Here is a 57,261-nt window from a genome sequence, read left to right on the forward strand (position 1 = left end):
AGGGTCAGCTGCACGCGGTCATCGGCGAAGGCGAGGGTGTCGGCGAAACCGAGGCTGTCCAGCCGCAGCTCGGTGTGCGAGATGTGCGGCGTTACGAACGGTGCCGCCGGGCCCCATGCCGGGTTGTACAGATTGGTGGTCCAGTCCCAGCCCGGCACGCTGCGGCGGCCGTAATCGTTCTGGGTGTGCTGGTAGTGGGTCACGTTGGCGGCCCACTGATGGCTGACGCTGCCGGTGTGGAACGAGCCGCGCAGGCCGGCATCTGCGGACTGCTTCTTGATATCGAAGGCGAGCTGGCCGATCACGGTGGTGAAGTTGCCGGCTGGATTGAGGATCTGCGCGCTGATCGAACCATTGTAGCGGTAGTCGGTCTTGCTGATGCCGTAGGCCAGGTAGGCCATCAGGGTGTCATTGATGTCCAGCTCGCCCCGCAGCATCGCGCCCTTGTCCTGGCTGTCCACGTAGGCCCAGTCCGGGTTGATCAGCGTATCGCCACGCGGCGGCCGCGGAATGGCCACGCCCGGTGCCAGACCGACGCCGCGTGCCGGGCCGTCCACGCGGTCATCGGCGCTGTACAGATCGGCCGACAGCCGCGCACGTTCGCCGCGCCAGTCCACTGCCAGTGCGCCGAGCTGCACCTTCTTGCTCTGCTTGCCGACCGCGCCATCACCATCACGGTACGCGCCGTTGAAGCGGATGCCGAACTGCTTGTCCGCGCCCAAGCGACGCCCCGCATCCACATGGGCGCCAAACTGCGCATCGGAGGCGAAGTTGGCACTGACCCGCAGCAGCGGTTGATCGCCGGCACGCTTGGGGACCAGGTTGACGCTGCCACCGACCGAGCCGCCCGGCGGCATGCCATTGAGCAGCGCGGAGGGGCCTTTCAGCACCTCGATGCGTTCGAACATTTCCGGCGAAGTGCGGTAGTACGGCGCCATGCCGCTGAGGCCATTGAAGGTGGTGTCGCTGGTGTTGGAGGCAAAGCCTCGGATCGCGTAGTTCTCGCTCCACGAACCGGTGACGCCGTTGCTGAACACCGTGGGGTCGGTGGCGGCGATGACGTCGGTGAGGTCCTTGGCCTGGCGGTCGCGGATGAAGGACTCGGTGTAGCTGACCGTATTGAACGGCGTGTCCATGAAGTCCTTGTCGCCGAGCAGGCCGACGCGGCTGCCAGCGGCCACTTGCCCGCCCGCATAGTCTGCAGTGACCCGGCGCTGTTCCTGCACCTGCACCGAGGGCAGGGTGGACGGCGCGGAGTCGGCCAGCGCGGCAAACGAGGCCAGCAGCCCTAGCGCGAGGGCCGACATCCGGTAGCGCCGGGCGATGCCTGGTGGATGCATCGGGCCGGAAGATGCGGCGGCAGCGCGATGCTGCAGAGAAGAGAAGTTGTACACGGTCATGCCAGATTCCTGTGAATCGCAGGCGCGAGCGCGCCTGGCGCGCTGCCGACGGCAAGCACGGGGAGAGGGCGCAGCGCAGGGTTGTTGGCTGGGTGGGGACCTGGCGGAAGGTGAGCCATGGGCTCGACTACGGGCAGCGTGCTGGACGCATTCCGAATTAGTTGAGTAAATTAAACTAAATCAATCGAAGCGGACAAGAGGGTCCCTTTGCTGGCACCCTCAGCAGGGTATGAGCACGCACCGTATGAGCCCTCACTCCGATCCAACGGCGCCGCCCCGTGGCCGCCCGCCCACCATCACCCCGGAGCGCCTGGCCGACATCGGCATCCGCCTGGGCCTACCCAACCTGACCATGGCCAACGTGGCCGCCGAACTGGCGGTGACCCAGGCGGCGCTGTACAAGCGCGTGGCCAACCTGGAGGCGTTGAAACGCCTGGTGGCCGAGGCGGTGTTCCAGCGCTGGCAGATTCCGCGCGCGTCGGTCGACGCACCGGGTGGGCTGGAGGCCTACCTGATGCGGTTCGTGGAGTCACTGTGCGAGGTGGTGAAGGCACATCCCGGGCTGCCACCGTACCTGCTGCGGCGCACGGTGGCGACTGCGCCGATGCTGGAAAAGATCGCCTCGCACCAGGCGCACGTGGCTGATGTGTTCGGCCTGCCGGTGGACAAGGCGCGCTGGCTGCTGGCCACGATCGCGTTCTATTGCATCGCCGGCGCCGATACGATCTATGCGATTGCGGACGACGAGGAAGGACAGGTGATCACCGAGTTCAAGCAGGGCATGCGGGCGCTGGTGATCGGTTCGCTGGAGGTATCGCGGCTTCGGTAGATGCATGCCATGCGTGGACGATCCTGGCCGTTCACCCTGACGCCAGCCAGGCATGGCCTGGCTCTACTGGACGGATCGCGTGGTGTCGAGAATACAATGCGGCCATGCCTGCCACGCCTACTCTCGATGATCTTCGCCGCTACGCGGTGGCGCGCACCCTGTTCAAGCCGACTACGCTGCTGACCGCGATACGACGGCTGGGCTTCGTGCAGGCCGACCCGATCAGGGCACCGGCGCGCGCACAGGACCTGACCCTGCGCCACCGGGTGAAGGACTACCGCGCAGGCGATCTTGAGCGGCGCTACACGCGCCTGCCGGTGGAAGAGGATTGCCTGGTGAACTACGGCTTCCTGCCGCGCGAGCATCTGGCACTGATGCACCCGCGCGTGTCCAAGCGCGAATGGGACGCCGAGACCCATCGCCGCGCGGCCGACGTACTGGCCTTCGTGCGCGAGCGCGGCAGCGTGCACCCGCGCGAGGTGGACCAGGCGTTCGCGCATGGGCGGGTGACCAATTACTGGGGCGGCACCAGCAACGCAAGCACGCATCTGCTTGACGGCATGCACTACCGTGGCCTGCTGCGGGTGCAGCGGCGCGACAGTGGCACCCGCATCTATGCAGTGGCCGAGCACGCCGAGCCGGACGCCAGCGAGCAGGCGCAGGTTGAACGGGCCGCCGCCCTGATCGACCTGGTGGTGCGCAAGTACGCGCCGCTGCCCTCGGCCAGCCTGACCTATCTGGTGCGCCTGCTGGGCTATGGCGCCCCACATCTGGCCGAGCAGACCCGGCGGGCCTTGGCGTTGGCCAAGCAACAACTGGCCAGCTGCACGCTGGAGGGCACCACCTGGTACTGGCCGGTGGACGAGAATCCGCGATCGCGCCGCCATGCACCGGACGAACAGGTGCGCCTGCTGGCGCCGTTCGACCCGGTGGTGTGGGACCGCCGCCGCTTCGAGCTGCTTTGGGGATGGGTGTACAAGTTCGAGGCGTATACACCTGCACCGAAGCGACAGTATGGGTACTACGCTCTGCCGGTGTTGTGGCACGACCAGGTGGTGGGCTGGGCCAATCTCAGCGTGCGCGACGGTGAGTTGGCATCGAGTGTGGGCTATGCCGGCAAGTCGCTGGCCCGCGACAGGGTGTTTCGTGGCGCGTTGGAAGACGAGCTGCAGCGCATGGCGGAGTTCCTGTAGCGCCGAGCGGCGCATTGGTAGCTATCGCTCCCGGTAGTCGCCAACCTTGGTTGGCCCCGCGATGTGTCGGTGCCCATCAAGGTGGCATCTACCGGTCAAGCGGCGTCCTTGTGCTCCGCGTCGTCCATCCCGGGACTGACTCGCCGGCCGATGTCCTTCAGCCGTGCAAGCTGGTCCACCATCGACGGCGCATCGTCCAGGCTGCCGACGAAGGTCCACAGATAGGTCATCACCGCGTAGACGTGGCCCGGCGTGACACCCTCAGTGGTGGCGAGGCGGCCGATGGTCAGCGCGAACAATGCCGCGGCAGCCAGTCCGATCACCACGTAGGCGCCGGCCTCGCGGTCTGACAACAGGATGCGCAGGCGCGACAGCGTGGTGTAGTGGCGGCGCAGCACCGAGGGACTGACCCGGTCGACCAGCCGGATTTCGTGTTCCAGGCGGTTGTTCAGGCGGCCATGCAGCTGCTCGTTGCGGCGTGCGAACGAGGGCAGCACCAGCAGGGCGCCGAGCAGGGTGACCAGGCCAGCGGCACCGACCATCGGCTCGATCGCCAGCAGCATGGCCACCGCACCGAACATCGATGCCAGCGCGGTGGCGATGATCGGCACGTGCTTTTCAAAAAAGTCGACGAACTCGCGGGCCAGCACCACGCGTGCCGCCGAGGTGGACGTGGCCTGGCCCAGCCGACGCTGCGCCTGCACCACGTTCACCGCCAGATCGGCATAGATGCGGGTGAAGGTGCGTGTATCGACCGCTCGACGGGCGGCACCGACCAACCAGAACATCAGTACCACGCCGGCATAGGAGACGGCATGGCCGATGTTGCTGCTGATGATCGCGTCCACCGCGAAGCCGGCGAACAAGGGATAGGCCAGCAGCAGTGTGTTCTCCAGTGCCACCAGCGAGAACGTGCCGGTGAGCTGCCAGGGGTAGGTGCGCAGGATGGCCTTCAGGGTGGCGGCCGCATTCTGCTGGCCGATGCTGCCGGCGGCGGCCGCTGGATCATGGGGGTGTTTCATGGGGTGCCTGGGTGGGTCGGGGACAGGGCAGGGGACGGATGCCTGCGATCTCCCGGGTCGCGCCCAGTATCTGCAGCCCTTTGGAGCGGGCATGGAGGGACGATGGAGATTGCGTGGAGAAACCGGTGGCGTTCAGTGGAGGGCGTGGTGCCCACCAAGGTGGGCAACTACCAGAGTCGTGGTGGTCGCCAACCTTGGTTGGCGCCGCAGTGTGCCGATGCCCACCAAGGTGGGCCGCTACCAGGGCAGCGTCTACCGCAACGCCGCGCTCTCAACGACGCGCGTGCACCGGCCAGCGTATTTCGAAGGCACTGCCGCCACGTTCGGTCGCCCGGCATCGCGCCTTTCCGTGATGGGCCACGGCAATCGCCCGCACCACCGCCAGGCCGAGACCGGAGCCGCCGCTCTGCCGCGAGCGCGATACATCGGTGCGCTGGAAGGCTTCAAAGATGCTGTCGCGAAGGTCGTCCGGCACACCCGGGCCACCATCCTCAACGGTTACGGTGCAATGGCCTTCGGCCAGCGTCACGTGTACGCGCAGCGGGCAGGGAATGGCATGGCGGCGTGCGTTTTCCAGTAGCGCCAGCACCGCCTGGCGGATGCGCGCCGGGTCGCAGTCGGCCAGTGAAGAACGCGCGTCCAAGGTCACCGAGAAACCACTCTCGGTCAGCGCCTCGGACATCGCTTCCACTACTGCGGCCACCTGCACGCTGACGTCGCTGCGCTGCATGCGCAGATCGAGGTGGCCGCTCTCGGCCAGGCTGACCACGCGCAGGTCCTCGATGATGCGGGTCAGGCCCTCCAGCTGGGTGAGCATGCTGTTGAACTGCTCCGGCCCCGGCTCGAACACGCCTTCGGCGATGCCCTGCAGGCGGCCGCGCAGGATGGTCATCGGCGTGCGCAGTTCGTGTGCGATCGCCGCGTTCCAGAACACGCGGTTCTCCGACATCCGGCTCAATCGCTCGGCCATGGAATTGAAGTCGCTGACCAGCGCGGCGGCCTCGGTCATCGAGGTGTCACCGCCGCGCGCACGCGCCTCCAGATCACCGCTGGCGACGCGACGCAGGCTTTCGGCGACCGAGTTCAGCGGGGTGATGATGCGCCGGGTCAGGCGCGAGGCGATCAATGTGGCCAGCGCAACGACCACGGTGGCGGTCAGGCCGATCCACAGCCATTCCAGGCCTGACGGCATGATGGTTTCCGGTTCGTCGTACCAGCGTGGATAGAACACCTCCATCAGGTAATAGAACAGGTAGAAACCACTGATCGACAGTACGGTTGAACACAGCGACGCGACCGTGATGGAGAGCGTGATCTGGCGCCCGATACTCTTGCCTTTGGGGTTCATCGGCTCAGTCCAGGAAGCGGTAGCCGACACCGCGGATGGTGGCGGGAATGCCGATGACGCCTGCTTCCTCCAGCTTGCGGCGCAGCTTGCTGACGTGGCTGTCCACGGTGCGCTCCTGCGCATCGCCTTCCGGCAGGCAGGTCTGGAGCAGATCCAGCCGGCTGTGCACCATGCGCGGTGCGCGCGCCATGTGTACCAGCAGACGGAACTCGGTGAGCGTGAAACTCAGAGCATGCACGTGGTCATCGGTGCGCACGGTGACTTCATGGCTGCGCAGGTCGATCTCGAACGGCCCCTGCCGGATCAGCCCGTTGGGCTCTTCTGCAATGGGCTTCGCGCTACGGCGCAGCACCGCCTGGATGCGGGCGACGATCTCGGCGGGATTGAATGGCTTGGCCACGTAGTCGTCGGCACCGACGCGCAGGCCAGTGAGCTTGTCCACGTCCTGGTCCAGTGCGGTGAGCATGATTACCGGGGTGTTGCCGCGCCGGCGCAACTCGCTCAGCACCTGCCAGCCGTCCATCTTCGGCATCTGCACGTCCAGCAGCACCAGGTCGGGGCGCAGCTGGCGGTGGCTGGTGAGGGCGGCTTCGCCGTCGGCGGCGCGGGCGCTGCGCAGCCCGGAGCGGGCCAGGTAGGCGCCGAGAATGTCGGCGATTTCGCCTTCATCTTCGGCAATGAGCACCAGGGGCGCCAGGCGCGTGCGGGCATCGGATTTCATTGCATGCTGCGGTTTCAAGTAAGGAATGGGAAACGCCGGCGACGGTGTCATCGTGGCCGTTCCAGGGTCTGCGCTTCTTCGTGGGCGGCCCAGGCCAGGGTGGCCAGCACCAGCGTGTGCTGCAGGGCGGGCGCCAGTGTTGTGGTGGCGCGCAGGTGCTGTGCGAGCAGGGTCGATACGGCCGCAGGCAGCTTGCTCCACCGCGATTGCATGCCCGTTGCGTCCACCCGGTCCTGCAGGCGGCGGGCCATGCGGACCACGGCCCGCAGGCGCAGGGCAAGCAACGCGGCCACCAGGACAGCCGCCATCCCTGCTGGCATGAGGCTCACGTCAGCGGCGGAGGCGGACCAGGCCGCGAGGCCGATCAGCGACGCCGACGCCAGGGTGCCCGCGCGCGCCGAATGACCCGGGCCTTCGCTGCGGAACCACACCAGCGCGGCAGCACCGGCGCCCGCCAGCAGGGGCGGCGCCGGGTTCGCGCTGGCAAGCATCCAGGCACTGGTTGACGTCAGCACCAGCGCAAGCAGCCACGGCGAAGGCGCGCACCAGGCAAGGTAGGCGCGGCGGACATCGATGGGAGGCAGGTCTGGAAACGGGAAGGACACGGCGGCGGAGCAGTCGGCGAGGCCGACAAGGCTAGGGGCCGTTGATGGAGACTTGGTCGAGATTGTGTCGAGATTTCGTGGACGCGATCCGTGCCGTTCAGGAGCGGGCCCCGTGCCTGAACGGATGTGCGGCCTCCATGCAATCTCCACAGTGGCTCCAAGAAACATCCACCACTACCTTCCAGACTGCGGCTTCTGCGGTCACATCCGGTGGCTGCGTGCATGCGAGCCTTTCGATGAACAACCGCAGGACCTGGATCATTGCCGCAATCGTTGTACTTCTTGCAGGCGGCACCGGCGGGTGGCTGTTCGTCGAAGGTGATGATGCCGCGCTGATCACGGCCCCGGCAAGGGTGGCGGACCTGGAAAAGACCGTGCAGGCCGTTGGCCGGGTCAACCCCAAGGAACTGGTGGCGGTGGGCGCGCAGGTGTCGGGCCAGGTCACGCGCCTGCACGTGGTGCTGGGCCAGCGTGTGCACGCTGGCGACCTGATTGCCGAAGTGGATTCGCAGCCGCAGCGCATCGCCCTGCGCAGCGCCGAAGCAGCCACCAACACACTGCGTGCGCAGCACGCGGCCAGCCAGGCGCGTTACAGCCAGGCCCTTCGCACGTACGAGCGCCAGTCGCAGCTGGTGGCATCGCGGCTGGTCTCGCAGGAAGGCTTCGAAGCGGCCCGTGTGGCGCGCGATGCGGCGCGCGCGGAGGCCGCCGCGTTGCAGGCGCAGATCGACCAGGCGGTGACCCAGGTGGAGACCGCCCGTATCAACCTCGGCTACACCCGCATCGTCTCACCGTCCGACGGCTACATCGTGGCCATCGTCACCAAGGCCGGGCAGACGCTGAACTCGATGCAGACCACGCCGACCATCGTGATGCTGGCACAGATGGACACGATGACCGTACGCGCCGAGATCGCCGAGGCCGACGTGGAACTGATCGCACCCGGCCAGCCGTTGTGGTTTTCGACGCTGGGGCCGAGCGGGCGCCGCTATGAATCGCGCCTGCAACAGCTTGAGCCTGCGCCGTCGTCGATTGCCGATGTGGCCAGTGGCAACAGCGGTGGATCGGCGCAGACGCCGAAGGCGGTGTACTACGCCGGGTTGTTCGACGTGGCCAACCCGGGCTTGATGCTGAAGCCCTCGATGACGGTGAAGGTGACGATCCAACTGGCACGCGTGGCCAATGCACTGCAGGTGCCGCTGACAGCGCTGGGCGAGTCCGACGACAAGAACAGCAACCGCGCAACCGTGCAGGTGGTCGATGCGAAAGGCCGTGCCCGCGAGCGCGCAGCGACCACCGGGCTGCGCACCGCCACCGCCGTGCAGATCCTGTCTGGCCTGGAAGCGGGCGAGAACGTGGTGGTCGGGCAGGCGCCCAGCGGCGCGGAAGCCGAGCCCACCAGCCTGCTGGGGATGTGAGCATGGTCGACGCGCTGCTGGAACTGCATGGCGTATCGCGCGCCTATCGCTCGGCCGCCGGCGAGGTGGTGGTGTTGAAGGACGTGTCGCTGCGCATCGAGGCGGGCCAGTTCATCGCGATCATCGGCCCGTCCGGTTCGGGCAAATCCACGCTGATGAACATTCTGGGCTGCCTGGACCGGCCAAGCGAAGGCAGCTACCGGGTGCAGGGCGCAGCAACCGAGCAGATGTCACAGGATGAACTGGCGCACCTGCGCCGCGAGCATTTCGGCTTCATCTTCCAGCGCTACAACCTGATGGAGAACCTGAGCGCCACGGAAAATGTGGCATTGCCGGCGGTCTATGCCGGCGTGGATGCCGATGCGCGCACCGCCCGTGCGCGCATGCTGCTGGAAACGCTGGGATTGGGGGAGCGCACTACGAACCGGCCCAGCCAGCTGTCCGGCGGCCAGCAGCAGCGCGTTTCCATTGCGCGTTCGCTGATGAACGGCGGCGCCATCGTGCTGGCCGACGAGCCGACCGGCGCGCTGGATCATGCCAGCGGCCGGCAGGTGATGGCGGAACTCAAGCGCCTGCATGCGCAGGGCCATACCGTGATCCTGGTGACCCATGATGCGGCGATCGCCGCGCACGCTTCACGCGTGATCGAGATCGCAGACGGTCGGGTCGTATCCGACCGTGGTATGGGTGATCCTCCGGCAGCACGCAATGCTGCTGCCCACGAGCGCAGTCCAGAACCGGGCGCCGAGCGCCGCGCGCGCCTGGATGCAATCAGGGAAGCTGCACGGATGGCGGTACGTTCGATGCTGGCCCATCGCCTGCGCACCCTGCTGACCATGCTGGGCATCATCATCGGCGTGGCTGCGGTGGTGACCGTGGTTGCGTTGGGCAAGGGCGCACAGGCACAGGTCGAGTCACAGATCAACGAACTGGGTGCCAGTACGCTGGACATCTTCCCGGGCGCGGACTTTGGTGACCCGCGCTCGGCAGAGATCGAATCGTTGGTCGTGGACGATGCCGATCACCTGGCCGCATTGAGTTACGTAGACAGCGTAAGCCCCAACCTGAGCGGTTCGGTGGCGGCACTGCAGGGCAACCGGCGCGCCAACACGCAGGTGCTTGGCGTGGGCGCTGATCTACCGCGTGTGCGCGGGCTGCGCCTGAAGGCGGGCCGGTTCTTCACCGATGCCGAGGTGGAGGCACATCGCGCGGTGGGCGTGGTCGACCAGAAGGCGGCCAAGGCGTTGTTCAGCGGCAATCCGATCGGCGGCACGGTGCTGCTGGGCGGCATGCCGGTGGAAGTGATCGGCGTGGTCGGTCCCAACGCATTCGCCGGCGGGGCGACGCCGACGGTCTATGTGCCGTACACCTCCGCGTCCTCGCGCCTGCTTGGCAGCCAGCGGCTGGAGAGCATCACCGTGCGCGTGCGGGATGACGTGCCAACCACCGCCGCTGAGGCCTCGCTGGGCGCGGAGCTGCAACGCCTGCACGGCCGGCGCGATTTCTTCATCTACAACGCCGACCAGATCCGCAAGGCAGTGATGAAGTCCAGCCAGACCATGGCGGCACTGGTTTCGGCCATTGCTGCGGTGGCGCTGGTGGTCGGTGGCGTGGGGGTGATGAACATCATGCTGGTGTCGGTGAAGGAGCGCGTGCGCGAGATCGGTGTGAGGCTGGCGGCGGGTGCCCGGCAGGGCGACATCCTCCGCCAGTTCCTGATCGAGGCCGTGTTGATCTGCCTGTTCGGCGGGGTGCTGGGGGTTTTGTTCGCGTTGGCTGTGGGCGCCTTGTCCAGCCTGCTGTCGCTGGGGGTGCCGTTCCTGTTCACGCCTGGGCCGGTGCTCGCCGCGCTGGCATGTTCGTCTGCCATCGGGCTCGGTTTCGGCTACTTCCCGGCGCGCAGTGCTGCACAGCTCGACCCGATCCAGGCGTTGGCGGCGGAGTAGGGTCGCGCCCGCTGCGGGGAGAGTCTCAGGTTGCCGGTCGCGGGTGCGTGCGCACGCGTGCGCGCTCGCGGTACAGGCGACTGTCGGCACGCTGCAGGGTGTCGGCCACCGACTCACCCGGGGCGTGGTGGGTCGCACCCAGTGAGAAGGGCGTGGGTGATCGACCGGCCTGCTGCGTATACCACTGCTCCAGCGCGGCCAACCGCCCCGGCTCCGGGCAGGTCAGCACCACCATGAACTCGTCGCCGCCCATGCGCACTACGCTTTCCATCGCCCCCAGTGGAGCGCGCAGGAAGGCGGCGAACTCGACCAGCACAGTGTCCCCCCGCGCGTGGCCCTGCGTATCGTTGATCTGCTTGAAATGATCCAGATCGAACATCAGGCAGGCCCAGGGTTGATCAACCAGCTCGTCCAGGCGCGGCAGGAAGCGGCGGTTGTAGCTCTGGGTCAGCGGATCCTTGAAGGACATCTCGCGCAGCTGCTGCTCCTGCATCCGCAGTGCAGTCACATCCTGCGCATGGCCCAGCACATAGGGAGGGTTCGCCTCGCTGTCGAGCACGTTGTGATATGCCCAGAAATGGCGGGTGCCATCGGCGGCGATCAGTTCGATGACGCCGGCATCGGTGTGGTTGACCGTGATCCGCGCGAGATAGGCCTTGAATGCAGCACGCTTCTCGGGAGGCATCAGATCGCACAGGCTGCGCCCGATCATATGAGTCTCATCGAAGCCCAGCGACTGCACGGCCGCCGGGTTCACCGATGTCAGCACGCCCTCCAGCGTGTGCGTGCAGATCAGGCCGAGGCTGTAGTGGAACAGGCGCCGGTAGCGCGTCTCGCTCGCCTCCAGGGCATCCAGCGCGGCACGCTCCTCGGTGATGTCCTGGATGGCGCCGACCAGGCGAGGGTGCCCATCCACCTGCTGACGGCCACCGACCACCCGGGTCCAGATGGAGCGCCCATCGGCGGTGGTCATTGGCAGCTGCACTTCCCATGAGGTGCCTTCCTCGATGCAGCGCTGGACCGCGCTGCGGATGATGTTGCGACTGTCCTCCCGATAGAAGGACAGTGCGGTGTCGAACGTGGGTTGATAGTTGCCGCGCACGCCGTGGATCTGCTTGGTTTCGCGGGTCCAGCGCACTTCGTGGGAGAGCAGGTCCATCTCCCAGCCGCCCACCCGTGCCGCGCGGTTGGTGCGTTCCAGGAAGTCCTCGCTGCGTTTCAGTTCGCGGTGCAGTGCCTTGGCCTGGCCGACCTGTGCCATCAGGGTGCTGCGCTGTTCCAGCACCTGGGTGGTGACCCGCGCCAGATGCACCATCAGTTCGCGCTGCGAGGGCGACAGCACGCCCGGCATCGGATCGAGCAGGCATAGTGTTCCGATACGGGCGCCCTGTGCCGACCCAAGCGAGATTCCCGCGTAGTGACGGATGCGCGGGCCACCGGTCACCAGTGGGTTGGTGGAGAATCGCGGGTCCTGCCGGGCATCCGGGATCTCGAACAGTTCGTCCTGCTCGATGGCATGAGTACAGAACGAGATGTTGCGTGCAGTCTCGCTGACGCCTTCAAGACCGATATTGGCCTTGAACCACTGGCGCTCCTCGGCCACCACCGAGATCAGGCCCATGGTCATGCCAGTCGCTGCGCGGGCGGCAGCAACGATTGCATCGAACACCGGTTCGGCCGGCGTGTCGAGCAGGTGCAGGCGGTCGATTTCAAGCAGGCGGTCGGCTTCGTCCATGGCGCTTTGCAGGGCTGGGTGGCGAGGGCGGCTTCGGCGGCTGTCAGGTACTACGCTAGTGCGCACCACGTTATGTATCGCTACGGTGAGGTGATGCCGACGTGACGCGCTTTCGTCAACGTTTGCGAGCTGCACGCGAGGGGTGCAAAAGCGTGACGATGGTCGCGAACGAGCACGCGCCAGTGGAGGCTGCACCGGAGGATCTACAGGGCAAGCCTGTACAGAGACATCATCAGTCCGGTGCCGGCGGCGAGGCCAGCGCGGCTCGCCGGGCGGCATAGACCTCCGGCGTCTGCGGCTTGACGAACAGTGCCACCAGTTCCGGAAACTCCTGCTTCACTGCAGTTTCGATGCGGGTGATGCAGGCTTCGATCTGCGGCGTGCGCCGGTCATCCTCGAATTCCGCGCTGAGCATGGCCACGACCTGTTCCGGGCCCATCTGCATGGTGGTCACGCCATTGGCGCGGCGCAGGTCCGGATCGGTTTCGGCCACGGCCATGATCCGCTCAGCCACCGCAGGATGGGCCGGCTCACCCACCAGCAGTCCCTTGGTTTCGCGTGCGAGAAGAAAGGCGGTGGCGGCAAGCACGCCGGCGATGCACAGCGACGCCACACCATCAAGCACCGGCATGTCCAGGACCTGGGCGGCCACGAGCCCGATCAGTGCGAAACCCAGGCCCAGCAGGGCCGCGCTATCCTCCAGCAGCACGGTAAAGGTGGAAGGATCCTTGCTGCGACGGAAGGCTTCGAAGTAGCCCAGTTTGCCCTTGGTACGCCGGAACTCCCGTAGCGCGACCCACCATGAGGCCCCTTCGAACAGGATGGAGATGCCCAGCACGCTGTAGCTCAACGCGTGGTTGGTGGCGGGCTCCGGCTGGCGGATGTGCTGGATACCTTCGTAGGCCGAAACGCTGGCGCCGGCAGCGAACACCAGCAGGGCGACGATGAAGCTCCAGAAGTACAGTTCGCGGCCATAGCCGAACGGATGTACCGGGTCCGGCGCCTTGCCGGCGCGGCGCAGCCCGTACAGCAGCAGCACCTCGTTGAGAGTGTCGACCAGCGAATGCACGCCCTCGCTGAGCATGGCCGAGCTGCCGGAGATGCCGGCGGCGATGAACTTGGCGATGGCAATGGCCAGGTTGCCCGCGAGGGCGGCGTAGATGACCAGGCGGGAACCGGTGGGAGCGGACATTTCGGCGGCGGGGTGAGGCGGATTCCTGATCTTCCCGATCAGCGCGTGCCTACTGTGTGCACGGTGCGATCAGTGCCCCTTGGGATTGAGATACAAACGTGCCCCATCCGATTCACGGTAGCCAGTCCAACGCCCACCTCCCGACGCGCGAAAACGCCCGAAGACCGTATTGCTGGTATCGGTCAGCAGCAGCTGGTTGCCCGACAGCACCCAGCGGTTGGCCGAGAAGAATCCGTCCGGGCAGCCGGCAGGCACGTAGGCGCTGTAGCCACCGAACCACTCACTGTTCTTCAGCTCGATGGTGCAGGTGCTGCCGTTCTCCTGGCCCAGCGTCCAGCTGCCGAACAGATCGCTGTCGCGCACATCGCGGTCGCCGCGGTGGCGGTCATGGCTCCAGTCGTCGTTGTCGTCGTGGAAACCGAAGCCGACGTCGATCTCTTTGCTTTCGCTGCGTGATTCGGACTGCGAGCTGCCGCTGGTGGTGGTCTGGGTGGTCACCGAGCCACTGGTCCGGGTCTCTGTGCTGCTCGATTGGGTGGCCTGGTCGGTGCGGGTGGTCTGTTCGCCGAAGCCGAACGAGGCGTCCTGGGCAAGGGCGGGCAGGGCCAGGAAGTACAGCGCCGACAGGCAGCTACAGGCAAGCAGGGCAGCCATCGCAGGATCCTCGGAAGGGTGGATCGCGCGAGTATCGAACCGGTGGGGTGGGAGACGGTGTGAGGGCGCGCCCTGAGGCAAGCCAGCCAAGGGTAGGTGCTGTCCGCTGAAGGGTAGTGCCGGCCGCTGGCCGGCTCCCCTTTGACGCTCAGAGACCGAAGGAGTGCCGGCCAGCGGCCGGCATTACCCGCAGCCAGGCGGCCTGGCTCTACTGATCGGGCTTCACCCTCACCACCCGTTTCCGGTACTCATACACGTTGTCACCGCGGATGCGCTTCTCCTCGGTGCCGGTGACCCGGCCCACCTGCTGGTCCGAACCGGTCACGGGCTGTGCCTCGATTTCGGTCTCGTGCTCGAAGGAGTGCGATTTGTCGGTGTTGCGGTAATAGCGGTACAGCGCCCAGTACAGCGCGGTCGCGCCGGCTGGACCTGCCGCCAACAGCCAGAGGCCACTGTCGTCACTCATGTCGATGCCACCAGGAAGGCAATTGCGAGGGCTTCAATGACGGTGCCGGTGGCCAGGGCCGCCAGCAGCATCTTCCATTGCTGCACGGGCACGCTGCCCATGGTTTCGCCGGTACGGCCGTTCACTGCGATGTAGTGCAGCATGCCGCCGTTCCTGCCGGGCTGGTGGTACGAATACAACCACACCGGCAGGTACATCGACACCCAGCGGGTGCCATGCACCTCCAGTTGTTCCTGCTCCCAGCGCACGCCACGGTTGTAGCGCTTCACCGAACCTTCCACCTGTGCGCGGGCAATTGACAGCAGCTGGTCTTCCAGCCGCGGCCGCAGCTTCTCCACGTCGAGGTTGCGCTTTTCAGAGGTGAAGCCGGCCAGGTACGAAGCGTTCCATTTCACCGCGTTCTTGGTATCGAACGGCAGGATGGTGTTGATGATGTTGTTGGTGTTGGCGCGGGTATCCAGATTGCCGCGCTCGGCCGAGGATTCCAGTGGCAGGTCATCCACGGTGAAATCGACCTGGCGTTCGACCTGGTAGACGTCGGCGTCATACAGGGTGCGCTTGTTTTTCTCGCTGCCTACGGTGTACTGCCGGGTCTGGATCTCGCCCTTGCCGGCCACGGCCGCGCTGACATTGCTGTCGACGATCATGTAGGGCAGGAACACGCCCACCACGTTCTCGGGGGTGAACTGGTCCTTGAATGCCTTCAGCGCGAACATGCGGCGCTTGTCGACGAACTGGCGGATGCGCGCGACCGCATCGTCCTTCTTGATATGGAAGGGCAGCACCGCGTCGGGCACCGCGCCGTTGGCGATCTGCTCGTTGACGCCGAAGACGTGGCGGCACCAGTGGCAACGCGCCGTCATCGTACTCTCGGTATTGACCGTGACTTCGGCGCCGCAACCGGTGCATTTGAACGTCATCAGTGCCGAGGTGTCGGCATCGATGTCACGCGCGCCGGAGGCGATGACCGTACCGCGCAGCTGGTCGATGGCTTCGCCAAGGCCGAATTCTTCCTCGACCCGCGCGCCATGCCATTCGTGACGGCAGTACAGGCAGACCAGGATATCGGTCCCGGCTTTGGGCCGGATGTCGGTGGCGCCGCACTTCGGGCAGCGGTTGAGACCGTCCTTCAGCTCGCTGGCCGAGGTATCGATGGCCACAGGATCGGGCGCTTCCACTTCATCGCGGATGGCCTGCGGCAGTTTGGAGGTGTCCAGCGGGAAGCTGCCGGGCAGGGGAGGGACGTCCTGCGGCGAACCGGGCCCATCCAACGACGCCGCCGGCAGGGGTGGCGGCGTCGCGGGCGCGGATCCGGGCAGCGGCGGTGGGCCGTTTCGGGGATCGGACATGTTGGGTGTGCGTCCTGCCGTTACAGGCCCAGTGCCTTGGCCTTGAGCGCGTCGTAATCGCTCTGGGTGATCAAGCCCAGATCGAGCATTTCCTTGGCCTTCTTCAGCTTGGCGACCGGATCGTCGGCCGCCGGGGTGGCCGGCTGCTGCATGCCGCCGACACCGAACATGCCAGACGCCATGCCGACACCGACCAGACCTGCCGCGCCGCCGTTTTCGCCGGCCGACTGGATGCCCTGGGCGACGCTGGCCTGCAGGTTGGAACTACCGCGCGAACCGGACAGCGCATCGGCGCGCTGCACGGTCTTCAGCAGCTCGCGGGTGTTGGCGTCGTACTCGATCGAGACGATGGCGGTCTTGACGATGGCCAGGCCGCGGTCGGACTTCCACTGGTAGCCCTGTTCAACGGCGGCCGACAGGCTCTGCGCGAAGCCCAGCGAGTCCTGCTGCAGCTTGGTGATGCGGTTGCCCTTGCCCGGATCGTTGGTATACAGGCTGAAGGCCGGCGCCAGCGAGCCGACGACTTCATTGAACAACTGGCCGGCGGCGGCGTTGTCCAGATCGGTGAAGTCGAACACCTGGCCAGGCTGCAGGTAGCTGGCCGGTACGAAGTTCTTCACGAACAGGATCGGATCGACGATCTTCAGCGTGTACGAGCCACGGGTGACCGCGCCTACCTGGGTGTTGAGGAAACCGTCGTCCCAGTAGATTTCCGACTGGGTGCCGAAGCGGTTGTCCGGCAGTTCCTTCAGCGAGACGAAATAGGCCGCCTGCTGCGAACCCGGCTGGCCGCCGAACTTGAAGCGTTCCCAGCTCTGCTTGATGAAGGTGCTGACCAGGCCGTCGCCGGCGAAGATCGACTGCGAGTTCAGATCGTCCGAGCGCCACTCGTAGCCACCCGGTTCGGCGACGAACGCGGTGATCGCGCCGTCCTGGAACAGCAGCAGGCCGTAGCCCTCCGGCACGATGATCTTCGAGCCGTTGCTGATGATGTTGGACGAGCCGCTGGTGTTGGAGCCGCGGCCGGCGTTGGTGCCCTGCGGCACCGCCGCGAACAGGGCGGCCGTGGACGGCAGGCCCGCCGGCACGGTGTAGAAGTCCTTCCACTGGTCGGCCAGCACACCGCCAACCGCACCCTTCACCGCCTGTACCAGACCCATGACCAACTCCCTGTGATTCGAAGGCAGGCACCATGCCTGCCGAGCTGGACTGAATATAGCAGCGGTGGAGGACGGCAGTAGTGCCGGAACATGAATCCGGATCAGCGCCGGCCAGTGCCGGTTGGCCCGGCCCGTACCGCCTGCAGCACGGCCGCCATGTCCAGCGCCCCCGATCCGGACGCCAGTGCCTGTGCGAACAGCGCGTCGCTGGCGTCGATCAAGGGCGCATGCATGCCCACCTCATGGGCGGCAGCGGCTACCAGCCCACTGTTCTTGCGCACGTCGGTGATCGACGCCTGCACGCTGAAGTCACCACGGATCATTTTGTCCAGCTTGATTCGCGATACTTCGCTGGCCATCGGCCCTGCGTTGAGCACCTGCGCGAAGCGGTCAAGCTCGATGCCGTGTGCTTCGGCGAAGTACACCGCCTCGGCCAAGCCGGTGACCAAGGTGATCAGGTACAGGTTCACCGCCAGTTTCATGCGCAGTGCGGACGGCACTGCACCACAGCACACCGTTTGCCTGCCCATCGGTGCAACCAGTGGGGCGGCTGCCGCGAGGTCGACATCGGCACCGGCCAGCAGGATCACCAGCTGCGCCGCTTCGGCCTGCACGCGTGAGCCAGACACCGGCGCTTCCACGTAGCGGCCGCCCGCGGCACGGATCTGTTCGGCCAGCGCCTGTGAGTACGCTGCCGAGCTGGTACCCATGTTGATCAGCAGGCGGCCCTCGACCCGCTCGCCAAACGCCGCGCCATGCCGATCGAGCACGTTGTCGATGGCATCGTCATTGGCCAGCATCAGGATGAGGGTGTCGCAGGCCGCGAATACCTCGTCCACCGCCTCGCAGACGTTGATGCCGGCGGTGCGCGCGGTCGCAAGGTTGCGATCGGAGCGCGACCAGCCGCATACCTCGTAACCTGCGCGAGCCAGATGGGCCGCCATGGGCGTTCCCATCACTCCAAGTCCCAGGAATCCGATGCGCATGATGGACGTCCGCTGGCCGCAGAACGCCCATCATGCCATGGGCAGTGGCCGCTAGAGCATGTAAGGAATCTTGAACGCCAGCGTAAAGTCCGGTGCGTCCGGGGTCAGTCCGATGCCCAGCAACGTTACCAGCGTGGTGTGCTGGTTCAACGCATAGGTCACGCCGAGGCTCAGTGATGCCGCATTGGCGTCACTGCCGATCACCTTCATCCACTTGCCCCCCTGGAAGCGGGTGGAGGCGCGGGCGCTGATGCGGTCGCTGAAGGACAGGCTCAGGCTGGTCCGCTCGTTGAATGCGAAGGCAACACCTGCACCGAAGTACACCGAGCCGCCCAGCTTCACGTCGCCTGGGTTGACCGTATCCGGATTGCTGTCGATGTCGCTGAAGCCGCGAGGGATGGAGTGCACGTACCCGATGTTGGCGAACAGGATGGCCGGGTCAGCGGTCTTCACCATCGACAGGCCGAGGTTGGCCTGCCATACGCCGTTGCCGGTGGGCTGCTCGCGCGGCACGGCGAAGCGGATGTAGTCGTCGTCATCGCGCTCGATCACCTTCCAGTCCAGGCCGTAGGGCGCGCGCCCGGTGGGGGCGGTGACACCGGCCGTGAGCACGGTCTCCGGGCGCCAGCCGCGTTCGCCGAACAGCCGGTAGTTCGCGCTCAGTGCAATGTCGCCCAGGCCATTGCCGTTGGTCTGCTCCTGCGCGATGGCGGCCGCTGCACCGCCGGCGCCGCCTTTCTGGTATACGGTGCGCCGCGCCAGGTAGGGCACATCCAGGTTGAGGGTCAGGTTCGGGCTGACGCCCCAGCGGGCCGCCACGTTGTAGGTCAGCGAGTCGGACTCCACGTTCTCGATGGCGATATTGCCGAGGAAGATGGCGTCCAACGCGAGGAAGCCGTTGAGGGTGAGCTGCTTGCGGTCGTAGCGGGCGTAGGTGAGGCTGTTCTCGACGGTGAAGCGCCGGGAGAACAGGGCCGATTGCTGCTGCTTCACGTCGTCCACGCTGCGCCGCGACTCCTGCTTGGCCTGCTGGGCCTCAGCGGCGGTACTGGCGTAGCCCTCGCTGCCTGGTGGAACCGCGGCGGCCGCCGCCTGCGCCAATGGCGCGGCCGGTGGGGTCGAGGCTGGGCCAACCCGCCCGCCCAGGCGGGCCTGCATGGCCTGCACCTGCATGTCCAGTTCGCGCAGCCGCCGCACTTCCTGGGCGTAGTTGGCTTTCAGCTGTTCCAGCTGGTTGGCCAGGGCCTGCACGTCTGCGCCATCGACAGGCGTCGGCGGCGCGGCAAGGGCGGTGCCCGCCAGCGCCGCCAGCGCCAACGGGGTGATCCTCATCAGGGTGTGCATGTTCGTGTCCTGCGTTGTGGAGCGTTTCCCCCAATGCCAGGCCCTGCTACTGGCCCGGCCCCATGCCGCGGTTCAACGCAATCGCCTGGGCCACGTTCTGGCTCAACGGCAGGTTGCCGCCCACGGCGTTGCGCACCAGCTCCAGCCGCAGCTGGTTGCTGGCGATCTGGCCGTCACCAGCGAGGGCGATGCCCTGGCCGACGCTGCCATTGCGGATCCACTGCTGCACCAGCCCCTGGCCATCCACCTGCAGCAGCAGGCGTGCCTGGTTGCCTTCCAGCACGGCCGTCGCGCTGGCGCCGGCTTGCTGCGCGGTGACGTTGCCTGCGCCATCAGAGAGAACAGCCGGCACGCCACCCTCGCGGACGGTCAGCGTGGTGACGTTGCGCGCGACATTGCCATCGCCGGCCACCTGCACGCTCTGCACCAGGCCGCTGGCATTGGCCAGGCCGCTGCTGTCGATGCTGCGTCCGTGGGTATCGGGCAGCGGCGCATCGGCTGCCGTGACATGCACGCTGGGCTGGAAGCTGAGCTTCGGCGCGCCACCACCACGGAAGTCCATGCCCAGGGTCAGGCTGCCCTGCAGGGTCGTGCCGTTGCTGGCCTGCCACTGCGACACCATGGTGACCCCGAACCAGGCAACGTTGTTGCCACCCACGGTGTAGCGCCCCCGCATCAGGCTCAGCTCCGGGTCGGGGATTTCCGTGAGTCCACGCCCGGTCCTGCCGTCGGCGGCCTGCAGGGGCAGGGCAGGGGCCATCAGCAGCAGCGCCATCCATACGTGTTGACGGAACATGGTCGTACCTCCTCAGAACAGGTCGGCGTGGCTGAAGCCGAAGTCGACCAGTTCGGCATCGGTGATCGGCCCTTGCCGCGCATAGAGCGCGCGGGCACTTGGCCGTTCGCTGGGTTGCAGAAGAACGGTGTTGCGATCGAAGTCGCTGCCGATCACCACGAAGACCGCGCGAGATGGCCAGGCAGCCAGGAACTCCGGCAGCGCCAGGCTGCGGTTGCCGAGGATCGGGTCGGCCACTTCCACGATGCCGTTGCGGACCTGCTTGAGCACCACGAAATGGCGGAAGCCGCGCACATCCATCAGCACCAGTCCTGGCACGCGAAGGGTGCGCAGTCGTGTTTCATCGATGCGGTAGCCCCGGCCACGCATGCCGAGCGATTCCACGTAGCGCTTGATGTCGAGCAGGGAGAAGCCGCGTTCGGCCACCAGCGCTGGATCGGAAACCCCCATCATTCCTTCGATCACCGTCGCTTCGTCGGTCTGCAGGTGATAGGCATGGCGCAGGATGGTCGCCAATGCGGCCGCCCCGCAGCTGTAATCGGTGTGCTGGCGCACCACGTTGCGGTAGCGCCGCTCCTGCATGCTTTCCACCTTCTGCTGCAGCAGCGCGCCATTGGGCAGCACGCCGGCGAAGTGGACCTCGCCCGCCCATGCCGATGCGGTGCCCATCAGCAACAGGAAGGCAAGCAGGCGCATCGATGGAGGGCAACGGATCATCTACGTTCTCCGGCAGCAGGGGGGAGCCCCTGTCCCAAGGGGGAGGAGGAACAGGGGCTCCCGGGGACCCGGCCATTGGCGGACGGCCGGGGTGTTGCGCTTACTCGCCGCTGCCACCACCGCCGCCGGTGCTGGGCTGGGCCACTGCCAGGGCCAGGCTGTTGGCCTGCAGGTTGCCGGTGCCCGCAGCAACGTTCACGCCGATGTTGCCGGAGGCGCCCGAGAAGGCACTGCCGGACAAGGCCGAGGTGTTGGTCGCATTGACGTTCACCCAGCGCGTGGTGCTGACCGTGCCGCTGAGGCTGGCATACAGGTCAGCCACGCCCAGTTCGACGAACTGGCTGGTGCCACTCTCACGCGTATCGAAGCCCAGGCCGCCCACCCCCGGCCGGTTGGGGTTCATCGTGGCGTTCTGGATCTGGTTGTCCAGATCGATATGGCCGGTGCTGTTGCCACCCGGGTGCGGCAGCTCGCCACTCCACGTATCCAGGTAGTAGTTGGCCATCTGGTAGGCGTTGCCGGTGCCGCGGTAGGTGCCCGCGCCATAGGCCAGTGTCAGGCCGCTGACGCCGCCACGCATGCCGACCTGCACGGTATCGGTGTAGGACTGCACGAAGCCGGCGTTGCTGACCGTGTTGCCGGTGGAGACCTGGTTGGAGCTGATGCTCGACTGGGCCACCGCCGTGGTCGCTACCGACGCCGCGAGCGCGTTCTTCTGCTCATTGTTGTTGCCCGAGGCGATGTTCACGCCGATGTTGCCGGACGCGCCGCCAAAGGCGTTGCCGCTGAGACCTGCGGCGTTGGTGACACCGGAGTTCATGGTGGCGTTGCCGAAGCCGGCCTGGTTGACGAACACCTCGGCGTCGGCCATGCCGAAGCTGAAGGACGCATCGGCCGCAGATAGTGAGGCCGCGTTGTCCTGCGCATTGTTGTCGCCGGAGACGACATTGAAGCCCAGATTGCCCGAGGCACCGGCGCCGACGCTGTCACCGATCGACGCGCTGTTGGTGACCAGGCTGTTGCTGGTGGCGTTGTTGCTGATCGACTGCCGGTTGTCGATCACGGCAATGGCCGCCGAGTCGAGGTCGATGTCGCCGGTGATGTTCGGGTCGCCGGAGAAATTGATGTCGGTGCTCAGGCGCAGGTCCTTCTCCAGGTTCACGTCGACGCCGTGGTTGTTCTTTTCCTTGCGTTCGTCGGCCTGGATGTTGCTGTGCTTCTGCACATTGACGTTGACGGTGCGGTTGCGCACGTCGTTGTCGGTGTGGTTGTGCGTGTCGTTGCGGGTCTCGCTGACGGTGTGGTTGTGGTTGATGTTCGCGTTGGCGTTCTGGTTGTCCCAGCCATTGGCCGCAGCGGCGGTCGAGGCAGTGGCAATCGCCATGGCGAGCATGGTCTGTTTGACGGTCGCTTTCATGGTGCCCTCTCTCTCATCAGGTGGTGCATCGGTTGGGTGGTTGTCACGGGCGGTCCTGCACGACCAGGCCCAGTACGTTGGCCGTGTCGTTGCCGTTGCCCGCGATCTGATTGAGTTGCAGGACCCCGTCGAATCCCCGCAGTGCGGTGCTGGCTACACCGGCGCTGCGGGTGCCCGTCGCGACGCCGCGACCGGTGTCGTCCCGCCCCCCTGCCAACGCGGAACCCTCGGCGGCCAAGGCCGTATCGTCGGTTTCGCGTATGCCCTGTCGGGCCAGCGTCGCGCTGACGACGTTGAGCGTCGTGTTGGCGATGCCGCTGGCCTGGTTGATGGATGCGATGCCACTGGCACCGGCCAGTGCGTCACCGCCAATGAACGCGGTGGCCTGCAGCGGCCCGGACAGCACGCGGTTGCCCTGCTGCAGTTGCCGGGCATTGATCGCCACGTCGGCGCGATCGCCCTTGGCGATACCCCGCAGGTTGGCCTGCACGTTGAGGTCGCCGGCGGCCTGGTTGACGGCGATGGCACCCGTCGCCCCGGCCAGTGCGTGGCCGTCGATGCGGGCCACGTCGAGATAGGCGAGCATGCCGCCGTAGTCATCGGCCCGGGTCGCCCAGGGCGCGGCAGCGAGCAGCAGAAGCAAGCCGTGCAGGGCCTTCATTTTCCACCTGCCGGGGCCGTGCCCTGCAGGGGGAACTGGGCCAGTGCGCCGCGCACGGTATCGGCGATACCGCGGGTGTTGCTGCCGACCGCACCAAGCGGACCGCTCATGGCGCCCCCGAGGTTGCTGCCGACCATGCCATCACCACCGCGGCCAAGCGTGCCGCCCAGGGCCTGCTGGGTGACCCGTTCAACCGTAGTGCCGCCCGGTGTCGCGACGGACGCTGCCTGGCCGGCACCCATGCCGGCATAGTCCTCGTCGCTCAACTCGTCCATGCCGTTCGTCGTGCCACCGGCGCCCAATGCGGTGGCGATCTCGCGCTGTGGCTTCGGGTCGGCAATCAGCGCCATGCCCGGTGGTGCCATGCGATAGGCCGGCCGCGCGGATACGTCCCGCAACAGGACGATTTCGCCCGGCTGTGCCTTCACGCCCTGGCGGGCGCCGGACGCGGATGCGCCCGCGCCAACCAACAGCAGGGCGATTGCCAGTGCTGCGGCCAGGCAGCGAATCAGGGTGGTGCCGTCCATGCCGATCTCCCGCGATGGGTGCGGCGGAACCACGCATCAACCGTGCCAACCTCGAAGTGCCCACCCGCCAATGTCGGGACCGTGCAGCACCTGACCGTGCTGCTGCCACGGTGTTACAGGCACGTCGCGGAATCGTTGGGATTTCGAAGCCCCAGGCACCGCAGGGCAAGGGCGGCGGGCAACTGTCGCATGGGTGTTACAGGTGGCGCCGCCGTCTGCAACGGTGCCGGTTCAGCCACGAATTTCTTGACGCATTGCTCATTGCGCTGCCGTTTAGGGAAGCGCTAGGATCCGCCCAACAAAGGCCGCCCCGGTGGCCGTAGAGGTCCCGGCGGGGGGGCGGCACGCCGGCGATTGCCTGACAGTCCGCCGACGGTGTCCGGATGCTGGGGGAAGCATGGCAGCGGTCCCGGAGGCTTCTACGTCACGTTGCGTGCTCTGGTTTGGCGAGCCGTTGGCGAACGAGCGCAGTGCGCTGGCGGCAGCGGGCTGGTATGTGCGCAGCATCCATCCCGATCCCGCCATGGCGATAGGCCTGCGTGGGCGCGATCGATTGCTCGCCGTACTCGATCTGCGCCATCTCGATGCGGCGTCGCTGCAGCTGCTGGCACCGTGGATCGAGCAGCACCAGCATCTGCCCTGGCTGGCGGTACTGCCACCGGGCGCCGGACCCACATCGCCGGCCTGGCTGCCGTTGCTGCAGCGATGTGGCGCGCGCTTCACGCTGCCGTTCGGCCTGCAGGACCTGGTCTGCGCGATGCGCCAGCAGTTCGATGCGGATGATCCGCCTGTCGATGCAACCTGCAGTGGATACGGACCGCACGCATTGATTGGCGAAAGCGCTGCGCTGCATGCGGTGCGCACGGTGCTGCACAAGTTCGCGCCGGTGGAACTGCCGGTGCTGGTCACCGGCGAAACCGGTACAGGCAAGGAACTGGCTGCACATGCGCTGCATGCGCTGTCGGGGCGCGCCGGCAGGCCTTTCATCGCGGTGAACTGTGGCGCGATTCCGGCCAACCTGGTGCAGTCGGAGCTGTTCGGCCACGAACGTGGCTCGTTCACCGGTGCCGACAAGCGGCAGATCGGCGTGTTCGAATCCGCCCATGGCGGTACGGTGTTTCTTGATGAGGTAGGCGATCTGCCGGCAGAAGCGCAGACCAGCCTGCTGCGCGTGCTGCAGGAGGGAACCTTCGAGCGCGTGGGCAGCAGCCAGCCGCTGCGCGCGGACGTGCGGGTACTTGCCGCGACCCACGTCGAACTGGAACACGCGGTGGCGCAGGGGCGGTTCCGCAGCGATCTCTACTACCGCCTGAACGTGCTGCGCCTGCTGATGCCACCACTGCGCGAGCGCGGTGCCGACGTGCAGCTGCTGGCCGAGCACTTCCTGCGCTGCTTCCGGTTGCGCCACGGCGTGCGTGCACGCGGCTTCGCACCGGCCGCACTGCAGGCGATGCGGCGCTTCGACTGGCCCGGCAACGTACGCGAACTACTGAACCGTGTGCAGCGTGCAGCGATCATGGCCGAAGGCGAGCTGATCAGTGAGCGTGACCTGGAGCTGGGCGCATTGGCAGCGGTCCTGCCCGCGGCGATGCTGCACGACGCGCGCGGCCAGGCCGAGCGCGATGTACTACTGCAGACCCTGCGCCAGACCGGCTACAACGTCTCCGAGTGCGCGCGGCAGATGCAGATATCGCGGGTCACGGTGTATCGCCTGTGCCGCAAGCACCGGTTGGAACTGCCTGCACAGCGCTGATCAGCCGGCCGCCAGGTGCTTGAACAGGCGCAACGGTCTGCCCGCGACGCGCTCGATCACGCCCTTGGCTTCCAGGTCCAGCTGCACGGCCTTCAACCACCAGCCGGCGGTGGCACCTGCCGGGAACAGCGCGGCGGGCAGGTATGGCAGCAGTGCCTGTTTCGCCTGCGCGACGGTCAGGCCGGGCGGTTGCGCGGGCAGCGCCCGCAGCAAGGCATGGCGCATGGCGAGGTACTTGGCGCGATCCACGCGCTGGATGTGCCCGGGCGTGGTGATGCTTTCGATCTCGATCCGTTCGGGCTCAGGCATGGGTATCTCCCGTGACCTCGATGCGTGGGCTGCGGAAGCCCATGGCAATCCACGCCTTCATCAACCGGGCATAGAAGCGCAGCGACCGGGTCTTCAGGTTCGGCACGTCGTCGGGAAGCACAGACGCATCAGGAAGATCACTGACCATGGTCCGCATCTCCACGGCAGGTCTTATCGATGCCGGCCACAACAGGCCATACAGGCTCAGCCAATGGCCGCCGCTGAACTCCAGGAAGAGTGGCGTATTGCAGCATCCCGCCAGGACGCGGCGGCTGCCGCCCCTGCTGGACAACCGCAAGGCACGCAGCATGGCATGTCCGACATCGATGCTGACGCGATCCTTGCGATGCATTACGAAGAGCGTCTGGCCATGCCGGCCCAGTACGGCCGGTGCGCGGGGCAGCGCCTGCAGCATGGCGCCGGCCTTGCGGCAGCTGTCGCAGCAGCATTCGACGGTGGCAATGGGACGGCCCGTGGCGGTCAGGCGGACCTGGCCGCAGGCGCAGGCAAGGGACTGGTGTGAGGGCATCTGCATTTTCTCCTGGGGTAGTCATCCTCTCGACGAATCGGGGCGCCGGGAATCGACAACATCTGCCTTCAAGGGCGCATCATCCGATAGCGGATGCGGTACAGGTCCAACCCTGCACCGTCCGCGCGCCGCGCCGAATAGGTCAAGGTGTCGGGTTGCGATCCATCCAGCATCGCGCCGTAGCTGTCGCCGGAGGCCTCGTTCAAGGGCGAGGGCAATGCATGGCCTGCGTCATAACGGCCTCCACGCGCGTAGGCAATGAACTGGCGCACCGGCGCACTGCCGAAGTCGTGGGCGCGGGCAAACACCACCGTTCGGCCGTCGCCCAGGAAGGTGGCATCGAACTCCTGCGCTGCGGTATTGAGGTCTCCCGGCAGCGGCCGTGCCGGCTGTGCCATGCCACGGACCATCGCTGCAATGTAGAGGTCATGACCACCCGCACCGCCTGCGCGATCGCTGGAGAACAGCAGCGTGGCTGCGTCCGGCGAGAGCATCGGCGCGAATTCATCGGCCGCGCTGTTCACTGCCGGGCCAAGATTGACCGGCTCCCCGAATCGACCGTCGCTCCCCATGCTGACCCGATACAGATCGTCGCCGCCCTGGCCGCCTGCGCGATCCGAACAGAAATACACCACGCGGCCATCGGCGGAAAAGGCGGGATCGAAGTCGCGCCCCGGCGTGTTGAACGGCACCGGCGTCGCCGGCCGCCAGCGCTGCCCATCATTGCGGGAGACCCAGATGTCATACCCGCCCGGACCGCCGGGCCGGTTGCGGCTGAACCACAGCGCGGTTTTTCCGTCCGGGCTCAAGGTCAGTCGAATCTCGTCGTACCGCGTGGAAGCAACACCCGGGGCAAAGCGTTCCGCGGGGCCGACGGTCTGCAGCACCCTTGATGGAGACACGGCAGGCGACGCAGCAACCAGCAGCATCACGGCCAGCAGCGCTTTCATGCCTGTCGCTCGAAGTCGCTGACCCAGTTGGTTTCCCAGCTGCGTCCACCATCGATCGAGGCCGCCTGTTCCCAGCGCGCCGACTGCGGGGTAATGCGTGACCAGATCACCCGCGTCTGGATTGATCGACCGTCGTGCTGGTCTTCGCCGAAGAAGCGGCCGACACCAGCCTGGAAACCACCACGCAGTGGCGCGCCGATCCGGGTCGGCTCCCGGCCATCCAGCCACCAGCTCAGCCAGTGCTGCTCCGCCGCATTCCAGGCACGGATGCCCATGCCGCGCAGCGGTGCTCCAGGCACGTCCATCAGGTTGTCACCCACGTTGCCGAATCCTCCCAGGACCGGCCAGTTGTGCAGGGTGCCGTTGAACGCGTCCCACGCATCGCTGCCTGCCAGCCGAGCGCGCAGGCGACGATGGCGCACGTTCCAATGGCCCACCAGGAAATCAAAGTCGCCCGGTGCATCCGGCAGCTTCGGAAGCGGAGAGGGGGCCGCAGCAGTTCGGCGGAACCAGTTGCGCCAGTTCACTTCCCAGTGCGCACCGGCATCGTCGGAGAACGCCTGTTCCCACCACGGCTCCTCGCCGTGGATGTCATGCCAGCGGAACCACACATCGATGGGGCGCCCGTCGATCCGGTCGGTGCCACGGAAGCTGCCGGCATCGCCCTCGAAGCCCCCGCGCACGGGGGCTTCGATATGGGCAGGGTTGCGGCCATCGATCCACCAGATCGACCACGTGGAAGACACCGGATCGAATGCACGCACGCCCAGGCCCCTGTAGGGGCCCGAAGGCAGCGCCATGACGTTGTCATCGATGGTGCCGAGTCCGCCCAGGGTGAGCCATACCGCGCTGGAGCCGGTGAAAGACTCCCAGCGGGTATCGCCGACCAGGCGCTCCTTCAGGCGTTGGTGCCGGACCCGCCAGTTGCCTTGCAACCATGTCCAGTCTTCGCTGTGGCTGGCCAGGGCCCACCCGGAGGGCAGGGCGGTGGACGCTGCCGCGGCGGCCAAAGTGGCCAGGAACTGCCGTCGATCCATGTGCGTGATCCCCTACCGAAGGTGCCTCCATCGTTGCGGGCACGAGGGGGGATTGACCACGCAGATATCGGGGCTCAGGCTAAGCCACACTTATGGTGACCCAACGTCAGCTTCCGTCGCTTGCCGCCATCCGTGCCTTCGAGGCGGCGGCGCGGCTGGGCAGCTTCGCGCGTGCCGCCGAAGAGCTCGACACCAGCGCGGCATCGGTGAGCTACCACGTGCGGCGGCTGGAGGCCCAGACCGGTACCTGCCTGTTCCTGCGCCATGCACAGCACGTAGAACTGACGGCGACGGGGGCCAGCGTCGCGCAGGAGGCCACCCGGGCATTCGATGCACTGCGCGCCAGCTTCATGCGCGCCGCAGACATGGATGCGGCGCGACTGCGCCTGTCTGTACTGCCCACGCTGGGCACCAGTTGGTTGACGCCGCGGCTGGGCACCTTCCGCGCCCGCCACCGGCAGCTCGTGCTGGAACTGGACCTGTCGGCAGCGCCGCAGGATCTGGCCGCCGGTCACTTCGATGCCGCCATCCGTAATGGCCAGGGCGAATGGCCAGGTCTTCAGGCAACACCGTTGTTTCCCAGCGTGTTCACTCCGTTGTGTGCGCCGGCGCTGCTGCCGGCGGCGCGTGGGCTGGGCAGCAGCGCGCTGGAGATTCCCCTGCTGGGGCGACCGGATTGGTGGGCCCTGTGGTTTGCAGCGCACGGGCACATTCCACCGCCGGCACCGGGGAGTTTCGTCACGCCCTTTGCCGTCGAGCATCTGGATGTCGGCGCCGCGATCGCGGGGCAGGGCATCGCCATCGGTTCGCCGATCCTGTTCCAGGCCGAGCTGGATAGCGGGCGTTTGGTGCAGGCGCATCCGGGTGTCGCCAGCGACGGTCGCAGCTTCTGGTTCGTGGCACCCACGGCGCGAAGTGGCAGTGCCAAGGTCATTGCATTCCGTGACTGGCTGGTCGAGCAGGCCGCCGCGGCGCGGCGTGCGGCACGTCATTACCTGTCCCACGTGGTGATGCCATGAACCAGAGCCCCGAACTGCTGCGGCGCCTGCTGCGCGCCAAGGACCGGATGGATCGGGCCAGCCATGAGGAATGGCCCGTCGCGCGCCTGGCTGAGGTCAGTGCGGTGTCGCCGGCGCACTTCGCCCGCTCGTTCAAGCAGGCCTTCGGGCTGCCGCCGCACCGTTATCTGCTCAGCCGCCGCATCGAACGAGCGGTGGCGCTGCTGCGTGATACCGATCTGGCGGTGACCGAAATCGCCGCGCAGACCGGGTGGCGCAGCCTGGGCACCTTTGGCCGCATCTTCCGTGACATCACCGGTGACAGCCCGGGCAATGTGCGCGAGCGTGAGCGTGCAGCCCAGGCGGCGTCGGCCAGTGTGCCGGAATGCCACGCACGCGCCGCGCAGCGCCCCCGCCTGGACACATCCGTGCTGGAACAACGTCGCCGTCGCGCGCCGGCGGTGGCACTCGCCGTGGAGCGTCAGGCCGGCACGGCAGGAGCGGTACGAGGACTGCCGGCATCGGCTTCAGGGTCACTCGCGGCGAGCACACCTTCAAGACCAGAAACGTCGGTGTCCAGGAGGCAGGTCGCAAACATCAGGAAGCGGTAGGCGTCGGCAAAATTCGAACCGAGCCCAAATGAAATCCTGACCGCGCCACAATCTCCCTTGTCCAGGATCTTCTCATCGAAGGCGGTGCAGTCGAGGATCTTCCCGGTCTTGTCCAGTTCGCAGTGCTCGGCACCCGCAGTTGCATAGGTTGCCTGCTGGACAGCTCCGAGGTTGCAGAAGCATCCGTTGCGCAGGGTGATGCCGAAGCGGTCGGCGAGGTGCTTGACGCGGGCATGCGGCACGATCGAGCCATAGCAGTCGAAAAAGTTGAGCATCACCGTCGCTCCTTTTCGCTGTGCCGGCGGGCCGTACACGCGGCAAAGTGGTGTGTCGCCGCGCACGGTATGGCGAAGCGCGGCAAGACGCACCTCGATCCACCGGGCCAGTGCAGTGGAGTGCAGCGCGAGGGCTTCGGCGCCGCCCATCCGTGCCACGAAGGCAAAGCCCCGGGCGATCGCCGGGAACGCGGCGTAGTTGGGTGTTCCCACCTCAAAACGTTGCCCGGCATCGCGATACAGCAGCCGCTCGGTGGGCGACCAGGGGCCTGAGTAGTAGCAGACTCCGCCACCGGCAAAGGACGGTGGCCTGAGCAGTTGCAGCGACGAGCGGCGGGCAAGCAGGCAGCCTGCGCCGGTGGGGTAGCCGAAGATCTTGTAGAACGAGGCCACCACAAAATCCGGTTGAAGGGTGCCGCAATCCAGCCGCGCCTGCGGGACCAGTGCGGCTGCATCGCACAGCACCATCGCACCGTGCGCCTGCGCGCGGGCGATCCAGGCGAGGTCATGCCGCGCGCCGGTCGCGTTGGACTGGGCGGGAAAGGCCAGCAGGTGTGGGGCGCCGTCGCCCAGCCGCTGCAGCGCACGCCGCATCAGGTCGTCGTGCAGCAGCAGATCGTCGTCCAGAGGGATGTACTTCACCGAGGCGCCCTTGGCCCTGGCATATTCGCGCAGTCCATGCACCGACGTGTGATTGTCCTTGGTCAACAGCAGCTGCGTGCACGGTTGGAACGGAAACGATTCCGCCACAAGCCGGATCGCGCTACTGGCGTTCGCAGTGAATATCACTTCGTACTCGTCCGGAGAGCAGTCAAAGAAGGCGTAGATGGCATCCCGCGCCTCCTGGTATGCCGCCTGCGAGGCCTTCGATCCGCTATGCGGATTTCCCAGGATTGCGTGCTTCAACGCCTGCAGGTCCTGTTCGAGCAGGCTTTCGGGTGGCAGGGTTCCGCCTACATGATCCAGATACGTGACGTGCTGCTCGTCCAGCCGTGCGTACTCCTCGTTGCGCATCTTCTCTACCGATGCGTCGGGGAAGCCGGGATACTCAGCCAGGAACTCCGCCTTGGCAGCGGTGAATGCAGCGAGCCCCTGTGCCTCCTGCACGGAGATTGCGCACTCGACGCCCGCGCTGGACGCGCGATGGGTCAGCTGCTGGCAGCGCACCAGCGGCGAGAAGTCGGGCGACGCGATGTCCACCGTCGTGCCCGCATTGGCGGGATCGGCCTGGCCGCGCAGCAACCATGCCTCCACCCGGTAGCATTGGTCAGGCACGTCCTTGCCGAACTGCGCCAGCATCAGGTCCAGGTAGTGCTCACGGGTGCGGGTGTCGCACTGGTTGAACTCTTCGAGCAGGATGCAGGCATTGAACAGGAACTCGCGCGCACCGGCTGCGTCGAGCGAGAACGACAGGGGATGCAGCCCAGCAGGCACGTCGTTGGCCCGGGACAGCCCTTCGATCGCGAAGGCGCGGGTGATCGGCGACGGGTCGGTCAGGCTCAGCGCCGCGTCCATCAACCGGGAAGGCATGCCGAAATGCAGCTGCGATTGCTGGCGGGTGAGTTCGAAGAGCTGGTTGTAGTGGAACATCGTCGCGTAGACACGCCCCCCCGGCCGCAGCACGCGCCGGAACTCCCTGGCCACGCGCGCCTTGTCGGGCGGGAACATCAGGCCGAAGCCGCAGACAATCACATCGAAGCTGTTGTCATCGAATGGAAGCTCTGCCATGTCCACGTCGGCCAACAACGGAACGTTCTGCTGGATCTCGGGGTTCAGGACACGTCGGGCCATGTCCACCGCAATCTGCGAGAGATCGCTGGCCACCAGCCGCAAGCCCCGTGGCCGCGCAAGATCCTCATACAGGCTGGCGGTGATCACCCCGGTGCCGCATGCCACTTCCAGCACGTCCTTGACCGCGAACCCTGCATCGATGTCGCTGGCGATTTCCCCGGCCAGCAGCATCCCGTAAGGCTGGAAAATGCGAGGGCTCAATATCCGCTCATAGAATTCCATGAAGGTACTGAGCGACCAGCGGCTGTCGGACACAACTTTGCATTGGCGTTGCGTTACGTCCTGCATGATGCGCTCCCTGTCGGCGTGATGGTGCCGATGAATCCCGGTCCGCGCGGTTATCGCATGCGCCCCCAGGCGCGTGCGTGATTGGCATCACATTAAGTTGACTTAATGCCGGGGCGGATTATCCGCCGTCGCGGAACTGCGTATTCATCCGCATTTGGGGAGGGCCATGTACTTTTGATTCCTTCACGTTCGCCGTCCCAGCCATTGGCGCAGTTTTGGAGAAGCAGAACCGCCTCGTCGGGGCGTAACGTAGGCGCACTTGAGAGGAGGTGCTGCATGTCAGATATGGTGAACACGGTCGGCCTGTATGTGCGCGACCAGGATGAGGCGCTGGCGTTCTACGTCGGCAAGCTCGGTTTCGAAGTGCATACCGACGTGCGCAATGGCAGCTACCGCTGGCTGACGGTACGCAGCCCAGGCCAGGACGGTTTCCAGCTGGGCCTGTTCGTGCCGGGTCCGCCCACCCACGATGCGGCCACCGCGCTTTCGCTGCAGCAGCTGGTGGCCAAAGGCGCAATGCCGCCCCTGGTGCTGGCTGTGGATGACTGCCAGGCGCGTTACACGCAGTGGTTGGCACAGGGCGTGGAATTCACCCAGGAGCCGATCGAGCGCTTTGGCGCCGTCGACGCCGGATTCCGCGATCCATCGGGCAATGGCTGGAAGATGATCGAAGCCCGTTCCGAAGCGAGGCGCCGGCAATGAGCCGCGGTGGCTGGGCACGGCCCGTGCATCGTTGGACCTCGATCGTGTTCACCCTGGCGGTGATCGCCAACTTCGTGGTGCGCGGGCTGGGGCAGGGCGAGCCTGCGGCGTGGGTCACCTATTCGCCGCTGCCGCCGTTGTTCCTGCAGCTGTTCACCGGGTTGTACCTGTTTGCGCTGCACTACAGCGGCAGGTGCCGCAGCGCCGGGCAGGGCGCTGCGGGTTGACGCCGGGTCAGGCGGCAGCGTCGGCGGTGTAGGCCGCCAGCAGTGCGGGAAGATCTTCCATGCGCTGGAAGATCACCTGGGCACCGGCCGCGCGCAGAGCCTCGGGCGTGCTGTGGTGCGGGCCGCCCTCGCTGAAGCCGAACACGGTGGCACCTGCCGCCACACCGGCGGTCGCACCGGTCACGGTGTCTTCAATGACCGCGCAGCGCTTCGGATCCACACCCAGCGCGGCAGCGGCCGCCAGGTAGACGTCCGGGTGCGGCTTGGTGTTCGGCATGTCCTGGCCGCTGTAGACGTGGTCGCCGAAGGCATCGAGGATGCCGACCTTGCCCAGCTGCAGTTTCACCTTTAGCAGATCGGCGCCGGAGGCGCAGGCGATCCGCCCACCGGTGGCCGCAGCGATCGCACGCACGGCCTCGGGTGCCCCCTGGATCGCTTCCAGGTCACGTTCCAGTGCCCGGTTGCGCTGCTGGCGGAACTCTTCAAGCCACGCCTCGGTGAACGGCTTGCCGGTGCGCTCCTCGATCAGCCCGGCCAGATGGGCCACGGACTGGCCGAGGAAGACTTCACCCGCCTGCGCCGGGGTCAGCGGCCAGCCGCGTGCGGTCAGCATTTCCGAGAGCACGCAGGCGACCAGTGGCTCGGAATCGACGAGTACGCCGTCGCAGTCGAACAGCACGGCATCAAAGGGAAAACGGGACATCTACAGCTCCAGGGGGCAATGCGGTGGTGCAATTGCCCGCCATTTTCCCACAGCCATCCTTGGGTGGCACCCGGGCAGGGTGCCACCCATTCCCGGCAGGCCGGTCAGCCCAGGTCACACCCCGCCGGCTGCGGCCAGGTGCTGGCCGGCAGCATGTTCTTCAGCGAGGCCGGTGCGTTGATCGCGACGTAGCTCGCACCCAGCAGCTCCTCCAGATCGGCGATGGTCACCAGGTAGCTGTCGAGGCTGCCGAGATTGGCTTCGTTGGGAATGATCCAGCTGATCGCCTTGGCCGTGCCGGTGTTCGGGTCACGGGTGATGATGGTCTTCCAGAAGAACTCCGGTGTCGGGATGCCGTGGCTGGAAAGGAAGTAGTCGTTGGAGGCGTCGCCGTAGACCACGCCACCGTAGACATCCACCGGTGCGATGTCGCGGTAGCACTCGGCCACGTTCTCTGCCTTCACCCAGATGCCCTGGTTGAAGCTGGACACCTGCGGAACGATGTTGGTCATGTAGTTGGCGCGGCGGATGTAGGTCGCGTTGTAGTCCATGTGATTGGACGTGACGAGATGGCCACGGTCGTAGCCGGACTTGATGCTGGCGTAGGAGGCGGTGCTGGTCTGGCCGAGGCAGCCTGCCGGCAGGTCCGGATCCTTGTAGAAGCTGGACGGGCGCGCGGCCGAGCCGGTGTCGGCGGTGAGCGTGTACTCGTAGCGGGTGGCGCTGTGGATGCTGCAGTCGTAGGTGAGCACGAAGCCGCCCTTGTTGAGGGTGACGACCTGGGCCTGGGCAGCGCCAGCGAAGGCACTGAGGACGAACGCGAAGAAGAGGCTTGCAAGGCGCATTGCGGTTCTCCAGCAGAAGTTCAGGGCGCAGCCGTCCGCCACGACCGGGCCGAGGCGAGGTCATGGGGGACGTTGCGGAGACGGGTGCTACGGATTGCGGTGAGACGTGACCGCGATGACAGGGCCGTGGAGGCCGCGCGGTGTCGTAAGCGTCACAAGCTGTCGTCTTTCGGTCAATGATGAAAAGACGAAGCTGTGACAGCGCGCAAGCACTGGAGATGTGTCAAATGGAGCAGGACGTGGCTGAAACGCTCGCGTGCTAGAGCATCGCGATGCCTGCGGGTGTTGTCAGGGGGTCGCCTTCAACACGTAATCGCCGTTGCGTGTTCCCGGCACCAGTAACCATCCTGGTTTCAGACTCAGCGACCACCCTGGACCCTGTAGCGGCGGGTGGGCAGTTGCGGGTGCCTGCACGAACACGGCCTTCCAGTCGCTCTGCATCAACGCTCCGTCGGTGACGTCCAGGCTGCCCCAGGTGTCGGTCAGCCGCATCGTTGGATATACCGTGCCACGGCCCGGCAACGACTGCATCGTGTTGGGATTGAACTGGATGCGCATGCTGCGCAGATCCAGCCGCACGACCGGGCCTGTCACGAAGCGCGCACGGTTGTGTTCCAGCTGCGCAATGCGCTGCCGTTCGCGCAGCATTTCGGCTTCGCGCAGTGCCCGTCCGCCGTAGCGCGCAGCAGCGGCCCGCAGCTCGGTCGCACCCCGCTGCATCGGGGTCCGGGTCACTTCGGCCAGATGCGTGCCGAGGTCCCGGGCGGGGTGGGCGAGATGGTTGCGCCAGCCGGGGGCCGCCTGGTCCAACAGCAGGCCATAGGCCGGACCGGTGGCATAGGCGAAAGAGCGGACGAAACTGCGATCGGCAACGTGCGCGCGAAGGTCATGCAGCGCCGCCTGGATACGTGTGGAGCGCGTTGGGTTGCCGACGAACACGCCGGTGTACTCGGCCAGGCCCTCGTTCAATTCCAGCGCCGCTTCTTCCTGCGCTGCCGCAGGGAACTGGCGGTGGCGCTCGGCGCGGAAGGCGAGTGCGTCGTTCACCGCAGTGTGCTGCGCCATTGCATCGGTGGCCGTGAGCGCATCCGCAAGCGCGCGCCATTCCAGCTGCAGCCAGTAGCGTCCTTCAAGTGTGTCGAGGTGCTCGTTGCCGCCTTCGGTCGGCGCGGTGATGGGCAACGCCGGTTGCAACCGATGGAACATTTCGTGAGCCAGCAGCGTACTGCGCCTGGACACGTCCTGCGGCAATGGCCAGAGCAGTTGCGTCCAGCGTATGCCGGACCATTCCACGGCGGTGTTGGCAACGATCGCATCGGGCGGAAGCTGGCCCACGAACACCTCGCCACGCCCCTTCAACGCGCCGTGTACATCCGCATGCGAGGCGGTGACCTGGCGGCTCTTCGGATCGACCAGCATCATCGGCCCGCACAGGGATTGCCCCCACAGCTGGCCGCCATCGACCTGGCACAGGTGCTGTGCTTCGATGAAGATTCCGCGCGCGTCGGCGTCTGCGATCGGTGATTCAGCGGACCATGCCGGTCCTGCTGCACAGGCAACACCGGCAATCAGTGCAGTGCGGAAAATATCCATGGCATCCGTGCGTTGATGGGCGCAGGCAGTCATAGCACTGGACACCGTTGCCCTTCAACGACGGGCAACGAACGCGTTGCCGCTTCGGCGGCCGGGGCCATGGCTACGCCATGCAGGCGCGCATCCATACTTTCGCGTACTGATCTCTGTCTTGCCGCTGTCACGAAAAACTGTGCGCCGCGTCAAATTTTGAGGTAGTGTCGATTCTGCTGCCGGGGCGCAGCGGGGTGCAAGGCGTCGGGGACTACGCGCCGCACCCGCAATTGAAGCACCAGACATCACAGCGCCGGCGTTGACGCCGGCGTGCATCTCGGGCTTTCAATGAAAAGGGGGTATTCGATGCGCAATGCATGGATCAAACGAAGCAAATGGGTTGCACTGACCCTGGTGGCGGGTGCCGCACTGGCCGCCGCTGCCGTGGGCATACGCAGTACCGGTGCCCAGTCAAAGACCGGCAATCCCTCGGTGGACGCGCGCGCCGGCAATCCGTCCGGGCCTGCGGCACGCGGTCCGGGTAGCGGCTTCGCCGAGCTCTCCAACCGCTATATCGTGGTCTACCGCGAGGAGCCGCTGGCCACCTACAAGGGCGACATCCAGGGCCTCGCGGCACCGGAACGCATGCGCCCATCCGCCAGCGCCGCGCGTGCAGCGGCAGCCACCGGCAATGCGCCGACACCGCGCATCGCTGTAAAGGGGGCACGCTCGCAGGACTATGTGCGCTTCCTCGCTGACCGCCAGGTACAGCACGAGGCCCGCATCAATGCAGCATTGGGTCGCAGCGTAAAGGTCGAACGGCGCATGCAGCATGCGATCAACGCATCGGTGCTGCAGATGAATCCGCAGGAAGCGGAGCGCGTGCGCGCACTTCCCGATGTGCAGCTGGTTGAAGAGTACAGGGAGTATGAGCAGGACACCGACGTCGGACCGGGGTTGATCGGCGCACCTGCGCTGTGGAACGGCACACCTGCGCCGTTCCGTGGCGAAGGTGTGGTGGTCGGCGTCATCGACTCGGGCATCAACTTCGGCAGCCCGGCCTTCACCGCCCGCGCCGAAGATGGTTACGAGCACGTCAATCCGCTGGGCGCAGGCAACTACCTCGGTACCTGCGCGCCGGGCGGCATCGACGAAGGTCGCTGCAACAGCAAGCTGATCGGCGGCTACGACTTCGTCTGCGGTGCGCCGGGCAACCAGTGTGGCGTTGCGGACGTACGCGAGGAGCCTGGATTTGGTGACACCAACGGTCATGGCAGCCATACCGCTTCCACCGCCGCCGGCAACCCGCACACTGCGTCCTACCGTGGCAACCAGATCCACATTTCCGGTGTTGCGCCGCGCGCCAACATCATCGCCTACGACGCCTGCTACACCGAGGTCTCCACCGGGCGCGGCTTCTGCCCGAACACCTCGACGCTGGCAGCGGTCAACCAGGCCCTCGCCGATGGCGTGGTCGACGTCATCAATTACTCCATTGCCGGTGGCACCGCGCCGTGGGGAGAGGCGGTCTCGCTGGCGTTCCTCAACGCATCCGATGCCGGCATCTACGTGGCCACTTCGGCCGGCAACTCCGGCCCAGGTCCGAACACGATGGGCCATCTGGAACCCTGGACCGGCAGCACTGCGGCGGCCACGCATGGCCGCGGCGACATCGTGCTGTTCGCTGCGGTCAGCGGCCCCGGCAGCGTGCCGCCGGCGCTCACTGCCATCCTGCTGACCGAAGGCTCGGGCGGCGTGCCGTTCGCAACGCCGATTCCTGCAACCACGCCGCTGCGTGTCAGTGCAGGCATCGACAGTGCCAACGATGGGTGCGCGCCGTTCCCGGCCAATACCTTCCAGGGCGCCGTTGCGGTGATCCGCCGTGGCTCGTGCAACTTCAGCGACAAGGTCAACAACGCCGCTGCAGCGGGTGCGATCGCCGTGCTGATCGGCAACAACCAGCCGGCCCCCATCCTGCCCAACGTGGCCGGGGCGACCATTCCCGCCTTCGCCATCGACCAGTCGGACGCCAATGCACTGCGGACCTTTGCGTCGAGCGTTGGCAACAACGCAACCGCCGGCATTGCCTATCCGGCCAGCAAGATCAGCAATACGCCGGATGTGCTGGGCGACTTCAGTTCGCGCGGCCCGGCCGGGATCTTTGATCTGGTCAAGCCGGACGTGACCGCCCCGGGTGTGCGTGTGCTGGCCGTGATCGCAGGCAATGAGGTGACCGGCTCGGAGAACGCCGTCGGCCTGATGGACGGCACCTCGATGGCATCACCACATCACGCCGGTGCCGCCGCGCTCCTGCGCCAGGCGCGTCCTGACTGGACCGTGCAGGAGACACGCTCGGCGTTGATGATGACCGCGCGGCAGGAGGTGCTGAAGGAAGATGGCGTCACACCGGCCGACGCATTCGCGATGGGCGCTGGACGCATCCAGGTGGACCAGGCACTGCGCGCAGGGCTGGTGCTCAACGAGACCAAGACCAACTTCCTGGCCGCCAATCCAGCCAATGGGGGTGAAGTGTCGTCGCTCAACATCGCCAGCCTCGGCAAGCGCAGCTGCGCGGACAGCTGCAGCTTCACCCGCGTGTTCCGCAATGTGCTGCCGACCCGGCAGACGTGGACGGCGAAGGTGCAGGGCCTGACCGCGGTTGTCTCGCCATCGGTGTTTACCCTGGCGCCGGGTGAAAGCAAGTCGGTGCGGGTCATCGTCACCACCGGTTCGGTACCGAACGATGGCAGCTGGCGCTTTGCCAGGCTCACCCTCTCACCGCAGGGCGGTGATACCAGCCAGCCACTGCTGCGCCTGCCGATCGCCGTGTCGGTGCCGCCGCCGCAGATCGCCGCCACGCCGCCGACGAACTCGCTGACCCTGCCGGCCGGTGGCAGTGGAACGGTGAACCTGCAGATCGCCAATACCGGCGGCTCACCGCTGGAATGGCAGATCGACAATTCCGGAGTGGGCACCCGCACGCTGGTAGCGCAGGCGCCAAACAACGCCAATGGCCGTCGCTCGACGCGCTTCACCGATGCGGCGACAGTGGGTGCACGTGCACAGCTTGGTGCCGATGATTTCACTCTGGGCGAGGCCACCGGCATTACCCGCATCGTCGCTGACGGCTTCGTCAACGGTGGCTCGCTGGCAACTTCGACCAACATCAACTGGTCGATCTACCGGGATGTTGGCGGCAATCCGGAGGGCAATCCGGAATCGAGCCCGCAGCTGGCGCTGTGGAGCTACACCTCCACCGTCAGCGGTCCGGGCGTAAGAACGTCGGCTACGCTGGCCACCATCAACCTTGACCTGGCCGCTGCAGGCCAGAACGTGAACCTGCCGGCAGGCCGCTACTGGCTGGTGGTCTCGGTGCGCGCGCCGCTGGCTACCAGCTGGTTCTGGTTCAACGCCACCAGCGGCGACAGCGTGTACCGCAGCGCGATCATCAATCCCGATGGCAGCGGTGCCTGGTCCGCCACCGCCGGCGCGCCTGGGTTGGCCTATGGGCTGGGCGGAAGCAATGCGTGCGGCGCCGGCTGGATCGGCACACCGACCCGTGCCCTGGGCCGCATCTCCGCAGGCGGCAGCCAGAGCACGCAGGTGCAGATCAATGCCAGCGGCCTCGCGCCGGGCAGCTATTCGGGCTTCGTCTGTGTCGGCAGCAATGACCCGAGCACGCCGAAGACTGCTGTCCGTGTCGCCTTGACCGTAACGCCGTAAGGCGCCTGCAGCATCCCGGCCGCCCCTGTGCAGGGGCGGCCGGTTTCCCACCGTTTCCGGCGCTTGCCGGGAACCCTTCCTGATGGACCTCGGGGGTACCGTGAAGACGATGCACAAGCACATCCTTGCCGTGGCACTGGCCATGGCAACCGCACCGGCGTGGGCCGGTGATGCCTGCCAGCTGGACGATGGCTTCGGCGGCGTGTCCAACGGTGGCGCCAGCGCCGGTGGTGCCGCCTCGCTGGCGTGCGGCAGTGGTGCCGATGCCAGCGGTGATCTATCGGCGGCCGTCGGAACCGGCGCCAGTGCCAGCGGCACCGGCAGTACGGCGATCGGCGCAGCCAGCAGCGCCTCCGGCGACCAGAGCGCCGCCGTGGGCGTGGGTGCTTCCGCCTCCGGCGCCAACAGTGCGGCGATCGGCGACAGCGCCACCGCCAGTGGTGACTTCAGCAGTGCCAGTGGCTCGGGCAGCTCCGCAACGGGCTCGTTCTCCACCGCGTCAGGCGCTGGCAGCAACGCCACGGGCGAAAACAGCACCGCGCTCGGCAGCTTGTCCGAAGCCAGTGGCAACAACAGCAGTGCCGTGGGCAATGGTGCCATCGCTTCTGCAAACGACAGCGTTGCACTGGGCAATGGCTCCGTCGCCGACCGTGCCAACTCGGTATCGGTAGGCAGCGCCGGCAACGAACGCCAGTTGACCAACGTGGCCGCCGCCACGCAGGGCACCGATGCGGTGAACCTCAATCAGATGAATACCGCCAACGCCAATACGCTGACTTCGGCCAACAGCTATGCCGATGCGCGGGCCACGGCGACCATCAACTCCGTCAACGCCTACACCGACGCGAGCAGCGCCGCGGCAGTGACGACCTCAAAGGCCTATACCGATGCCAGCAGCGCCGCGGCAGTGACGACCTCAAAGGCCTATACCGATGCCAGCAGCGCAACCACGCTCTCCTCGGCCAACTCCTATACCGATACGAAGTCCGCGCAGGCGGTGACGACGGCCAATGCCTACACCGACCAGCGCCTGGCGCAGTTCGCGCTGGACAACAACGGGCTGAAGCAGGAGATGGAACGCCGCCTGCGTCATCAGGACCAGCGGATCGATCGCATGGGCGCGATGAGCTCGGCGATGTTGAACATGGCCATCAACGCCGCCGGCTCACAGAGCCCGCGCGGTCGCATTTCGGTGGGTGCCGGCTTCCAGGGCGGCGAGCAGGCGCTGTCGATCGGATACGGTAAACGGATCGGCGAGCGTGCTTCCTTCTCGCTGGGTGGTGCCTTCAGCAATGGCGAGAGGTCTGCCGGCATGGGCTTCGGCGTAGACCTGTAAGGCAATGCAGGGCAGGGGGCGTGCAGCGCCCCCTGTTCAGCCAACAAGCGCTGCGAACGTGCAGCAAACGTCATGCTGCGTCGCAAGGTGCCACGCACCATTCGCACTGGTACGGTCCAACCCGTTGCACCACCACCGACGGGGAGAGACGACGATGCGCAAGGTATTGCTGCTGTTGATCCTGCTGACCGGCCTGGCGCCCACTGCCTGGGCCGCGACGGTCAAGACCACCCATCGCACCATTGCCGGCTGGGATGGAACGCCTCTCGGGGCCTTCGTCATCGAACCGCAGGATGCGGGCGGCGGGCGCTATCCGCTGCTGGTGATGCCCAGCAGCTGGGCGGTGCCCAGCGTGGAGTACGTGGGGGTGGCGCAGTCGCTGGCACAGCGCGGCTATGTGGTGATCAGCTACAGCTCGCGTGGCTTCTGGGAATCCGGCGGCAGCATCGACATCGCCGGGCCCTCCACGGTGGAGGATGTCAGCGCGCTGATCGACTGGGCGCTGGACAACACCCGCGCTGACCCGGACCGGATCGGCGTTTCGGGCATCTCCTACGGTGCGGGCACCAGCCTGCTGGCGGCGGCACGCGATCCGCGCATCAAGGCCGTGGCCGCGCTCAGTGGCTGGGCCGATCTGCAGGCCTCGCTGTACAGCAACGACACCCCGAGCGCGCAGGGCATCGCACTGCTGGTTGCGGCCGGCCTGGTGACCGGACGCCCTGGCGCGGAGCTGGCCACGATCAACCGCAATGTTCTGGCGGGCAACTACCAGGGCGCGGTGGATTCGCTGTTGCCGGTGGCGGCGCAGCGCAGTCCCGCGGCCAGCATCGACGAGATCAACGCCAACCAGCCGGCGGTGTTCCTGGCCAACGCCTTCAACGACAGCCTGTTCCCGCCGGGCCAGCTGGTTGATTTCTTCAACCTGCTGAAAGGCCCGAAGCAGCTGCAGCTGCGCCACGGTGACCACGCGCTCAACGAAGCGCTCGGTGCACTGGGCATTCCCAACGAAGTCTATGACCAGGTGGGTGACTGGTTCGATCACTATCTGAAGGCAGTGGCCAACGGCATCGACCGCCAGCCGGCGGTGCAGCTGAAGTCACAGAAGGGCAGCTGGAGCAGTTACCCGGACTGGCAGGCGACCAGCAAGGGTGCGGTCAGCTACGTCCTGACCGCACCCTCTGGTTTGCTGCTGCCGACCGGCGGCCTGGCCGAGCACGGTGGCGGCACCGGCTGGAACTACCGCATCGGCAGCGGTTTGCTGACTGCGGCCAATTCCGGCGTGGCGATGGCCTCCGGCGCGCTGCAGATGATCAACCTGCCGCCGGGTGCCTACGTACCGTTTGTTGGCCGCAGTGCCGCCGGTGTCTGGCAGGGGCCGATCCAGTGGAGCGCCAAACGCCTGGACGGTGCGCCGGAAGTGCGCCTGACGGTCACGCCCAGCCGTGCCAACACCACGCTGTACGCCTACCTGTACGCCGAGGATGTGCTGGGCAATGGTCAGTTGATCAGCCACAAGCCGTACACCTTGCGCGGTGCCACGCCGGGCCAGGCGAAAACGCTCGACCTGCGGCTGGAAGCGAGCAGCTGGAACCTTCCAGCCGGCAGCCGCCTGACCTTGGTGGTCGATACCGTGGACCTGCGCTATGCGGGCATCAGCCAGCTGGGTGGGGCGGTGACCTTCAGCTCGCCAGCCAATGCGCCGTCGGTGCTGAAAGTGCCGCTGCATTGATGTGCGGCCGCGCCCGTTGCGGCGGGCGCGGTACACCGGGCCGGAAAACTGCGAGACTCGTGTTTGTCCCGGCAAACGGATGAATCCATGGTCATTGCATGGCTGCTGCTCGGTGCGGTGCTCGCGGCACCCACCGAGAAAGGTGCGCCGATCGATTGGCCGGACACGCTGTTGAAGGATCTGGACGCTGCCGACGCCGCCCTGCGTGGCAGTCATCCGGGCGCAGTGGATCTGCGGAATCCCGGGTTCGGCGCGCAGCTCGACGAGGCCCAGGCGCTTGCACGTTCGCGTGCAGGTCGGGTCACCAACTACCAGGGCTACTGGTGGGCGATGAAAGGCTATGCGGCGTTCTTCAACGATGGGCATGTCAGCCTCAACGCGCTTGCCGACGCTCCCGATGTTCCAACGCAGTGGCCCGGGTTCCTGACCGGTTTCGACGGCGATGCGCAGTTGGTCATGACCGTGCATGGTGGCCATGGCCATCCGCCACTTGGGGCGCGATTGCTGTCCTGTGATGGCATCGATGCACAGACGCTGGCTGCGCGCCGGATCGGGGACTTCAGCGGGCGCTGGAACCTGCAGGCCAGCCGCATCCACGGCGGTGGCGAAGTGCTGCTGGAGCAGGGCAATCCGTTCGTGCCCACGCTGAACGCCTGCGTCTTCCAGGTAGATGGACGCGAGAAATCCTACGCACTGCAGTGGCAACCACTGCAGGCGGCACAGCGCAAGGAGCGTCTGGCCGACACCCGGCGCAGCTTCCGCCCGGCGAACGGCTGGCGCATCATGCCCGATGGCGGCTACTGGATCACCACCAGCAGCTTCAATGCCGACCCCACGGAGCAGAACTTCAAGGAACTGACCGCCCTGCTTGAGCAGCTTGCTCCGAAAGCCGAAGCCCTGCAGCAGGCACCGTCGGTGGTGCTGGACGTGCGTGGCAACAGCGGCGGAGCTTCGCAATGGAGCATCGAACTGGCGCGATTGATCTGGGGCCGGGCCGCCGTGGACGTGCTGCCCGACCCCAGCTGGGTGGAGTGGCGGACCTCCGAGGCCAACATCGCCCAGTTGCGCAGCTTCCTGCAGAAGCTGGTGCAGGCGCCCGACGCGTCGCCAGAGCTGCGTCGCATGCTGGAGTCGGTGACGGCGGGCATGGCACAGGCACGCGGCCGGGGTGAGGCGTTGTGGCGCGAGCCGTCCGAGGCCAGCGCAGATACAGCACCAACCTCAGGCCCGGCCGCACCGCTGCGCAAGGGCAGGGTGGTGATCGTGGCTGATGCAGCCTGTGGTTCGGCCTGCCTGGATGCGCTGGACCTGTGGAAGCGGTTGGGCGCGGTGCAGGTGGGCGTCGAGACATCGGCCGACAGTCTCTACATGGACGTGCGGCCAGAGCGGCTGCCAAGCGGGCTGGCCAGGATTTCGGTGCCGATGAAGGTGTTCCGGGGGCGGGTGCGTGGTTCGAACGAACCACACGTGCCCGATCATCGCTATACCGGCGACATGCGGGACACCGCAGCACTTGAGGCGTGGATCTCCGGACGATGATCCCGTCCTGGTGGCGTACCGGTGAAGCAGTTCCGGCGCATTAAACCTTTTCACCGGCAGCTGCATCCAACCCGCAATGAGCCCGGCAACCGCTGCTGCAGCTCTACTGACCGAAGGAGCCCTCGGATGTGCGAACTGCCTCGTACTGCGCTTCAATGCGCGATGTTGATCATGCTGGTGCCTTTCGCAGCAGGTGCTGCGGTCACCGAAGTTCCGTTCGAGCTGGGCAAGGATCACCGGATCTACGTGGAGGGTACGATCAACGGCTCGCGACCACTGCGCCTTCTCGTCGATACAGGCGCGTCGGCCATCGCCGTTGCCAGGCGCATCCAGCAGGACGCGAAGCTGGTCATTGACGACCAGAGTGAGAACACCGGTTCCGATGGCGTCACGCTTCTCGACTACAGCACGCACAACGCCGTGCAGATCGGCGGCGTGCAGCGACCGATGGGGGCCGTGGTGATCGACTACACGGGGCGCCCCTTCGATGCAGTACTGGGCTGGACCTTCTTCCAGGGCAAGGTGCTGGAGATCGACTACGACCGCAGCCTGCTGCGCGTGCACGACGATGTTCCCGACCTTGCGGGGTATATCCGGGCCAACGTGCGCTGGATCGACAATATCCCAGCCATCCAGGTCACGCTCGGCAACGGCAGCAGCACTTTCGCACCCTGGCTTACCCTGGACACCGGCAGCAACGGCAACATCGACCTGTCCTACGCCTTCGGCAGCGCCCACCGCCTGCAGGAAGCGTTTCCGGAACGACTTGGAACATCACAGTTCAGCGGCAGCGCGGGCCGGAAGATACGCGCGGTGGATGTGCGTGTGCCCGAAGCCAGCATTTCGACCCTGCAACTGAAAGGGCAGAAAGCCTCGATCACTGTCGATGACGAAGGCTCCACGGACGACGGGACGCTTGGCAGCGAAGTGCTGCAGCAGTTCAATATCCTGCTGGATGCCCGTTCCGGCAGCATCTTTCTGCGCCCCAATCGTCGCTTCGTCACCGCGCCGGCGGAGTGATCACGCGCGTTCAGCGCCGGACATCCGCGCCTGCATTGCCCAGCAGAGCCAGCACCTGCGCCTCCGCTACCGGGCTGAAGTCGCCGGGAATGGCGTGCTTCAACGCGCCCGCAGCCAGTCCGAAGTGTACGGTGCCTTCTGCGTCGAGCCCGGACAGCAATCCGTGCAGGATGCCGGCGGCAAAGGCATCGCCACCACCGATGCGATCAACGATACCGGGCAGCAGGCGCGGTGGTGCCTGCGCCCGCGTGCCGTCGCGCCCAAGCAGCAGCGCGCCCAGGATGTGATGATCTGCACTCACCACGTTGCGCTGGGTGCAGGCCAGCCACTGCAGGTGCGGGAAGGTGGCAAACGCGGCCGCCGCAGCGGCTTCGGTTCGGGCGACCGCATCGTCCTGCGGAAAGTGCAGCCCCAGCACCAGTTCGATGTCCCGATGATCGGCAAACGCAATGTCGGCCTCGGCGAAGATCTCACGCAGGATCGCCGCTGCGTCGCCACCCCAGCGTCGCCACAGTGAGGGACGGTAATTGCCGTCGAAGGACACCTGGACGCCGGCCGCGCGAGCCGCACGCACGGCCCCCCGCACCGTCTCGGCCACGTTGGCACCCAGCGCCGGACTCACGCCCGAGACATGCAGCAGGTGCGCGCCGGACAGCAGAGTGGGCCACGCATGATCCTTGGCACTGCTGTTTGCGAATGCAGAACCCGCCCGGTCATACACCACTTCACTGGCGCGCTGCACCGCACCGGTGGCCAGGAAATACAGGCCCATGCGGTCACCCTCCACTTCACGCACGCCGGCCACGCCCACGCCATGCCGCCGCAGCTCGGCCACCGCATGCCGGCCCAACGCGTTGCCGGCTACCGTGCTGACCATCTGCACGTCATGGCCTAGGCAGGCCAGCGAGACGGCCACATTGGCCTCGGCGCCCCCCACATGGACCTGCAGCTGCGGCGTCTGCAGCAGCAGTTCACGGCCGGGTGCGCCCAGGCGCAGCAGCAATTCACCGAAACAAACGACGCGGCTCATCGGTTCTCTCTTAGTCGGTGGCGGTGCAGCCCAGCATGCGCAGATCGATGGCATCGGCCATGCGCCGGTAGCCTTCGTCGTTGGGGTGCAGGTGGTCGTGGGTGATGTCGGCCGGCAGTGACTCGGGCAGCTTCGGATCACGCAGCGCGGCATCGAAATCGATGATGCCATCGAACCCGGTCTGCCCACCGCGCGCCCACTGGTTGATCGTGGTGCGGGTGGCTGCGGACACGGGCTCGTAGCGCTCGGAGCCGCCAAATGGGGTCAACGTACCCAGCCAGGCGCGGATGCCGTGCGTATGCAGCCGCGCCGCAACCTGCTGATAGCCCAGCAGCATGTCCTCCGCGTTGCGTCCAGGCAGCGGCTGCGCGCCACCACCGTGGCGGATGTCATTGATGCCCTCGAACAGGATCACCTGATCGGCATCGGCCGCCGCGATCACATCGCGATCCAATCGTGACAGGGCGCTGTGGCTGCGGCCATGGTCAAGCAGCTTGTTGCCGCTGATGCCCTGGTTGAGCACCACGAACCGGTTCGGGCAGGCCTGCTGCAGCCGCTGCGCCAGGCGCTCTGGCCACTGGTTGAAGGTGCCGCGACGGGCCGTGGCGCCTTCCGTGATGGAATCGCCCAGCGCCACGATCACCTGGGGACGATCATCACGCTGCACCATCACCGCCGAGAACACGTTCTGCTGGTAGCTCAGCCGCACGCTGTCGGCAACGGTTGCCTGCCTGCCGTCCGCTACCCGCAGCTCGGTGCGGCGCACGGCGGGATGGGTGGGCTGCGGGAAATAGGCACTCACGCTGATTTCCTGCAGCGCCGCCACCGGCATCCGCACCGGATCGCTCAGCAGCGCGGCACCCACCGGCACCTCGACGACCGCGCGGCCATCCACCGTTAACGGCAGTGGTGCGGCCTTGCTGTTCTTCACTCCCACGCGCAGGTCCTCGACCCGCAAGGGGGCCGTGCCGAGCTCGTTGCTTATACGCAGGCGCAATGCATCCCCGCGGCTGCCGACGCGGATGTCCTGGCGCACGGTCTGTGCGGCGAACTGTACCGGCGCATCGGGCGTTCCGTCCTTGCGGTCGGGCGCGGGCGCGGCCGTCCAGGCAGTGACCCACACGGGTGAGGCCCACACAGCAGGCGCCGTCATGGCGGAGCAGAGCGTCAATGAGAACAGAAGTGTCCAGCGCTGCATGGGCAGGATTCCAGTCAGGAGAAGTAGGTGCCGCCGTTGACGTCCAGATTCGCACCGGTGATGAACGCCGCCGCATCCGAGGCCAGGAATACAGCAGCGTCAGCGGCTTCGTCCGGCGCACCCTGGCGGCGCAGCGGGGTGGCGCCGGCAACGGCCGTGCGCACTTCAGGCTTGGTGAACTCGTCGTGGAAGCGGGTGGCGATCATGCCGCAGCACAGTGCGTTCACCCGGATACCCTTCGGCCCCAGCTCCTTGGCCATGGCGCGGGTGAAGGTCATCACCGCCGCCTTGGCGGTGGCGTAGATCGATGCGCCCGGGCCGCCACCATCACGCCCTGCCTGCGAGGCGAAGTTGACGATGGCCGCGCCTTCGCGCATGTGCGGCACCACCGCGTGCGTGGTGAGATAGGTGGAGGTGATGTTGAGGTCCATCACCGTGTGGAAGAACGCCGGGTCGATCTCGGCCAGCGGGCGACGCTGCACCATGCCACCGGCCACGTTCACCAGCAGGTCGATGCGCTCACCGAACGCGGCCTGTGCCGCAGCGACCAGGCCGGCGACGGCAGCGGCATCGGTGACGTCGGCGCGATGCACGATGGCCTGGCCACCGGCCGCCTGGATCTGTGCCAGCGTTTCCTGGGCACTGGCTTCATCATTGGCGTAGTTGATGCAGACGCGTGCACCGGCGGCAGCCAGTTTGATCGAAACGGCGCGGCCGATATCGCGGCCACCGCCGGTGACAATGGCCACCTTGTCCTGGAACGACATGCGGAAAACTCCTTGGTTTGCGGGGGAATGGATGTACTTGGAAAAGAAGGTGACCCAGGCTCAGCCGCCGCGGCGGTCGAGCTTCTGGATAGGCCCGGTCCACCCCCACAGCGCAGCCAGCGACAGCGGCACCAGCGCGGCAACGAGGATGAAGATCGGGGCGTAGGAGTGGCGGGTCAGCACCGGCACCAGCCAGGTGGTGATCAAGGTGCCGGCCACGGCGGCCAGGCCCCCCAAGCCCGCCAGCGTGCCCACCGAGCGGCCGTCGAACAGATCGCCGGGGAGGGTCTGGATGTTGCCGATGGCCACCTGGAAGCCGAACAGCACGGCGGCGATCGCCAGCACCGCCAGTAGCGGCTGGTTGGCCAGCACGGCAGCCAGCAGGGCAGGGGCCATGATCACGCAGCCCAGCGTGATGGCCAGCTTGCGGGCGCGGTCCACGCTGTGCCCGGCGCGGATCATCCGCCCGGACAGCCAACCGCCGCTGAGGCTGCCCAGCATCGCGCCGACAAACGGCACCCAGGCGAACAGGCCGATCTGCTTGATGTCGAAGCCGAAGGTTTCGGCCAGGTAGATCGGCAGCCAGGACACGAACAACCACCAGATCGGGTCCAGCAGGAAGCGGCAGGCGAGCATGCCCCAGCTCTGCCGATGGGCCAGCAGCGAACGCACGCTCACCTTCGGCGCGGCGACATCCTGCTGCCCGGTCTGGTCTTCCATGATCAAGCGGCGTTCCGCATCGCTTACCCACGGGTGCTTGTCCGGCCCGGCGCGGTAGACAAACAGCCATGGCAGCAGCCACAGGAAGCCGATCGCACCGACCAGCACGAAGGTGCCGCGCCAGCCCAGCCACAGGTACAGGCCGGCGATGGCCGGTGCGGAGACAATCGCGCCGATCGACGCACCTGCGTTGAACACGCCCTGCGCCAATGCGCGCTCGCGTGCCGGGAACCACTCGGCATTGGCCTTGACCGCGCCGGGCCAGGCACCGGCCTCGCTGATGCCGAGCATCGCCCGCACCAGGCTGAAGGACAGCATCGAATGGGTGACCGAATGCAGGGCGATGGAGATCGACCACACGCTGATCGACAGAGCGAAACCCAGGCGCGTTCCGATCATGTCGAACAGGCGCCCGAACAGGAACTGGCCGGCGGCATAGAACAGCATGAACACCGTCACCAGCAGCGCGTAGTCATCCTTGGTCGCGCCCACTTCCCTGGCGATTTCCGGCCACATCACCGCCAGTGCGTTGCGGTCGATGTAGTTGATGACCGTAGCCACGGCGATCAGGCCCACGATCAGCCAGCGCACTGTTGAACGCACCGGCACCTTGCGCAGGTTGGCCACCACCGCAGGGCCGTTCATTTCGCGTCATCCTTGCTGCGGTCCATGCGCGCGTGGCTGCCGCTCCAGCCGTAGGCATGCCCGTCGACGGTCACGCTGTGCTCGCCCTTGGCGCTGCTGTCATCGGCCACGCCCAGCGCGATGCGGGCTCCACTGGCAAGGCGCAGTTCGATCACCTCGGCATCGCTGCCACGGGTGCGCACGATGTCCTTGATGCGGCTGTCGGCGCCGTGCACGTACTCGGCGGTGCCGTTGTACTCGCCGTGCGGCTCCAGCACGCTGAAGAAGGTCACGTCCTTCTGGCCTTCCACGCGCTGCAGCAGGGCCGGTTCGCGGCGCAGGTTGAATTCCGGGTCGTTGGCACCGCTTTCCACCAGCAGCGCCTGCGCGGGTGCGCTGCTGCCGAAGCGGTAGGTGTAGAAGCGGCCGTCCAGCAGCCAGGCCAGCGAACGCGGTTCGCTGCCGGGTTTGCTGCGTGCATCCAGCCACAGGTGCTGGTAGCCGTTGTCCTTGCCCAGCACCGGGCGCTGGGCGGGGAAGTGTTCGGCCTCGAAGCCGGTGGTGACGATGTGACCGTTGAAGTGCAGCGGCAGGTCGTAGCGCGCGGCCTTGTTACCGTGCACCTGCAACAGATCCAGCACCACTGGCAGACCCAGGTCGGGGTGGCGCAGCAGCGCCTGGGTGCGGGTGAAGATCACGCCTGGATACGCATCGCGCATGGTTGCCGAGGCGACCTGGGTATCGGCATCGGCCTGGAAGAAGCGCACCTGCGGCGCGTGTTCCTCGCCGCGTTTCCAGTCGCCCTTGAAGTGGCTCTGCTCGTCCACCACCAGGGTGTTGTGAGCCACGGTCTGCTTGGCCCAGCTGCGGTTCTCAGCCAGGTAGATGCCGCCGCGCTTGGCTTCCACGTTGAGGAAGCGGGCCGCGCCGTAGTCGGTCACCACTGGATTGCCGTTGTCGTAGAACAGCCAATTGAGCTTGTCGAAGTGGCCGTGGCCCATGCCCTGCATGGTGTCCTTCTGCACCAGCGCCTGGCCGCGCTCGCCGTTCATGCGCAGAATGGCCAAGCCGCCGCGGTCGCCGTCAGGGCCGTCGCGCAGCAGCATCGGCCTGTAGTCGAAAGGTTTGGCCTTGTTCGCCGCCAGCGCCTGCGCCACCTCCAGCCCTTCGGGCGAAAGCAGCAGGCGCTTCTGCTGCTGGGTCACGGACAGCAGGCGGTCATCACCGGTACGCGCATAGGCGATGCCGATGCCGGCCACCAGCTCTTCGGTGTCGATGCCTTTGTCCAGGATGGCGTCGTTGATCGGGAAGAACAAGCCGTTGTAACTGGACTGCACCAGCACATCCACGGCCTTCAACAGCACGCCGTCACGGCGCGCGAAGATCTTCCGCTGAGGTTCGTTGCGTTCTATGGCATTGGCGAACAGCAGGAACGGCGCCAGTGCATAGCGCTGGTAGTAGGGGCCTTCCTCGTAGTAACCATCGGGCGAGAACAGCAGGTCGATCTGCCGAAGAAAGCCGAATTGATCGTCCTTCCGACTGCCGCGCAGGGATTTCTCCACCAGCTCAGGGTCGCGCAGCACGTAGCCGGTCATGCCGGTGGCGGCCACCGCCCAGGTGGCGTGGTTGTGGATCTGGTCGTAGTTCTTCGGCTCGCTGACGAGGAACTCGGCCATTGGCCGGAACACCTTCGATTCGATGGTGTTGCGGTCGCTGGCGGACAGCGCGTCGCGGATCGCGTCGTAGCCCTGGATGGCGTTGACCAGCCATACCGAATCGTTGAGCACCTGCCAGAACACGCGCCCGGGGATCTGCCCACGGCCTTCCGGGTGCGGGCCCAGCGTCGGGTAGAGCTGGGCATACTGCAGCAGCATGTCGCGCGCATAGTCCACGTAGGCCCTGTCGCCGGTCAGCCGGTACAGCGTGCCCGCCGCCAGCAGCGCCTGGTAGTTGCGCTTGTGCTGTTCATGGGTGCGCCCGCCGCCCTTGTCCTTGGGTACCGGCACGTCGATACCGGCTTTCATCATCTTCTTCAGCGTCGCCTCGGTGCGCGCCTGTTCCTTGGAAAACCACGGGTAGCGGCGGCCTTCGCTGGCCATCTGCTGCCACTGTGCGGCGGTGACCAGCACCGGCGCGGCCTCGGCCTGTCGCACGGCAGCAGTGGGGGCTGCGAACAGCGATGCGCTCGGCAGCAGGGCGAAGGGGGCGGCCAAAGCCAGGGAAACGAACAGCGGCTGCAACCTCATCGATCAACTCCATTGCGGGTGCGTGACAGGGCAACTTCGCCCACCTTGGGATACCAGGCAACGCCGGTCGCCTCGCGCGCGGTCATCGCCAGGGCAGGATCGGCACCCACGGCGGGCAGGGCAGGCGTGGCAACCCACAATCCGCTATCAGCCTGCTGCAGGCTGACACCACGGCTCTCTACGCCTCCCGGGAACACAGTGCTGGCTGCCGGCGACTGCACGTTGCCACTGAAGTCGATACCGGCCAGCGAACTGGCGGCACTGGGCGGGTTCCTGCTGGTGCGGTTGACGATCAGGTTGCCGGTGAAGCGGCTGTTGCTGGCGGCCACCACGATGCCCTTCGCCTCATCATGGCCGACGCCGAAACTGATCTTCGCCACGTCCACGAAGGTGTTGCGGCTGATCGTGGCATTCACCACCGGCGCATAGCCGGACAGCGGCGGATTGGCCTGCGCATCCATCACCGCCAGTGCCGAACGGTTGCTGGACCCGGCCAGCCGTTCAAAGTAGTTGTTGCTGACGGTCTGGTCGGCGTTGATGATGCGTACGCCGCCGGTGCCGGCCTTGTCGTCGCCGAGGAAGACATTGTCGATCACCCGGTTGCCATTGCCGTGGCGCAGGGTCAGTGCTCCGGCCGAACGATAGAACACGTTGCCGCGGTAGGTATTGCCGCCAGACTTGTTGGAGACGATTTCGGTCTCGCCGTCGCAGCCTTCGAACCAGTTGTTCTCCACCGTGCTGTTGGAATTGCTCAGTGAGGTGTCACTGGTGCCGACGCGAATCGTTTCACCGCCGTTGACGCCCAGCGCTGGGCGTGGGCCGAACCAGTTGTGGTCGATGCGGTGCTGGTTGTCCAGGCCCTGGGTGGCATCGCGCACCACCACCACGGTCGGCCCGGCATTGGTCTTGCCGCGCAGCTGGCTGTGATCGAGGCGGTTGTGGCTGCCATAGAAGGAAACCCAGTAGTCCTGGTCGCTGGCATCGGGGTTGGTGTAGTCGTCGATCACCAGGCCGGTGACGCGGCTGTTGCTGGCGACGGCCTTGCTCGATTCGCGGAATGCCACCACCGCATCACCCGGTGCGTAGCCGTTGCGGAACACCAGGTTGGACACCTGCAGGTAGCTCCCTGCCAGGCGCAGGTCCGAGCGCCCGCTGAAGACGACCTTGCCGGCGGTCTGCGCGCGCAGCACGATCGGGGCATCCGCCGTGCCCTGGCCCTTCAGCAGCAGCCGGGCGTCGGTCCAGGTGCCGTCAGCCAGCACGATCTCATCGCCGGGCTGCAGCGCCGAGGCGGCGGTAGCGAACTCCGCGACATCGTGGACGAGCCAGCTGGCTGCACTTGCTGCCGGAGTGGTCAGGCACATTGCCAGACCAGTGGTCAGGCAAAACAGCCATGAACCAATGGATCGGTGACGGGCCAGCGAGTGAATGCGCATGAAATCCTTCCAGGGACGGCCGGGCCGTCGTTTCAGGGTGGGCCTGCATACCACTTTCAGGTCTGTTGTAAGCCAGCTTTCGCGCAAAGTCATGCTGCAGAAGCACATTAAATTGCGATCAACTGGTATGGATCAAAGGCATTTGAACATTCACATACCAATTGGTTGACATTTTCATGTCGCCGTGCCGAAGCTGCGTCCCACGCCTGGCATGCAGGCGATCCTTTGGGAGGAGGAAACCATGCGGCGATCCGCCGGAGCAGTGCACAGCATCTCGTTGTCCCCCACACCCCTGATCGTGGCGTTGCTCGCCGTGCTGGCGGGCCTGCCCGCGGCCCAGGCGCAATCCAGCAGGGACGCGGCAGGACAGGATCCCACCACGCTGGACCAGGTGCAGGTCACCGGCATCCGCGAATCGATGCAGAGTTCGATCAACAAGAAGCGCGACGACACCGTCATTGCAGATGTGCTCTCGGCCGATGACATCGGCGACCTGCCGGCGCCCTCGCTGGCCGATGCGATCGAGACCCTGACCGGCGCCGCTTCGACCCGCGACAAGACCGGCGCCTCGGAAATCTCCATCCGCGGCCTCGGCGCCTTCCTCAGCAGTACCAATTTCAATGGCCGCGAAATCACCAACGGCAGCGGCGACCGCTCGGTGAACTTCAACATGTTCCCCGCCGAGCTGATCAATACGGTGGCCATCTACAAGACCCAGCGCGCCGACATCATCGAAGGCGGCGTGGCCGGTACCATCGGCCTGGAAACGGTACGGCCATTGGAATACGGCAAGCGCTCGGCGCAGATCGATCTGCGTGGCAGCTGGGCCGAGTATGACAAGAAGTACCGCGACGACGACGGCATCGGCTACCGTGGCACCGCCAGCTACATCGACCAGTTCGAGTTCGGCAATGGTCAGAAGCTGGGCATTTCGCTGGGTTTCCAGCGCCTGGACGGTACCGATCCGGAAGAGAGCATCACCAGCGGTTCCACCTGGTATGCCTGCGATGGCACGCAGAACGTGGGCAATGCCAACTGCAATGAAGTGTCCGCGCAGGCCATCGCCAACGGCGCACCTTACTACCTGGTGCCCAGCAGCCGCATCTACCGGCTCAAGCAGGAGCGCAACGACCGCCAGAGCGAGTTCGCTGCACTGCAGTGGCGGCCCAATGACGTGGTTGAAGTGAATCTCGACTTCGAACACACCGAGCGCAACTGGTACGAGAACCGCAGCGATCTGAGCCTGTCCAACGCACGTCGCGGCATCACCCAGCGCGACGTGGACGCAGAGGGCATCGTGCGCCACCTGCATGGCAGCACCTCGATCGACTCCACCTCCAACCGCTACTGGCGTGGCGAGGAATACACCGGGGGTGGCCTGAACCTGATCCTGCGACCGACCCCGGCCTGGGAGCTGTCCACCGATCTTTCGTACTCGCATACCAATCGCCTCGATAGCGAGCGCATGACCCGCCTGCGCGCGAACCAGCGCGACGTCAACAATGCCGCCGTGCCCGGCATCAGCAGTGGTGCCACCGGCTACGTGGACTATGACTGGGACTGGCACGGCGAAGTGCCCAGTGTCGCGCTGGCGCCGAACTTCGACCCCACCAACTGGGACGCCTACACCGGGGCGGCGCGGGTGACCTCAAGCGCAACGGAGAATGACCACAAGATCAAGGCCGGCCGCTTCGATGCCAGTTTCATGCCCGAGTCCGGTTTCTTCACCCGCATCAAGGGCGGCGTGCGCGCCAGCCAGGCCGACTACCGCCTGCGCGACAACACCCTGGTAACCGACTACGACCAGCGCGTGGCGGCCGACAAGGCGAAGATCATCGCTGCCAACCAGGCCTGCCGTGCACCATTCCCCCAGGATGACTTCATGGATGCCGCCAGCGGCAACACGATCTCCTCGTGGGCGTACTTCGATCCGAACTGCCTGTACCAGTCGTTCCGTGGCAGCCTCGACAGCGGGCTGGATCCGGGTTTCCAGGATCCGAACAATGTCGATATCACCGAGAAGACACGCGCGCTCTATCTGCTGGGTGAGTTCAGCAGCAGCCTGTTCGGTTTGCCGGTGACCGGCAACCTCGGCCTGCGCTGGGTCAAGACCGATGTTCGCTCCGAAGGCGTGCGTACCGGCCTGCGTATCGAGGACAACGGTGACGGGACGATCCGCCTGCAACCCACCGGCGAGTACAGCACGCAGGTGTTCAAGGCGGGCAACGACAAGCTGCTGCCCAGCCTCAACGCGGCCTTCGAACTGCGCCCGGACGTGTTGCTGCGGGTCGGTGCGTACCGCGCGATGTCACGGCCGGACATCGCCGCGCTGGGTGCGGGGCGCACCATCAACGTGAGCAGTGATGCCACCTACGGCAACCTGGCCGATGCGCTGGATGACATCAGCGCCAGTGGCAACCCGGCGGCACAGCCGCTGATGTCCTGGAACGGCGACCTGTCACTGGAGTGGTACCCGAACCCGGACACGATGCTGGCCGGCGCGGTGTACTGGAAGCAGTTCAACGGCGGCACCGCCACCGCGCTGGTGCCGGAGACCTACACCATCGACGGCCAGAGCGTGACTGTGCCGGTGCGGCAGCAGGTAACCACCGACGAGGACAGCACGCTGACCGGCTTCGAGCTGACCGCCACCCATCGACTGTCGTACCTGCCCAAGCCGTTCGACGGGCTGGGCTTCAAGGTCAGCTACAACTACGCCGATGCCGACTACCGGACCCAGGACTCACGACTGGGCGAGCAGCTGGCCAGTGATGGCACGATCATTCCGGCGATCGTGCCGCCGGCGGGTCTCAGCGGCTTCTCGCGGCACGTCCTGTCCGGCTCGATCTACTGGGACGTCGGGCGCTTCAACATCCAGGCCATCGGCAAGTTCCGCTCGCACTACTACCAGGACTTCACCGGCAACACCGCGCAGCAGAACCGCTACTATGATGACAACACCAGCGTGGACCTGCGCCTGCGCTACCGGGTGAACAAGCAGTTGTCGCTGTCGCTGGAGCTGATGAACCTGACCAACGAGCCGCGCGTGGCCTACCAGCCGCTTTATGGGAACTTCCGCGAAGTGGTGACCTACGGGCGGCGTGCGTATTTCGGTGTACGATACAAGTTCTGAACAGGGCGGCGCGGCCAGTGGTCGCGCCGTCGCTCCAACCGGACCCTTGCCGGCCGCGGTGGCAGGGCAGGGACCCGGAGGGAATCGCCAAGGGTCAGCCGCATGTCCGCCAACCGCCTTTACCAGACCATCGCTGCCAAGCTCCGCAAGCTGATAGAGGACGGCGAATTTCCGCCGGGCTCGCGGCTGCCGGGCGAGCGTGAACTGGCCGAACGGTTCGGTGTCAGCCGGGTCACCATCCGCGAAGCCGAGATCGCACTGGAAGCACAGGGCTGGATCGCCATCCGCATCGGTTCGGGCGTGCATGTGAAGCCGCGCCCGACGCAGGCGTCCGGCGGGCTGCCGGATGTCAGCGCCTTCGACCTCACCGCTGCCCGCGCGGTATTCGAAGCCGAGGCTGCCGCGCTGGCTGCCAGCAATCTGGATGATGCCGGCATTGCCGAATTGCAGTCGTTGGCCGAAGCGCTGTGCCGTCGCGACCTGAGCGACGCCGAAGCCGGCGAGTACGACCGCCGTTTCCACCTGGCCATCGCACGGCTTTCCGGCAATCCGGTGGTGGAATTTTTCGTGCAGCAGATCTGGCGCATGCGCAGCGAACTGCCGCGGGTGACCGAGGTCTATGCCCGGGTCTGCCACGATGATGGCGCCAGCCGTGCCGACGAGCACATGGCCATCTTCGAAGCCCTGCGT

46 protein-coding genes and 5 pseudogenes (2 of these 51 cut by a window edge) are annotated in these 57,261 nt (G+C 66.3%); 17 read left to right on the plus strand and 34 right to left on the minus strand.

Annotated features, from left to right (window positions below; all coding sequences use genetic code 11):
- Window positions 1-1,400: the 5' portion of a TonB-dependent receptor gene (locus tag AC5QAH_RS04730; protein ID WP_495232129.1), read on the minus strand. Its footprint begins 796 nt before the window's first position; the window shows 1,400 of its 2,196 coding nt (coding positions 1-1,400); it begins with the start codon at window positions 1,398-1,400; the stop codon falls past the left edge of the window.
- Between the two features lie 244 nt (window positions 1,401-1,644).
- Between AC5QAH_RS04730 and AC5QAH_RS04735 the strand changes: the two genes are divergently transcribed.
- Together AC5QAH_RS04735 and AC5QAH_RS04740 are read left to right on the plus strand one after the other, a co-directional pair.
- Complete coding sequence (locus AC5QAH_RS04735) at window positions 1,645-2,229, plus strand: TetR/AcrR family transcriptional regulator (protein ID WP_100445843.1); 585 nt, start codon at window positions 1,645-1,647, stop codon at window positions 2,227-2,229.
- A 104-nt stretch (window positions 2,230-2,333) separates the two neighbouring features.
- Window positions 2,334-3,422 carry a DNA glycosylase AlkZ-like family protein gene (locus AC5QAH_RS04740; protein WP_495232130.1) on the plus strand — a complete coding sequence of 363 codons (1,089 nt, stop codon included), beginning with the start codon at window positions 2,334-2,336 and terminating at the stop codon, window positions 3,420-3,422.
- A gap of 95 nt (window positions 3,423-3,517) precedes the next feature.
- On the opposite strand, the gene AC5QAH_RS04745 is transcribed toward AC5QAH_RS04740, so the two are convergent.
- From AC5QAH_RS04745 to AC5QAH_RS04760, 4 genes are all read right to left on the minus strand, one after another.
- Window positions 3,518-4,444, minus strand: coding sequence for an ABC transporter six-transmembrane domain-containing protein (locus tag AC5QAH_RS04745; protein ID WP_053443102.1), 927 nt, complete (start codon window positions 4,442-4,444; stop codon window positions 3,518-3,520).
- A gap of 271 nt (window positions 4,445-4,715) precedes the next feature.
- On the minus strand, window positions 4,716-5,792 hold the full coding sequence (locus AC5QAH_RS04750) for an ATP-binding protein (protein WP_279914316.1): 1,077 nt from the start codon (window positions 5,790-5,792) through the stop codon (window positions 4,716-4,718).
- Between the two features lie 4 nt (window positions 5,793-5,796).
- A complete protein-coding gene (locus AC5QAH_RS04755) occupies window positions 5,797-6,513 on the minus strand; it encodes a response regulator (RefSeq protein ID WP_019337245.1) in 717 nt (238 codons plus the stop codon).
- Between the two features lie 47 nt (window positions 6,514-6,560).
- Window positions 6,561-7,025 (minus strand): hypothetical protein, encoded by a 465-nt coding sequence (locus AC5QAH_RS04760; RefSeq protein ID WP_029550736.1) that lies wholly within the window; start codon window positions 7,023-7,025, stop codon window positions 6,561-6,563.
- A gap of 329 nt (window positions 7,026-7,354) precedes the next feature.
- Here AC5QAH_RS04760 and AC5QAH_RS04765 point away from each other — a divergent pair, with 329 nt between their 5' ends.
- Window positions 7,355-8,536, plus strand: coding sequence for an efflux RND transporter periplasmic adaptor subunit (locus AC5QAH_RS04765; RefSeq protein ID WP_241873979.1), 1,182 nt, complete (start codon window positions 7,355-7,357; stop codon window positions 8,534-8,536).
- A gap of 2 nt (window positions 8,537-8,538) precedes the next feature.
- Window positions 8,539-10,482, plus strand: coding sequence for a MacB family efflux pump subunit (locus AC5QAH_RS04770; RefSeq protein ID WP_495232131.1), 1,944 nt, complete (start codon window positions 8,539-8,541; stop codon window positions 10,480-10,482).
- 25 nt (window positions 10,483-10,507) lie between these two features.
- Here the strand turns inward: AC5QAH_RS04770 and AC5QAH_RS04775 are convergent, their stop codons facing one another.
- The 14 genes and pseudogenes from AC5QAH_RS04775 to AC5QAH_RS04840 form a co-directional block, all read right to left on the minus strand.
- Window positions 10,508-12,217: a sensor domain-containing diguanylate cyclase gene (locus AC5QAH_RS04775; protein WP_197576434.1), complete on the minus strand. Its 1,710-nt coding sequence runs from the start codon at window positions 12,215-12,217 to the stop codon at window positions 10,508-10,510.
- A 232-nt stretch (window positions 12,218-12,449) separates the two neighbouring features.
- Window positions 12,450-13,409 carry a cation diffusion facilitator family transporter gene (locus AC5QAH_RS04780; RefSeq protein ID WP_241874852.1) on the minus strand — a complete coding sequence of 320 codons (960 nt, stop codon included), beginning with the start codon at window positions 13,407-13,409 and terminating at the stop codon, window positions 12,450-12,452.
- Window positions 13,410-13,478: 69 nt separating this feature from the next.
- A complete protein-coding gene (locus AC5QAH_RS04785; RefSeq protein ID WP_049455165.1) occupies window positions 13,479-14,063 on the minus strand; it encodes an AprI/Inh family metalloprotease inhibitor in 585 nt (194 codons plus the stop codon).
- A 208-nt stretch (window positions 14,064-14,271) separates the two neighbouring features.
- On the minus strand, window positions 14,272-14,529 hold the full coding sequence (locus AC5QAH_RS04790; protein ID WP_046983345.1) for a hypothetical protein: 258 nt from the start codon (window positions 14,527-14,529) through the stop codon (window positions 14,272-14,274).
- Window positions 14,526-15,878, minus strand: coding sequence for a membrane protein (locus AC5QAH_RS04795; RefSeq protein ID WP_049433788.1), 1,353 nt, complete (start codon window positions 15,876-15,878; stop codon window positions 14,526-14,528). Before AC5QAH_RS04795 ends, AC5QAH_RS04790 begins: the two co-directional genes overlap by 4 nt.
- Before the next feature lie 20 nt (window positions 15,879-15,898).
- Complete coding sequence (locus tag AC5QAH_RS04800; protein ID WP_495232132.1) at window positions 15,899-17,038, minus strand: SPFH domain-containing protein; 1,140 nt, start codon at window positions 17,036-17,038, stop codon at window positions 15,899-15,901.
- A 101-nt stretch (window positions 17,039-17,139) separates the two neighbouring features.
- The gene (locus AC5QAH_RS04805) at window positions 17,140-17,568 is read right to left on the minus strand and encodes an NAD-binding protein (protein WP_306341177.1); all 429 of its coding nucleotides are present in this window, start codon (window positions 17,566-17,568) and stop codon (window positions 17,140-17,142) included.
- A pseudogene (locus AC5QAH_RS04810) lies at window positions 17,554-18,033 on the minus strand (NAD(P)-dependent oxidoreductase); the annotation flags it as partial. The gene AC5QAH_RS04805 and the pseudogene AC5QAH_RS04810, both read right to left, overlap by 15 nt.
- Before the next feature lie 42 nt (window positions 18,034-18,075).
- Window positions 18,076-19,368 carry a transporter gene (locus tag AC5QAH_RS04815; protein ID WP_317614372.1) on the minus strand — a complete coding sequence of 431 codons (1,293 nt, stop codon included), beginning with the start codon at window positions 19,366-19,368 and terminating at the stop codon, window positions 18,076-18,078.
- A 46-nt stretch (window positions 19,369-19,414) separates the two neighbouring features.
- On the minus strand, window positions 19,415-20,164 hold the full coding sequence (locus tag AC5QAH_RS04820; protein WP_317614371.1) for a hypothetical protein: 750 nt from the start codon (window positions 20,162-20,164) through the stop codon (window positions 19,415-19,417).
- Window positions 20,165-20,176: 12 nt separating this feature from the next.
- A complete protein-coding gene (locus AC5QAH_RS04825) occupies window positions 20,177-20,881 on the minus strand; it encodes a C39 family peptidase (RefSeq protein ID WP_019659781.1) in 705 nt (234 codons plus the stop codon).
- 100 nt (window positions 20,882-20,981) lie between these two features.
- The gene (locus AC5QAH_RS04830; RefSeq protein ID WP_057504019.1) at window positions 20,982-22,298 is read right to left on the minus strand and encodes a FapB/FapC family functional amyloid domain-containing protein; all 1,317 of its coding nucleotides are present in this window, start codon (window positions 22,296-22,298) and stop codon (window positions 20,982-20,984) included.
- A 43-nt stretch (window positions 22,299-22,341) separates the two neighbouring features.
- Window positions 22,342-22,959 (minus strand): FapB/FapC family functional amyloid domain-containing protein, encoded by a 618-nt coding sequence (locus AC5QAH_RS04835; protein WP_010485539.1) that lies wholly within the window; start codon window positions 22,957-22,959, stop codon window positions 22,342-22,344.
- Window positions 22,956-23,486 carry a FapA family amyloid fibril periplasmic chaperone gene (locus AC5QAH_RS04840; protein WP_049409617.1) on the minus strand — a complete coding sequence of 177 codons (531 nt, stop codon included), beginning with the start codon at window positions 23,484-23,486 and terminating at the stop codon, window positions 22,956-22,958. Before AC5QAH_RS04840 ends, AC5QAH_RS04835 begins: the two co-directional genes overlap by 4 nt.
- Window positions 23,487-23,883: 397 nt before the next feature.
- Here AC5QAH_RS04840 and AC5QAH_RS04845 point away from each other — a divergent pair, with 397 nt between their 5' ends.
- The gene (locus tag AC5QAH_RS04845; protein WP_241888196.1) at window positions 23,884-25,239 is read left to right on the plus strand and encodes a sigma-54 dependent transcriptional regulator; all 1,356 of its coding nucleotides are present in this window, start codon (window positions 23,884-23,886) and stop codon (window positions 25,237-25,239) included.
- On the opposite strand, the gene AC5QAH_RS04850 is transcribed toward AC5QAH_RS04845, so the two are convergent.
- The 5 genes and pseudogenes from AC5QAH_RS04850 to AC5QAH_RS04870 form a co-directional block, all read right to left on the minus strand.
- The gene (locus tag AC5QAH_RS04850; RefSeq protein WP_010485544.1) at window positions 25,240-25,548 is read right to left on the minus strand and encodes a DUF6958 family protein; all 309 of its coding nucleotides are present in this window, start codon (window positions 25,546-25,548) and stop codon (window positions 25,240-25,242) included.
- A complete protein-coding gene (locus tag AC5QAH_RS04855) occupies window positions 25,541-25,963 on the minus strand; it encodes a GFA family protein (RefSeq protein WP_224328179.1) in 423 nt (140 codons plus the stop codon). Before AC5QAH_RS04855 ends, AC5QAH_RS04850 begins: the two co-directional genes overlap by 8 nt.
- Window positions 25,964-25,975: 12 nt before the next feature.
- Window positions 25,976-26,083 (minus strand): annotated as a pseudogene (locus AC5QAH_RS04860) (GFA family protein); the annotation flags it as partial.
- 62 nt (window positions 26,084-26,145) lie between these two features.
- Entirely contained in the window at window positions 26,146-27,027 is an 882-nt protein-coding gene (locus AC5QAH_RS04865; protein WP_143994719.1) for a TolB family protein, read from the minus strand.
- Window positions 27,024-28,064, minus strand: coding sequence for a hypothetical protein (locus AC5QAH_RS04870; protein ID WP_317614369.1), 1,041 nt, complete (start codon window positions 28,062-28,064; stop codon window positions 27,024-27,026). The genes AC5QAH_RS04865 and AC5QAH_RS04870 overlap by 4 nt, the downstream gene beginning before the upstream one ends.
- A gap of 92 nt (window positions 28,065-28,156) precedes the next feature.
- On the opposite strand from AC5QAH_RS04870, the gene AC5QAH_RS04875 reads away from it, so the two are divergent.
- Window positions 28,157-29,083: a LysR substrate-binding domain-containing protein gene (locus AC5QAH_RS04875; RefSeq protein WP_224328178.1), complete on the plus strand. Its 927-nt coding sequence runs from the start codon at window positions 28,157-28,159 to the stop codon at window positions 29,081-29,083.
- Window positions 29,080-29,523: pseudogene (locus AC5QAH_RS04880) on the plus strand (helix-turn-helix domain-containing protein); the annotation flags it as partial. The gene AC5QAH_RS04875 and the pseudogene AC5QAH_RS04880, both read left to right, overlap by 4 nt.
- A 20-nt stretch (window positions 29,524-29,543) precedes the next feature.
- Here AC5QAH_RS04880 and AC5QAH_RS04885 read toward each other — a convergent pair.
- The gene (locus tag AC5QAH_RS04885) at window positions 29,544-32,027 is read right to left on the minus strand and encodes an aminotransferase class V-fold PLP-dependent enzyme (RefSeq protein ID WP_235651772.1); all 2,484 of its coding nucleotides are present in this window, start codon (window positions 32,025-32,027) and stop codon (window positions 29,544-29,546) included.
- Between the two features lie 276 nt (window positions 32,028-32,303).
- Between AC5QAH_RS04885 and AC5QAH_RS04890 the strand changes: the two genes are divergently transcribed.
- Together AC5QAH_RS04890 and AC5QAH_RS04895 are read left to right on the plus strand one after the other, a co-directional pair.
- Window positions 32,304-32,729: a VOC family protein gene (locus tag AC5QAH_RS04890; RefSeq protein ID WP_019659769.1), complete on the plus strand. Its 426-nt coding sequence runs from the start codon at window positions 32,304-32,306 to the stop codon at window positions 32,727-32,729.
- On the plus strand, window positions 32,726-32,956 hold the full coding sequence (locus AC5QAH_RS04895) for a hypothetical protein (protein WP_049455178.1): 231 nt from the start codon (window positions 32,726-32,728) through the stop codon (window positions 32,954-32,956). Before AC5QAH_RS04890 ends, AC5QAH_RS04895 begins: the two co-directional genes overlap by 4 nt.
- A 7-nt stretch (window positions 32,957-32,963) precedes the next feature.
- Here the strand turns inward: AC5QAH_RS04895 and AC5QAH_RS04900 are convergent, their stop codons facing one another.
- From AC5QAH_RS04900 to AC5QAH_RS04910, 3 genes are all read right to left on the minus strand, one after another.
- Entirely contained in the window at window positions 32,964-33,659 is a 696-nt protein-coding gene (locus AC5QAH_RS04900) for an HAD-IA family hydrolase (RefSeq protein ID WP_049455179.1), read from the minus strand.
- A 104-nt stretch (window positions 33,660-33,763) separates the two neighbouring features.
- A complete protein-coding gene (locus AC5QAH_RS04905) occupies window positions 33,764-34,504 on the minus strand; it encodes a DNA/RNA non-specific endonuclease (RefSeq protein ID WP_019337401.1) in 741 nt (246 codons plus the stop codon).
- Window positions 34,505-34,792: 288 nt separating this feature from the next.
- Window positions 34,793-36,097 carry a hypothetical protein gene (locus tag AC5QAH_RS04910; RefSeq protein WP_099559300.1) on the minus strand — a complete coding sequence of 435 codons (1,305 nt, stop codon included), beginning with the start codon at window positions 36,095-36,097 and terminating at the stop codon, window positions 34,793-34,795.
- A 339-nt stretch (window positions 36,098-36,436) separates the two neighbouring features.
- Here AC5QAH_RS04910 and AC5QAH_RS04915 point away from each other — a divergent pair, with 339 nt between their 5' ends.
- The 6 genes and pseudogenes from AC5QAH_RS04915 to AC5QAH_RS04940 all read left to right on the plus strand — a co-directional run bounded on the left by AC5QAH_RS04915 (window position 36,437) and on the right by AC5QAH_RS04940 (window position 45,417).
- The gene (locus tag AC5QAH_RS04915; protein WP_071305253.1) at window positions 36,437-39,793 is read left to right on the plus strand and encodes a S8 family serine peptidase; all 3,357 of its coding nucleotides are present in this window, start codon (window positions 36,437-36,439) and stop codon (window positions 39,791-39,793) included.
- Between the two features lie 142 nt (window positions 39,794-39,935).
- Window positions 39,936-40,595, plus strand: a pseudogene (locus tag AC5QAH_RS04920) (YadA family autotransporter adhesin); the annotation flags it as partial.
- Between the two features lie 294 nt (window positions 40,596-40,889).
- Window positions 40,890-41,129, plus strand: a pseudogene (locus AC5QAH_RS04925) (YadA-like family protein); the annotation flags it as partial.
- A gap of 154 nt (window positions 41,130-41,283) precedes the next feature.
- Window positions 41,284-42,858, plus strand: a complete 1,575-nt coding sequence (locus AC5QAH_RS04930) for a S15 peptidase family protein (RefSeq protein ID WP_495232133.1) — start codon at window positions 41,284-41,286, stop codon at window positions 42,856-42,858.
- An 87-nt stretch (window positions 42,859-42,945) separates the two neighbouring features.
- Window positions 42,946-44,397, plus strand: a complete 1,452-nt coding sequence (locus AC5QAH_RS04935; RefSeq protein WP_495232134.1) for a S41 family peptidase — start codon at window positions 42,946-42,948, stop codon at window positions 44,395-44,397.
- A gap of 126 nt (window positions 44,398-44,523) precedes the next feature.
- Window positions 44,524-45,417: an aspartyl protease family protein gene (locus AC5QAH_RS04940; protein WP_049455184.1), complete on the plus strand. Its 894-nt coding sequence runs from the start codon at window positions 44,524-44,526 to the stop codon at window positions 45,415-45,417.
- Window positions 45,418-45,427: 10 nt separating this feature from the next.
- Here AC5QAH_RS04940 and AC5QAH_RS04945 read toward each other — a convergent pair whose 3' ends face one another.
- The 6 genes from AC5QAH_RS04945 to AC5QAH_RS04970 are packed head-to-tail and all read right to left on the minus strand — an operon-like array spanning window position 45,428 to window position 53,438.
- Window positions 45,428-46,447: a PfkB family carbohydrate kinase gene (locus AC5QAH_RS04945; protein ID WP_049455185.1), complete on the minus strand. Its 1,020-nt coding sequence runs from the start codon at window positions 46,445-46,447 to the stop codon at window positions 45,428-45,430.
- A 10-nt stretch (window positions 46,448-46,457) separates the two neighbouring features.
- Window positions 46,458-47,645 (minus strand): GDSL-type esterase/lipase family protein, encoded by a 1,188-nt coding sequence (locus AC5QAH_RS04950; RefSeq protein WP_049455186.1) that lies wholly within the window; start codon window positions 47,643-47,645, stop codon window positions 46,458-46,460.
- 14 nt (window positions 47,646-47,659) lie between these two features.
- Window positions 47,660-48,412, minus strand: coding sequence for an SDR family NAD(P)-dependent oxidoreductase (locus AC5QAH_RS04955; RefSeq protein ID WP_049409649.1), 753 nt, complete (start codon window positions 48,410-48,412; stop codon window positions 47,660-47,662).
- A gap of 60 nt (window positions 48,413-48,472) precedes the next feature.
- Entirely contained in the window at window positions 48,473-49,777 is a 1,305-nt protein-coding gene (locus AC5QAH_RS04960) for an MFS transporter (protein ID WP_495232135.1), read from the minus strand.
- Window positions 49,774-52,002, minus strand: a complete 2,229-nt coding sequence (locus AC5QAH_RS04965) for an oligoalginate lyase (protein ID WP_495232136.1) — start codon at window positions 52,000-52,002, stop codon at window positions 49,774-49,776. The genes AC5QAH_RS04960 and AC5QAH_RS04965 overlap by 4 nt, the downstream gene beginning before the upstream one ends.
- Window positions 51,999-53,438 (minus strand): polysaccharide lyase 6 family protein, encoded by a 1,440-nt coding sequence (locus AC5QAH_RS04970; RefSeq protein ID WP_495232137.1) that lies wholly within the window; start codon window positions 53,436-53,438, stop codon window positions 51,999-52,001. Before AC5QAH_RS04970 ends, AC5QAH_RS04965 begins: the two co-directional genes overlap by 4 nt.
- 241 nt (window positions 53,439-53,679) lie before the next feature.
- On the opposite strand from AC5QAH_RS04970, the gene AC5QAH_RS04975 reads away from it, so the two are divergent.
- Together AC5QAH_RS04975 and AC5QAH_RS04980 are read left to right on the plus strand one after the other, a co-directional pair.
- Window positions 53,680-56,571, plus strand: a complete 2,892-nt coding sequence (locus AC5QAH_RS04975) for a TonB-dependent receptor (protein ID WP_495232138.1) — start codon at window positions 53,680-53,682, stop codon at window positions 56,569-56,571.
- A gap of 102 nt (window positions 56,572-56,673) precedes the next feature.
- Window positions 56,674-57,261, plus strand: partial view of a FadR/GntR family transcriptional regulator gene (locus AC5QAH_RS04980; RefSeq protein WP_049455191.1) — the 5' portion only. The gene runs 156 nt beyond the window's last position; the window shows 588 of its 744 coding nt (coding positions 1-588); the start codon lies at window positions 56,674-56,676; its stop codon lies off the right edge, out of view.

Source organism: Stenotrophomonas sp. YJH_SMC_43, from assembly GCF_059372535.1.

Coding starts and splice junctions, on each gene's coding strand:
- AC5QAH_RS04960 (WP_495232135.1), bottom strand. CDS start 49,777: ATGAACGGCCCTGCGGTGGTGGCCAACCTGCGCAAGGTGCCGGTGCGT.
- AC5QAH_RS04975 (WP_495232138.1), top strand. CDS start 53,680: ATGCGGCGATCCGCCGGAGCAGTGCACAGCATCTCGTTGTCCCCCACA.
- AC5QAH_RS04825 (WP_019659781.1), bottom strand. CDS start 20,881: ATGATCCGTTGCCCTCCATCGATGCGCCTGCTTGCCTTCCTGTTGCTG.
- AC5QAH_RS04935 (WP_495232134.1), top strand. CDS start 42,946: ATGGTCATTGCATGGCTGCTGCTCGGTGCGGTGCTCGCGGCACCCACC.
- AC5QAH_RS04875 (WP_224328178.1), top strand. CDS start 28,157: ATGGTGACCCAACGTCAGCTTCCGTCGCTTGCCGCCATCCGTGCCTTC.
- AC5QAH_RS04905 (WP_019337401.1), bottom strand. CDS start 34,504: ATGCGCCTTGCAAGCCTCTTCTTCGCGTTCGTCCTCAGTGCCTTCGCT.
- AC5QAH_RS04945 (WP_049455185.1), bottom strand. CDS start 46,447: ATGAGCCGCGTCGTTTGTTTCGGTGAATTGCTGCTGCGCCTGGGCGCA.
- AC5QAH_RS04870 (WP_317614369.1), bottom strand. CDS start 28,064: ATGGATCGACGGCAGTTCCTGGCCACTTTGGCCGCCGCGGCAGCGTCC.
- AC5QAH_RS04895 (WP_049455178.1), top strand. CDS start 32,726: ATGAGCCGCGGTGGCTGGGCACGGCCCGTGCATCGTTGGACCTCGATC.
- AC5QAH_RS04820 (WP_317614371.1), bottom strand. CDS start 20,164: ATGTTCCGTCAACACGTATGGATGGCGCTGCTGCTGATGGCCCCTGCC.
- AC5QAH_RS04770 (WP_495232131.1), top strand. CDS start 8,539: ATGGTCGACGCGCTGCTGGAACTGCATGGCGTATCGCGCGCCTATCGC.
- AC5QAH_RS04735 (WP_100445843.1), top strand. CDS start 1,645: ATGAGCCCTCACTCCGATCCAACGGCGCCGCCCCGTGGCCGCCCGCCC.
- AC5QAH_RS04910 (WP_099559300.1), bottom strand. CDS start 36,097: ATGGATATTTTCCGCACTGCACTGATTGCCGGTGTTGCCTGTGCAGCA.
- AC5QAH_RS04830 (WP_057504019.1), bottom strand. CDS start 22,298: ATGAAAGCGACCGTCAAACAGACCATGCTCGCCATGGCGATTGCCACT.
- AC5QAH_RS04800 (WP_495232132.1), bottom strand. CDS start 17,038: ATGGGTCTGGTACAGGCGGTGAAGGGTGCGGTTGGCGGTGTGCTGGCC.
- AC5QAH_RS04885 (WP_235651772.1), bottom strand. CDS start 32,027: ATGCAGGACGTAACGCAACGCCAATGCAAAGTTGTGTCCGACAGCCGC.
- AC5QAH_RS04970 (WP_495232137.1), bottom strand. CDS start 53,438: ATGCGCATTCACTCGCTGGCCCGTCACCGATCCATTGGTTCATGGCTG.
- AC5QAH_RS04790 (WP_046983345.1), bottom strand. CDS start 14,529: ATGAGTGACGACAGTGGCCTCTGGCTGTTGGCGGCAGGTCCAGCCGGC.
- AC5QAH_RS04755 (WP_019337245.1), bottom strand. CDS start 6,513: ATGAAATCCGATGCCCGCACGCGCCTGGCGCCCCTGGTGCTCATTGCC.
- AC5QAH_RS04780 (WP_241874852.1), bottom strand. CDS start 13,409: ATGTCCGCTCCCACCGGTTCCCGCCTGGTCATCTACGCCGCCCTCGCG.
- AC5QAH_RS04955 (WP_049409649.1), bottom strand. CDS start 48,412: ATGTCGTTCCAGGACAAGGTGGCCATTGTCACCGGCGGTGGCCGCGAT.
- AC5QAH_RS04740 (WP_495232130.1), top strand. CDS start 2,334: ATGCCTGCCACGCCTACTCTCGATGATCTTCGCCGCTACGCGGTGGCG.
- AC5QAH_RS04950 (WP_049455186.1), bottom strand. CDS start 47,645: ATGCAGCGCTGGACACTTCTGTTCTCATTGACGCTCTGCTCCGCCATG.
- AC5QAH_RS04845 (WP_241888196.1), top strand. CDS start 23,884: ATGGCAGCGGTCCCGGAGGCTTCTACGTCACGTTGCGTGCTCTGGTTT.
- AC5QAH_RS04865 (WP_143994719.1), bottom strand. CDS start 27,027: ATGAAAGCGCTGCTGGCCGTGATGCTGCTGGTTGCTGCGTCGCCTGCC.
- AC5QAH_RS04965 (WP_495232136.1), bottom strand. CDS start 52,002: ATGAGGTTGCAGCCGCTGTTCGTTTCCCTGGCTTTGGCCGCCCCCTTC.
- AC5QAH_RS04835 (WP_010485539.1), bottom strand. CDS start 22,959: ATGAAGGCCCTGCACGGCTTGCTTCTGCTGCTCGCTGCCGCGCCCTGG.
- AC5QAH_RS04815 (WP_317614372.1), bottom strand. CDS start 19,368: ATGCACACCCTGATGAGGATCACCCCGTTGGCGCTGGCGGCGCTGGCG.
- AC5QAH_RS04795 (WP_049433788.1), bottom strand. CDS start 15,878: ATGTCCGATCCCCGAAACGGCCCACCGCCGCTGCCCGGATCCGCGCCC.
- AC5QAH_RS04745 (WP_053443102.1), bottom strand. CDS start 4,444: ATGAAACACCCCCATGATCCAGCGGCCGCCGCCGGCAGCATCGGCCAG.
- AC5QAH_RS04915 (WP_071305253.1), top strand. CDS start 36,437: ATGCGCAATGCATGGATCAAACGAAGCAAATGGGTTGCACTGACCCTG.
- AC5QAH_RS04750 (WP_279914316.1), bottom strand. CDS start 5,792: ATGAACCCCAAAGGCAAGAGTATCGGGCGCCAGATCACGCTCTCCATC.
- AC5QAH_RS04785 (WP_049455165.1), bottom strand. CDS start 14,063: ATGGCTGCCCTGCTTGCCTGTAGCTGCCTGTCGGCGCTGTACTTCCTG.
- AC5QAH_RS04900 (WP_049455179.1), bottom strand. CDS start 33,659: ATGTCCCGTTTTCCCTTTGATGCCGTGCTGTTCGACTGCGACGGCGTA.
- AC5QAH_RS04890 (WP_019659769.1), top strand. CDS start 32,304: ATGTCAGATATGGTGAACACGGTCGGCCTGTATGTGCGCGACCAGGAT.
- AC5QAH_RS04855 (WP_224328179.1), bottom strand. CDS start 25,963: ATGCTGCAGGCGCTGCCCCGCGCACCGGCCGTACTGGGCCGGCATGGC.
- AC5QAH_RS04805 (WP_306341177.1), bottom strand. CDS start 17,568: ATGGGCAGGCAAACGGTGTGCTGTGGTGCAGTGCCGTCCGCACTGCGC.
- AC5QAH_RS04930 (WP_495232133.1), top strand. CDS start 41,284: ATGCGCAAGGTATTGCTGCTGTTGATCCTGCTGACCGGCCTGGCGCCC.
- AC5QAH_RS04850 (WP_010485544.1), bottom strand. CDS start 25,548: ATGCCTGAGCCCGAACGGATCGAGATCGAAAGCATCACCACGCCCGGG.
- AC5QAH_RS04940 (WP_049455184.1), top strand. CDS start 44,524: ATGTGCGAACTGCCTCGTACTGCGCTTCAATGCGCGATGTTGATCATG.
- AC5QAH_RS04775 (WP_197576434.1), bottom strand. CDS start 12,217: ATGGACGAAGCCGACCGCCTGCTTGAAATCGACCGCCTGCACCTGCTC.
- AC5QAH_RS04840 (WP_049409617.1), bottom strand. CDS start 23,486: ATGGACGGCACCACCCTGATTCGCTGCCTGGCCGCAGCACTGGCAATC.
- AC5QAH_RS04765 (WP_241873979.1), top strand. CDS start 7,355: ATGAACAACCGCAGGACCTGGATCATTGCCGCAATCGTTGTACTTCTT.